Source organism: Blastococcus sp. SYSU DS0828 (assembly GCF_054050975.1).
Map to the genome: position 1 here is coordinate 282,949 of NZ_JBJHAK010000001.1, position 56,505 is coordinate 339,453.

Sequence of the window (56,505 nt, forward strand, 5' to 3'; positions counted from 1 at the left end):
GCAGCGCACCGTCGAGGGGCTGCGGGGTGTCGGGCTCGGCAGCCCGGTCGGGGCTCAGGCCGAACGGGTCGCCGACGACGCGACGCAGCGACGGGTTCTCCTGCATCGCCTCCACCTGGGCGCGCATCGAGTCGATCGTGCCGCCGCTGAGCCCGCCCCGGGCCGTGGCCACCAGCTGGACGTCGCGCAGCCCTCCCGCACCGTCGGCCGCGGCCCGCCGGCCCAGCAGGAGGGCGCTGAGGTCGGAGGGGACGGAGTCGTAGCCGCAGGCGTGGACGAGGCGGGCGCCGGTCTCCCTGGCGACGGCGTCGCAGCGCTCGATGGCGTCACGGACGAACAGGATCTCCCCGGTCAGGTCGGCGTAGTGCGTGCCGGCCCGGGCGCAGGCCTCCACCACCGGCAGCCCGTAGCGGGCGTAGGGGCCGACCGTGGTGACCAGCACGCGGGTGCTGCCGGCGAGCGCGGTCAGCGACGTGGGATCGGTCGAGTCGGCCTCGACCAGCGCCCAGTCGCGGCCGGCGGCCGGCAGGGCGTCGCGGACCTCCTCGAGCCGCCGCCGGGAGCGCCCGGCCAGCGCGATGCGGGTTCCCTCCGGGGCGTGCTCGGCCAGGTAGGCCGCGAGCAGCCGCCCGACGAAGCCGGTGGCCCCGTAGACGACGAGGTCGTAGGTCCGTGCGTCTTCAGCCATGCGGCCATCCTGACCCGCCCGGGGAGCGCGGGCAGCCCGCGCTCACCCCGGGCGTCACCTCACGGCGAGGTCACGGAACGGCACACGGGTCACTCCGACCTCCCCCGTGCGCAAGGAACTGCGGGGAGGTGCCGATGGAGGTCGCATGGCAGTGCGGCTCGCAACGGTGCGGACCGCGACCCGGCAGCAGGTCGCGGCCCAGACGTCGACGTCCCCGTGGTGGCGGTCGGCGGTGGTCTACCAGGTCTACCTGCGCTCGTTCGCCGACGGCAACGGCGACGGCATCGGCGACCTGGCCGGCCTCCGCTCCCGGCTGCCGTACCTGGCGTGGCTGGGGGTCGACGCGGTCTGGATCAACCCGCACTACCCCTCCGGTGGTGCCGACGGCGGCTACGACATCGTCGACTACCGCGCCGTCGACCCCGAGTACGGCGACGTCGCGGACCTGGAGGCGCTCGTCGCCGAGGCCCGCGCGCTCGGCCTGCGGGTCGTGCTCGACGTCGTCCCCAACCACACCTCCGACCGGCATCCCTGGTTCCAGGCCGCGCTGGCCGACCCGGACTGCCCCGAGGCGTCGCGGTACCACTTCGCGCCCGCGTCGGAGGAGCCGCCGAACAACTGGCGCTCGCTCTTCGGCGGCCCGGCGTGGTCGCGCACCCCGGACGGCCGCTGGTACCTGCACCTGTTCGCCCCCGAGCAGCCCGACCTCAACTGGCGCGACCCCGCCGTCGCCGCCGACTTCGAGCGGACGCTGCGCTTCTGGCTCGACCGCGGCGTCAGCGGATTCCGCGTCGACGTCGCCTACGGCCTGTTCAAGGACGCCGGCCTGCGGGACAACCCGGGCGCCTACTCCCCCACCCTGTTCGGGCACGGCCCCGAGCAGGCGATGACCTGGAACCAGCCCGAGGTGCACGACGTCTGGCGCCGCTGGCGGTCGATCTGCGACGAGTACCCGGAGACGATGCTCGTCGGCGAGGTCTGCCTGGCCGATCCGCACGAGGTGGCCCTCTACTCGCGGCCCGACGAGATGCACCAGTCCTTCAGCTTCCGCCTGCTGAAGTCCCCGTGGTCGACGGAGGCCTTCGCCGACGGCGTGCGGAGCGCGCTGGACGCGTTCGGGCAGGTGGGCGCACCCGTTTCCTGGGTGCTCGGCAACCACGACAAGGACCGGCAGGTCACCCGGTTCGGTGGTGGTGCCGTGGGCACCGCCCGTGCCCGCGCCGCCGCGCTGCTCATGCTGGCCTTGCCCGGCTCCGCCTACGTCTACGCCGGCGACGAGCTGGGCCTGCCGCAGGCCGACGTCCCCGACGAGGCCAAGCGCGACCCGATCTTCTTCCGCAGCGGCGGCGCCCGCAGCGGACGGGACGGCTGCCGCGTGCCCATGCCGTGGAACCCCTCGCCCGGCGTGGGCTTCTCCGCCGGGACGGCGGCCGAGCCCTGGCTGCCGATCCCCGACGAGTGGAGCCGGTACGCGGTGTCCCGCCAGGCGCGGGACGGCGGGTCGATGCTGACCCTCTACCGCCGCGCCCTGGCGCTGCGCGAGGCCCACCCGGCCCTCGGCTCGGGCGAGGCCACGGTCAGCACCCGGGGCGACGTCCTCACCGTCCGGTGCACGGCCGCCGACGGCAGCGTCGTCCGGTGCGTGGTCAACATGGGCACCGGGACGACGCTCGTGCGCACGCGCGGCACCGTGCTGCTGGCGTCGAACACCAGCGTGCGGCGGTCACCGGGCACCGTGGCGCTGCCCCCGCACACGGCGATCTGGCTCGCCGAGAGCTGAGCTCCTCCCAACGGGGTATGTCCGCGCCCTGGGGTTGGAGCCGTCGCGGCGACGGGCCGATGGAGGTCCGGTGACCAGCGTGGCGGAGAGATCCGGTGGGGAAGGCGGCTCCGTCGTCCCCGCACCGGCTGCCGTCGATGCCGGGGCCGTTGGGCTGTGGGAGCGGATCGCCGAGCTGGAGGACCGCTCCCGATTCGACGACGACGGCTTGGAGGAGCGGGCCGAGCAGGCTCTCGCCGACGCTCGCGAGGTCGGGACGGCCGAGCTGGAACAGCGCGCCCGGCTGGTCCAGGCCGACCTGGTGCGGCGCCGCGGCAACATCGCCGAGGCAGGCCGGCTGGCCCGGGAAATCCAGCGCTGGGCTGCCGACCGCGGCTTCCGCTGCCTCCTGGCGCGCAGCCACTTCGTGCTTGCCGCGGTGTTCCAGGAGCTGGGCGATCTCTCCCTGGCGCTGGAGAACGCCGTTCGCGCCGTCGAGCTGCTCGACGAGGACGTCCGGCCCCAGCAGCGGATCGACCACCACGCCCGGCTGGCCGACTGCCTGGGGCTCAACGGCGACCTCGCCGCGCGGGAGCGCTACGACCACGTGCTCCAGCTCGCCGACGAGATCGGCGACGTCGACCGGCAGGTGCTGGTGCTCAACAACCGCTCCTACTGCGAGATCCTCTCCGGTCACTTCGAGGAGGCCCTGGTCTGGAGCACGAAGCTGCAGGACCTCGCGGCGCGGCACGGCGTCCCCCTCCGAGTCGGTCGGCTGGACACCGTCGGCCGCGCGCTGCTGGAGCTGGACCGGCTGGAGGACGCCGAGGCCGCACTGCTGCCCGGTCTGCACCCGGACGTCCTCGACGCCTCGCTGGACGGTGACGCAGGCGCGGACTTCCTGCTGACCCTCGCCGAGGTCCGCCGCCGCCGGGGGCACCTCGACCGGGCCCGGGACAGCCTCGACGAATGCCTGCGCCGCTGCGAGCGGTACGGGCTGACGTCCATCCGCGTGCGCGCCCGCCGGGAGAAGGCCGAACTGCACGCCGCCGCCGGGGACTTCCGGGCCGCGTACGAGGAGCACCGGCAGTACTCCGACGAGCTCGTCGAGCTCCAGTCGGCCGAGCGCGACGCCCGGGCCCGGGCGTTGCAGGCCATGTACGAGACCACCGAGGCCCGCCGGCAGAGCCGGCGGTACCGCGAACTGTCACTGCGCGACCCGCTCACCGGCCTCTACAACCGCCGCTACGTGGACGACGAGCTGCCGCGCGTGCTGGCCGCGCACCCCGGCGAGGTGACGGTGGCGCTGCTGGACCTCGACCACTTCAAGCAGATCAACGACACGTGTTCGCACGAGGTGGGCGACCGGGTGCTGCGCACCGTGGCGGAACTCCTCCAGGCACACGGCCGTCCGGACTCCGGCCCTGGCGGCGCGTTCGTCGCCCGGCTCGGCGGGGAGGAGTTCCTGCTCGTGCTGACCGGCACGGACCCCGCCACCGCGACGCGGCACCTCGAGGACCTCCGCCGGGCCATCGCGGAGCACCCGTGGGGAGAGCTGACCGGTGGCCTGCCGGTGACCGTCAGCATCGGCACGGCCGGCGGCGGCGCCACCGCGGCGGACGCGCTCGGCCGGGCCGATGCCGCCCTGTACACCGCCAAGCGGCGGGGTCGGGACCGCGTCGTCGCGTCCTAGGTCCCGTCCCGCCGCGCGACGGTCAGACCGGTTCGACGCCGAAGACCCCGGCCAGCCGCTCGATCTTGCGCGCGCGGGCGAGCCGGGGCAGGTCGCTCCCGTCGCGGATCACCTGACCTCGGGCGTCGAAGTCGGCGAGGAAGTCCCGCGCCCACGCGACGTCGGAGGGGGCGGGGCTGATGACCTCGTTGATGACCGGCAGCTGCTCCATGTCCAGGCACAGCTTCCCGGTCAGCCCCAGGGAGACGGTGACCGCGGACTGCTCCCGGAGCACCGGGAGGCTGCTGCTGACCGTGGGGCCGTCGATCGGGCCGGGGAGCCCGCCGATGCGGCTGGCCACCACCAGGCGCGAGCGGGGGTAGGCCATGGCCAGGTCGTCGGCGCTCGTGCCGGTGTCGCGGCGGTAGTCCCCGCTGCCGAAGGCCAGCCGGAACGCACCGCGGGCGCGGGCGATGTTCACGGCCTCCTCGATGCCGAGCGCGGACTCGACCAGGGCCAGGACCGGCGTCGCGCCGCCGAGGCGGTCGAAGGTCTCGGTCACGTGCTCGGCGGCCTCGGCCTTGGCCAGCATCACGCCCAGCAGCCCCGGCACCCCGGCGAGCGCGGCGACGTCGTCGGCCCAGAACGGGGTGGAGTGGTCGTTGATCCGCACCCAGGCGCTGTTGCCCTCCTGGGACAGCCAGGCGATCACCCCGTCGCGGGCCTCGCCCTTGTGCGCCGGATCGACGGCGTCCTCGATGTCCAGCACCACCTGATCGGCTCGCGACGCGTGCGCTCCGTCGAACAGCTCCGTGCGGGCGCCGTTCACCAGCAACCAGGAGCGGGCGTCCTCGGGGCCGACCCTTCTGCTTCTCACCACCGGTCCATCCTCGTACGGATCCGCTCCCGGCACCGCCCGGCGCGCCCGCGCCGATCCGTTCGGATGACCTGACCGGTCCCCGCACGCAGGTGTTCCCCGGTCCCCCTCGGGTACGCCGGGCAGGCACGGACGACCCCGAACGAGAGGAGCAGACGTGACCGAGGGAGACCTGGAGCAGACCGGCACCGGCGACGCCGCCAAGCGCATCGGCCAGGCGCCGACGACCACCGATGTCACCGACCCGGAACGCTCGTCCCGCAACACCGCCGCCGGCTCCGGTTCCGAGCCCGGCGAGGGCCCCGTGCACCCCGCGGCCGACGAGGGCGTCGACCCCTCGGCGAGCATCGAGCCGCACAACGAGGGCCTGGCCTGAGCCCGCGGCCCGTCGCCGGCCCCCTCGGGGGGCTGGCGACGGGCCGCCGTCAGGCCCCGGCCACCCGGGGGGCGACCTCGGTCCCCAGCAGCTCGATGCCGCGCAGCAGGTCCTCGTGCGCCAGCCGCGGGTTCGTCATCTGCAGCGCCACCCGGTCCACGCCCCCCAGCTGCTCGGAGACCCGCCGCAGCTTGGCGGCCACGGTCTCCGGGTCGCCCATGAAGAAGGCACCGTCGGGCCCGCTGGTCGCGTCGAACTGCGCCCGGGTCGGGGGCGCGAAGCCCCGCTCCCGGGAGATCTTCGCGAACATCTCGTGCCAGCCGGGATAGATCGTGTCCGCGGCCGCCTGGGTGCTCTCCGCGACGAACCCGAACACGTGCAGTCCGACCTGCAGCGCCTCGGGCGGGTGCCCGGCGTGCTCACCGGCCCGCCGGTACAGGTCCACCAGCGGGGCGAACTGCCGCGGCTCGCCACCGATGACGGCCACCATCAGCGGCAGCCCGAGCAGCCCCGCCCGGGCGAAGGACTCGGGGGTGCCCCCGACGCCGACCCAGATCGGCAGCGGGTCCTGCAGCGGGCGCGGGTACACCCCCTGACCGGTCAGGGCCGGCCGGTGCTTCCCCGACCAGGTGACGTGCTCGGACGCCCGGATGCGGAGCAGCAGGTCCAGCTTCTCGGCGAACAGCTCGTCGTAGTCGGCGAGGCTCAGCCCGAACAGCGGGAACGCCTCGGTGAACGACCCGCGGCCCACCACGAGGTCGATCCGGCCCCGGGAGATCAGGTCGAGGGTGGCGAACTGCTGGAAGACCCGGACCGGGTCGGCGGCGCTGAGCACCGCGACCGCGCTGCCGAGGCGGATGCGCGAGGTCCGCGCCGCCGCGGCGCCGAGGATCACCGGCGGCGCGGAGTCGTAGTACTCGCTGCGGTGGTGCTCCCCGATGCCGAACGAGTACAGCCCCACCCGGTCGGCGAGCTCGATCTCCTCCAGCAGGTGGGCCATCCGCTCCTCCGGGCCGATCAGCCGTTCGGTGCGCGGATCGGTGACCGCCGCGACGAAGCTGTCGACGCCGACGTGCATGGGCCGTCCTCCTGGGGCTCGGGGCGGGGCCGGCCGGCCCCGCCCTCCAGTCAACACCGGGACCGCGCCGGCCGCGCCCGCTCCCCCAGCACGGCGTCGCACGTCAGCTCCGCCGCCGCCGGCCGGTCGACGACGATCGCGGTACCGGCCTCGGCGGGGGCGTCCGCCAACCGTGCGAGGTAGCCGCGCCAGCGGTGCTCGTGACGCCGCATCCGCGCGTCGGGAAGCGTCCGGCCGCGGGTGCGCTGCCCCTCCTGGGCGAGCTCCGTGGGCACGTCCAGCAGCACCAGCCGCACCGACCGGCCGGCGCAGCGGGCCGCCCGCAGCACCGCCGCCCGCCACACCGGGCTGGTCCAGGGATCGGTGAGGACGACGACGGACGACCCGCCGGCGACGTGCCGCAGGACCCGCCACCGGTGCACCAGGTGCACCCACGGGCGGAGCACCCGGTAGGGCACGCCGATGCCCGTTCCGCGGACCCGGGCGGCGACGTCCTCGGAGTCCAGGGCGGTGAGCGGCCCGCCACCGCCGTGCGCGAGCAGGCGTCGCAGCAGCGTGGTCTTACCGCTCCCGGGCAGCCCGGCGAGGACGACCAGGCCGTACCCGGTCACCGGGTCCGTCCCGAACGCCCCCCTGATCGGTGCCCTCACCATGCCGTCTCCTCCGTATGCCCGGGTCGACTGTGCGCCCGGAAACTGCCGCCGGCGTGTGGCCTCGCTGGGAACCGGCTGGACGTCTCCTGGTGGTTGGGCCACCGGGCCGCGCGAACTCACAGCCGTCGCGCACCCGGTGATCAGCGGAGTTCCAGTTCGCGCACCCACGGTGGTGCTCCGAGGACGGCGCCGCGGTGCCCCGCGAGGGGGTGGCCGCGGCCCGTCGGACGAGGAGCACTCCCGTGCAGGAATGGGTCTTCGACCGGGACGGCGCGCTCACCCCGCGCTCCACCGGCACCGCACCGGCAGGCGAGTCGCCTGCGCCCGCACCCCCGGACCGCACCCGGCGTTCGAGGGGCCGGCGCCGCCGCTGGGCCGCAGCCGCCGCGGCCGCCGTGGCCGTGCTCGGCGCCGGGGTGGGGTTGGCCGTGGCGGCCGGCTCCCCGGCGCCGGAGACCACCGCGGCGGCGGCTCCGACCGACGCCGACGACCAGGGCGCGACGGAGGGCAGGCGCACCGGCCGGCTCCCGGCCGACCCGCAGCCGGACGAGGACGCGACCGCGCAGGAGGAGAGCCCGACCGGCTCGACGAGCACCCGGTGGTCGGCTCTTCACGAGGAGCAGGAGCTCCAGCAGCCCGACGGCAGCACGGTCACCATCGCCGTCCAGGGCGGCACCGTCACCGCGCTGGACACCGGTTCGGTGACCGTGCAGAGCTCCGACGGGTTCACCCGCACCTACGCGGTGACTTCGGGGACCCGTATCGCCGGCACCGCCCTCGCCGTGGGGGATCCCGTCCTGGTCGAAGCCGTCGTCGACGGCGGGACCGCCACCGCCACGACCATCCGCCCGACGGCCGGCGGCCGCGGCCTCCCGGGTGGCGCCACGTCGCCCGACACCGAGACCGGCACCGAGACCCAGGAACCCACGCACGGCGCCTGAACCGAACCGCTCACCCACGATCCGAGGAGGACCCGTTGTCCGACACCCGCTCCCTGCCCACTCCCCCGGCGTCCGCCGCGCTGCTCGAGCACGCCCTGATGGAGGTGAAGAAGGTCGTCGTCGGCCAGGACCGGATGGTCGAGCGGATCGCCGTGGCGCTGCTGGCCCGCGGGCACTGCCTGCTCGAGGGCGTGCCCGGCGTCGCGAAGAGCCTGGCCGTCGAGACGCTCGCCCGGACGGTCGGCGGCAGCTCGGTGCGGCTCCAGTTCACCCCCGACCTGGTGCCGAGCGACATCGTCGGCACCCGCGTCTACCGGCCCTCCCAGGAGCGCTTCGACGTCGAGCTCGGCCCGGTGTTCGCCAACCTGGTGCTGGCCGACGAGATCAACCGCGCCCCGGCCAAGGTGCAGTCGGCGCTGCTGGAGGTCATGGCCGAGCGGCAGGTCTCCATCGGCGGTGTCACCCACCCGCTGCCCGACCCCTTCCTGGTGCTGGCCACCCAGAACCCGATCGAGTCCGAGGGCGTCTACCCGCTGCCCGAGGCGCAGCGCGACCGCTTCCTCATGAAGGTGGTCGTGCCGCACCCGACGATGTCGGAGGAGATGGAGATCGTCCGCCGCATGTCGGTGCGCCCGCCGCGGGCCGAGCAGGCGCTGACGCTCGAGCAACTCGTCGCGCTGCAGGACGCCGCCGAGGCGGTGTTCGTGCACCACGCCATCGCCGAGTACGCCGTGGCCCTGGTCATGGCGACCCGCGAGCCGGCGGCGTGGCGGCTGCCGGAGCTGGCGCGCCTCATCGGCGTCGGCGCCTCGCCGCGCGGCAGCCTGGGCCTGGTCCGCGCGGCGCGCGCGCTGGCCCTGCTGCGCGGGCGCGACTACGTCGTCCCCGAGGACGTCGCCGACCTCGCCGTCGACGTCCTGGCCCACCGGCTGGTGCTCTCCTACGAGGCGCTGGCCGACGGGGTGACCGCGGAGGAGGTCGTCGGCCGGGTGCTGGCCACCATGCCGCAGCCGACGGTGGCCCCTTCGCAGCACACAGTCGTCCGCCCGGACCTGCAGCGGGTCGTGGCATGAGGCCGCTGCCCCCGCCGCCGGACGCACCGGAGGCGCAGGTCCGCCGGCTGACGCTGGAGGTGTCCCGCCGCCTCGACGGGCTGCTGCAGGGCGGCCACGTCCGGCTCACCCCCGGTCCGGGCAGCGAGCCGGCCGATCCGCGCCTGCACGCACCCGGGGACGACGCCCGCCGCATCGACTGGGCGGTGACCGCGCGCACCGGGGAGACCCACGTCCGCACCACGACCGCCGACCGGGAGCTGGAGACCACCCTGGTCGTCGACCTCACCCCGTCGATGGCGCTGGGCACGCGGCGCACGGAGAAGCGGGCGCTCGCCCTGGCCGTGGCCGGCGCCCTGGCGCAGCTGACCAGCGCGCACGGCGACCGGGTGGGCGCCGTCCTGCTGACCGCGGACGGCGTCCGGCGGGTGCCGCCCCGGGCGGGCCGCACCGCCGCGCTCGCGCTGCGGCACGTCCTGTCCAGCACGCCGCGGGCCGCCGACGGCCGGGGCGCCGACCTCGCCGACGTGCTCACCGAGCTCGCCCGCCCGCCCCGCAGGCGCGGGCTGGTGGTGGTGCTGAGCGACCTCGCCGAACCCGGCGGCGCCGGCGACGAGCCCCGCTGGGCCCGGGCGCTGCAGCTGCTCGCCCAGCGCTGCGACGTGGTCGTCTGCCACGTCCAGGACCCGCTGGAGACCGAGCTGCCGGCCGTCGGCACCCTGCACGTCGTCGACGTCGAGACCGGCCGCCAGCTGGAGGTGCGCACCACCCGGGCGGTGCGCGACCGGTACCGCGCGGCGACTGCGGCCCGCACCGGGGCGCACCGGGCCGCCGTACTCGCCGCGGGCGCGGGCCACGTGCTGCTGCGCACCGACCGCGACTGGCTGCCCGAGCTCGCCCGCCACCTGTCCGCCCGGCGCACCTCGCTGCGCCGGCGCCGGGCCGCCTCGCCGGCCCGGCGCCCGTCGCCCGTCATCCACCCGGGAGCATCCGCATGACCGACCTGTCGTTCGAGGCGCCGTGGCGCCTCCTGCTGCTGCTCGCCGTCGCGGCCGTCGCCGTCGGCTACCTGGTCGCGCAGCGGCGCCGCACCGCCTACGCCCTCCGCATCGCCGACGCCGACCTGCTGGCCTCCGTCGCGCCCCGGGCCCCGCGCTGGCGGCGGCACGTGCCGGCCGCCCTGCTGGTGACCGCGCTGGCGTTCATGGTCACCGCATTCGCCAAGCCGGCGGCCGCGGTGGAGGTGCCGCGCGAGGCGGCCACCGTCGTCGTCGCCATCGACACCTCGACCTCCATGCAGGCCACCGACGTCGCGCCGTCCCGGTTCGTGGCGGCGCAGGCGGCCGCGGTGGAGTTCGTCGAGCAGCTGCCCGAGGGCATCGACGTCGGGCTGGTGAGCTTCTCCGGCACGGCCGTGGTGGAGGTCGCCCCGACCGACGACCACGAGGCCGTCGTCTCGGCCATCGAGGAGCTGCGGATGTCCCAGGGGACGGCGATCGGCGAAGCGGTCGCCGCGGCGGTCGCCGCCGTCGGCCAGGCCGCGACCGAGGACGGCGCGGAGCCGGTCCCGGCGTCGATCGTGCTGCTCTCCGACGGCACCAGCACCCAGGGCCGCTCGGTCGAGGACTCCGTCGAGGTGGCGACGACGGCCGGCATCCCGGTCTCGACCATCGCCTACGGCACGTCCGACGCCGACGTGAGCGTGCAGGGACAGCGGGTGTCGGTGCCGGTGGACACCGCTGCCCTGGCGGACCTGGCGGCCGCCACCGGCGGGCAGGCGTACACCGCCGAGAGCGGCAGCGAGCTCGAGGACGTCTACGCCGACATCGGCGAGCAGGTGGGCACGACCACCGAGCGCGAGGACGTCTCCTCGGCCTTCGCCGGGGTGGCCCTGCTGGTCGCGCTCGGCGCGGCCGGCGGGTCCCTCGCCTGGTCGCCCCGGCTGCCCTGACCCGTTCGCCCGCACCCGACGCGGCGGCCACCCCCCCGGGAGGTGGCCGCCGCGGTGCGTTCCGCGGTCAGCCCGCCGGCGGGACGACCCGGTCCAGCCAGGCCAGCAGGTCGGCGACGACCTCGTCGCGGTTGGTCTCGTTGAACACCTCGTGCCGGGCGCCCGGGTAGGCCCGCAGCGTCACGTCCTCCACCCCGGCGCCGCGCAGCCGGTCGACGAGGACCTGGACGAGCGCCAGCTGCCCGTTGAGCGGGTCCGCGTCGCCGACCGCGACGTACACCGGCAGGTCGTTCCGGATGCCGCGCAGCCGGTCGGGGTCGGCCAGCTGCCGCCCCGAGAGGAACATCTGCCGGCTGTCCGCGGTGGCGAGGCCGAACCCGCACCGCGGGTCGGCGACGTAGGCGTCGACCTGGGCCTCGTCGCGGGAGAGCCAGTCGTAGTCGGTGCGGGCCGGCGCGAACGGCGCGTTGAACGCCGAGAGGTCCGTCGGTCCGTCGAGGTCGACGGCGGGCTCGAGCAGGTCCAGGACCGTCGTCCCGGTGAGCACCAGGGCGGCGAGGTCGGCGGAGTGGTCGAGGACGTGCTGCTGGGCGGCGAAGGAGCCCATGCTGTGACCGAGAAGCACCAGCGGGGCGTCGGGCAGGTCGGCGCGCACGTGCGCGGTGAGCCGGCCGATGTCGCGCACCAGCTCGTCCCAGCCGCCGGGGCCGAGTTCGCCCCAGTGGCCGTCCTGCGCGGTGGCGCCGTGCCCGCGATGGTCCTGGCCGACCACCACCCAGCCGGCGCCGGTCAGCGCGGCGGCCAGCGGTTCGTAGCGGAGCAGGTGCTCGCCCATCCCGTGGGTGAGCTGGACGATCCCGCGCGCGGGACCGGCGGGGTCCCACCGGTAGGCGGTGACGCGGACGTCGGAGGCGGAGTCGAACGTGGTGGTCTGATCCGGCATGCGGGGAGGCTACGGGCGACCGGCGGCGGGTGGCAGGCCGGGCACGACGCAGCGGCGCCGCCCCCGGTCGCACGGGGCGGCGCCGCTGCTCGACGCGGGCCGGTCCGGTCAGCTGCCGGGCGGCGTCCCTCGGCCCGGCCGGCCACTCCCGCCGCCCATCCCGCCGGCGAACTCCCCGGCGGTCGCGGTGCCCGCCTGCTCAGCCCCGTCGGTGGTCCCGCTCGCCGCCAGCCCGCCCAGGTCGTTCCCGGCGGCGGTGCCACCGGTCAGGACCGTGTACGTGGCACCGCTCGCGACCTCGGCCGAGGAGTAGACGAGCGACCCGACGTCCTTCTGCGCGGTGTAGGTGGCCAGCACCTCGCCGTCGGCCGAGACGAGCTGCACCACGGTGCCCGCGGGCGCTGCGACGGTGGTCGCCACCCAGCTCTGGGCGGAGGAGGTCGTGGGGGCCTGCGCCATCCCCGCGCTGCCGGCCGCGAGCAGGACTCCCCCGCTGATCTCCAGACCGCTCTGCAGGTCGAGGGAGCCGTTGCCCGCACCGGTGGGGCCGTTGACGACCACCGTGCCGCCGGTCATGGTGCCCGTGCCGTTGGAGTCCAGCCCGTCCCCACCGGCGTCGACCACGGTGCTGCCGCCGGTGACGGACAGCCGGTAGTCCCCCACCGCGGCGAACGCGTCGGCCCCGCCGCCGCCCGGGCCCAGCTGCCCGGAGCCGTCGTTGCCGCCGCCGACGTTGATGCCGTCGTCGCTCGCCGTCAGGTCCAGGTCGCCGCCGCTGATCGTGACGACGGCGCTCTCCAAAGCCTCGTACGACTCCGTGACGGTCACCGTCCCGCCGGCGACGGTCAGGTCGCCGTCGGCGTGCACGCCGTCGTCGGCGGTCGCCAGCGTCAGGGTGCCGTCGGAGATGCTGACGACGCCGTCGGAGTGCACGGCGTCGTCGGCGGCGTCGACGTCGACGGTCCCGCCGCCGACCACGACGCTGACCGTGCCCTCGAGGCCCTTCGCCGAGGCGTCCTCGGCGACGGTCTGTCCGCTGCCGCCGCCCGACACCACCGCCACGTCCCCGCCGCCGATGATCACGTCGGTCTCCGCGGTGACCCCGTCACCGGCGGCGGTCACGTCGACGGACCCGCCGGCCACGTGCACGTAGCCGGCCGCGGAGTCCTCGGCGTTGTCCGCCTTGAGCCCGTCGCCGCCCGCGGTGACGGTGAGATCGGCGTCCCGGACGACGAGGTAGTCCTTGCCGCGGACGCCGTCGTCGACCGCGTCGACGGCGATCGTCCCCGAGTCGAGGACGAGCCCGTCCTTGCCCGCGATCCCGTCGTTGGCGTTGCCGGTGACCTCGAGCGAGCCGCTGCCGGTGATCGTCAGGTCCGCGGCGCTGTACAGCGCCGCGTTCGGCTCGGCGCCGTCGGCCGCGTAGCCCGAGCCGTCGCTGAGCGCGTTCGACGACCCGTCGGCGAGCACGACGACCGCGGTGCCGGCATCGAGGAACGCCAGGGCCGACGTGTCCGCCGACGAGACCTCGGCGTCGTCCAGGACGATCCGCACGACGTCCTCGTCCGGTGCGTCGACGACGACCTGGCCGTCGAGGGAACCGCTGAGCCGGTAGGTGCCGGCGGCGGTGATGGTCACCGTTCCGCCGTCCACGCTCACCGCGTCGGAGTCCGATGCGGCGGAGTCCCCGGTGAGCGACACGTCGACGACGTCGGCCGCTTCGTACGCCGGGTCCGCGTCGTGCGCCGCGGTGTTGGCGGCCAGGGCGTCGGCGACGCCGATCCCGCTGCCGGCGGCGATCTCCGCCGCTGAGACGGTCGCGGTCGCGCCGTCCGAGGAGCCGGCGGCCGACTCGGCCGTGCAGCCGGCGAGCACGGCAGCCACGAGGGCCGAGGCGAGGGTGGCGCGGATCTTCTTCGGACGGGTCACGGGAGGGTCCGATCGTCGGTGGCGGGGGCCGCCAGGGGGTGGAAGTGCCGGCGCAGGACCGGGCACCAGGTGTTGTCGGGGAGGTCGCCGCGCAGCGCGGCGAGGCCCGTGCCGTACTTGGAGATGCGGCTCGGCCGGTGCCCGGAGCGCCACAGCCGGCGGTCCGCGGCCGAGGCGGCGGCGCTGGACTTCGTCTCGACGACGGCGACCCCGGGGAGGGTCAGGGCGCGGCCACCCGGGAGCGCCCAGGTGAGGTCGGTGTCGATGGTGAGCCGGCTGTCGCCGATCGGGAGGTGCAGGGTGCTGCGCCGGTAGGTGGTGCGCAGGACGGGCCGCAGGTCCTCGCTGCGCACCCAGCCCAGGCCCGCCTCGCACAGCACGGCGTCGACGAAGGCTGCGCCGCCGTCCAGCCCGCGGGCCGGGCCGGGCAGCGGGATCCGGTTCTTGACCGTCGTCCCGCGACCGCCCCGGGTCTTGACCTCCAGGAAGTGGTCCCCGGAGTCCAGGTAGGTGCGGTGGCGCACCTTGAAGCGCCGCCGCCGCCGGCGGGCCGCGAGGTGGTAGCCGGCGAGGTCCGGGGTGTCGTAGTACAGGGACGCGTAGCCGAAGGAGCGGACGGCGTCGATCTCCAGCACCCGGGCGCCATCGGTCTCGGCGAGCCCTGCGACGACGTCGTCCACGGCCCCCAGGGGCAGCACGTACTTGCGGTCGACGCGCGTCTGCAGCGCCGCGCGGTCCACCATCTCCGCCAGCCCGATGGCGGGCAGCGCGCCCAGGGCCGGCAGCGCCGGGGCGGCCGGGCCGGTCACCGGACCACCGCGGCCGGGCGCGGCCGGCCGGGCTCGCCGGGCGCCGGCGCGAAACGCTCGCCAGCGCCCGTGCCGGCAGCCGGACGGCGCCGCGGGTCCAGCTCGTACCGGACGTCGACCCACGTCGTGTCGTTGACCAGGTCGACCCGCTGCACCGTCACCTGGTGCACCCGGGCGGAGAGCAGCGCCTCGAGGTGGCCGGTCAACGCCCGCTCGTCGGTGAAGGCGGTGTCGAGGACCATCACCTGCTGCCGGTACCGGCGCAGGAGGCGGGGGTGCCCCGCTGCGTACATGACGGCGACGACCAGCGCCATCAGCGACATGGACAGCACCGGGCCCGAGGTGCCCAGGCCGCCGAGCAGGCCCAGCGCCAGGGCCGAGAAGTAGTACGCCACCTCGTGCTGCTCCAGCTCGGTCGAGCGCAAGCGGATGATCGCGAGCACCCCGAACAGCCCCAGGCCCACGCCGGCGCCCACCTCGCTGGTGGCCAGGGCGGCGGAGACGGCGAGGACGCCGACGTTGATGCCGAGGTAGGCGATGACCAGGTCGCGGCGGCGGTGGCGGGGGAAGTAGACGCCGAAGGTGAGCAGGCCGATGGCCAGCAGGTCGGCGCCGAGCAGGTAGGTGTGCGACATCGGGCTTTCCGGGAGGTGGACGGCAGGTCGACATCAGGTTGCGGTCCGGAGATGCGCTGGAACTGGGCGTGAGCTGGGGAGTTGCTGCCAGCAACCGTCCCGTCCTCGCCGTGGAACCCCACGGACGACGTCCAGCCCCCGCCCAGCCCGGTGCCAGCCGGCCGGGCGACCGTGGCGGCATGGCCGACCACGTGACCGACCTGCTCTTCGACTCCGCTGCGGCACGCACCGTGGTCCTCGCGCGGCGACCCGCGGGCGGTTGCGCCGTCGAGTGCGTCGTCTCCGACCTCGTCTGGGGCGACGTCGTCCGGCTGCTCCGGTGGGCCACGGCGGGCACCCGCGACGATCCGGCCCTGGAGATCGGGGCGTGGTGGCGGCTGGCCGCCGCGTGCGCGGACCTGCTCGGCCGGCTGCCGGGGCTCTGCCACGAGCTCGCCGAACCGTGGGGCATCGACGGCTCGGTGGCGGTTCCGCCGGAGCTCGACGCCCGGACCCGCATCGCCTGGTCGGCCGACCGGGTCGTGCGGCTGCTGAGGGCGCCGCACCCCGTGCCGCTGCGCACCCTCACCGCCGAGATCGACGCGCTGGGCGCGGCCGCGGTGCAGGCGCTGGCCGGCTCCGCCGGCCCTGTCGTCAGGAGGGTCGCGTGAGCTCCCGGTCCCCCGCTCTCCCCCTCGGCCTGGGGGCAGCCCTCCTGGCGGTCGCCGCCCTGACCCTGGCCCCGGAAGGCACCGGCTGGGCGTGGGGCTCACCGGCCGTGGAGCTGCGCTGGTACCTGGGCGGTCTGGACTCCGGCGCCACCGTGCTGCAGCTGCTGGGGAACCTGGTGCTGCTCGTCGTCCCGGCGGCGCTGGCGGTCCTCCGCTGGCCCGCGCTGGGCCGGCCGGGCCGGCTCGTCCTGGCCGCCACGGCCACGGCCACCGCCATCGAGCTCCTCCAGTGGGCGCTCCCGCTCGGGCGGGTCGTGTCGCCGCTGGACGCCGTGCTCAACGCCGCCGGCGCCGTCGCGGCCGGCCTCCTCGTGGCCGCCGCGACCGCGACCGGGCGGACCGGCGGCCGGCTCAGCCCGACTCGGCGATCCGCTTGATCGCCGCGAGGGTGGCGGGGATGCCCTCGTGCGCCTGCCGGGTGCGGAGGGCGATCTGCTCGTCGGCCCGCTCCCCGTAGCGCTCGGCGAAGAGGGCCAGCCCACCGGGCAGGAACTCCCACGACTCGGTGAGCTCCGTCCCGCCGGCGACGGGGGCGAGCGTGAAGCTCCAGTGCACCAGGTTGCCGCCGACGACCCAGGCGAACTCCCGGCCGCGGTCGGCCACCACCACCTGCGAGCGCGTCTCCCAGGTCCGGTCCGGGGTCACGTTGCGCCCGCTGAACCAGTCCCCGACCGCGCCCGACGCACCCTCGTCCCACCAGCACTCCCGGCAGACGGGGCTCCACTCCCCGGTGCGGGTCACGTCGGAGACCAGGTCGTACAACTCCTCGGGCGACGTCGCGACGGTGATCGACCGGGAGTGGCGCAGCTCGCTCATCGGCGCAGTCTCGCAGCCGTCATGCGTCGTCGCTCGGCTCCTCCGGGTATGCGCGCCGCGTGGAAGAACTGCTGCAGGACGTCGTGGACGTGCTCGTCGTCGTCGTGGAGGCCTGCGGTGCCGCCGTGATCATCATCGGGGCCGTGTGGGCGTTCATCCGGTTCGCCTGGGCCGGCCTGCGGCACCGCGACGTGCACGGCTTCGTGCCGGTCCGGCTGACGCTGGGCCGCTTCCTCGCCCTGGGGCTGGAGTTCCAGCTCGCCAGCGACGTCCTGCGCACCGCCGTGGCACCCAGCTGGGAGGAGATCGGGCAGCTCGCCGCCATCGCGGCCATCCGGACGGCGCTGAACTACTTCCTCGGCAAGGAGATCGCCGAGGAACGCCGCGAGGTCGCGGAGGACCGCGAACGGTCCGGGCGGGGATCGGACCACGCCGCGTCGCCGCAGCACACGGCCGGGACGGCGCCGGACCGTCGGGGGCGGCCGGGGTGAACGCCTGGCTCGCCACGGTCACCGCCCTGGCCGCGCAGGTGGTCGTCGTGCTCGCCCTGCTGTCCGGCGCGCTGGTGCTGGCAGTGACCCGTTCGCCGGCTCCGGCGCTCGCGATCACCCTCGACCACCTCGTCGCGGCCGGGCTGCTCCGGCTGGCCGGCGAGCCGAGCTGGCAGGCGATCATGACGGCCGCGGTGGTGATCGCGATCCGGCACCTGGCCGGCTACTCCCTGCGCCACGGGGCCGCGTCGTGGCGGAAGGGGCCGGGCCCCCGTGCCGGCCGGTCCCCCCTGGTCCCGCGGCGGCTGCAGGACGGGGTGCACCGCGCCCTGCACCCCGCCTGGCGGCGGTGACACCGTCGTCCTGGGGCACCTGCGGGCCACGACCCGGCTCCCCTGACCCGGTCCGCGGTCCCGGGGGTCAGGACCGCCCGGGCTCCGCCGACGCCGGCGTCTGCCCGCCCTCCAGGTCGCCCTCGGTGTCGAGGTAGGCCTGCTGGAGCTCGGCGAGCAGCGCCGGATCCGGCTCGGCCCACATCTTCCGGTCCACCGCCTCGAGCAGCCGCTCGGCGATCCCGTGCAGCGCCCACGGGTTGCTCGTCTCCAGGAACTCCCGGTTCTCCGGGTCGAGCACGTAGGTCTGGGCCAGCTTCTCGTACATCCAGTCGGCGACCACGCCGGTCGTGGCGTCGTAGCCGAACAGGTAGTCCACGGTCGCGGCGAGCTCGAAGGCGCCCTTGTAGCCGTGCCGTCGCATGGCGGCCAGCCACTTGGGGTTGACCACCCGGGCGCGGAACACCCGCGCGGTCTCCTCGGACAGCGACCGGGTGCGCACGTGCTCGGGCCGCGTCGAGTCACCGATGTAGGCCGCGGGCGCCCGGCCGGCGAGCGCGCGGACCGTGGCCACCATCCCGCCGTGGTACTGGAAGTAGTCGTCGGAGTCGGCGATGTCGTGCTCGCGGGTGTCGACGTTCTTGGCCGCGACGGCGATCCGCCGGTACGCGGCCTCCATGTCCGGCCGCGCCTGGACGCCGTCGAGGTCGCGGCCGTAGGCGTAGCCGCCCCAGACGGCGTAGACCTCGGCGAGGTCGGCGTCCCCCCGCCAGTTGCGCGAGTCGATCAGCGGTAGCACCCCGGCCCCGTAGGCGCCGGGCTTCGAGCCGAACACCCGGGTGGTGGCCCGCCGCCGGTCGCCGTGGGCCGCCTCGTCCGCGTCCACGTGCGCCTTCACGTAGTTGGCGTCCGCCGGCTCGTCGAGCCCGGCGACCAGGGTGACCGCGTCGTCGAGCATGGTCACCACGTGCGGGAAGGCGTCCCGGAAGAAGCCGCTGATCCGCACGGTGACGTCGATCCGCGGTCGCCCGAGCTCGTCGAGCGGAACCGGCTCCAGCGCGGTGACCCGCCGCGAGGCGTCGTCCCACACCGGCCGGACGCCGAGCAGCGCGAGCACCTCGGCGACGTCGTCGCCGGAGGTGCGCATCGCCGAGGTGCCCCACACGGAGAGGCCGACCGAGCGGGGCCACTCGCCGGTGTCGGCGCGGTACCGGTCGAGCAGCGACTCGGCCATCGCCGAACCGGTCTCCCACGCCAGCCGGGAGGGCACCGCGCGAGGGTCGACGGAGTAGAAGTTGCGCCCGGTCGGCAGCACGTTCACCAGCCCGCGCAGCGGGGAGCCCGACGGCCCGGCGGGCACGTAGCCGCCCTCGAGCGCGTGCAGCGTCGCGTCCAGCTCGTCGGTGGTGCGCGCCAGCCGCGGCACCACCTCGTCGACGGCGAACCGCAGCACCGCGGCCACGGCGTCGTCGTCGTGGCCGAGCACCTCCCGGACGACGTCGGCCACGGCGTCGGGCGTCCACCCTCGGGCCTCCATGCCGGCGACGAGGGCCTCGGCCCGCGCCTCCACCTGGTCGGTGGCGGTGCGGCCCGCGGTGCCGTCCTCGGTCAGGCCGAGCGCCTCGCGCAGCCCGGGCAGGGCGACCGAGCCGCCCCAGATCTGGCGTGCCCGCAGCATCGCCAGGACGAGGTCCACGCGGTCCTGCCCCGACGGCGGGGTGCCGAGCACGTGCAGCCCGTCGCGGATCTGCGAGTCCTTGATCTCGCAGAGCCAGCCGTCGACGTGCAGGATCATCTCGTCGAAGTGGTCGTCCTCCGGCCGCTCGTTCAGCCCGAGGTCGGCGTCGAGCTTCGCCGCCTGCAGCAGCGTCCAGATCTGCGCGCGCACCGCCGGCAGCTTCGCCGGGTCCATGGCGGCGACGTTGGCGTGCTCGTCGAGCAGCTGCTCCAGCCGGGCGATGTCACCGTAGGAGTCCGCCCGGGCCATCGGCGGCACCATGTGGTCGACGAGCGTGGCGTGCGCCCGTCGCTTGGCCTGGCTGCCCTCGCCCGGGTCGTTGACCAGGAACGGGTACACCAGCGGCAGGTCGCCGATCGCGGCGTCGGGGCCGCAGGAGGGCGAGAGCCCGACGGTCTTGCCCGGCAGCCACTCCATGTTCCCGTGCTTGCCGACGTGCACGAGCGCGTGCGCGCCGAACACCGAGCGCAGCCACCAGTAGGCCGCGAGGTAGTGGTGGGACGGCGGCAGGTCGGGGTCGTGGTAGATCGCGATCGGGTTCTCCCCGAAGCCGCGCGGCGGCTGCACCATCACCACGACGTTGCCGGCGCGGAGCGCGGCGAAGACGATCGCCTGGTCGTCGCCGGAGCCGTCCACGAAGAGCGAGCCGGGGGCCTCCCCCCAGTGCTCCACCATGGCCTCGCGCAGGTCGGCGGGGAGGGTGTCGAAGAAGCGCCGGTACTCGGAGGCATCGATGCGGACCGGGTTCCCGCTCAGCTGCTCCTCGGTGAGCCAGTTCTCGTCCTGGCCGCCGGCGGCGATCAGCGCGTGCACCAGGGCGTCGCCGTCGAGGTCGGCGACGCCGGGCAGCGCGTCGGGGCCGTCGAACGGGCCGATGTCGTACCCGGCGCCGTGCATGGCGGCGAGCAGCCGGACGACCGAGGCCGGCGTGTCCAGCCCGACCGCGTTGCCGATGCGGGCGTGCTTGGTCGGGTAGGCGCTGAGCATGACGACGATCCGGCGCTCGGCGGGTGGGGTGTGCCGCAGCCGGGCGTGGGCGACGGCGGTGCCGGCCACCCGTGCGGCCCGCTCGGGGTCGGGCACGTAGTGCGTCAGGCCGTCGGCGTCGGTCTCCTTGAAGGAGAAGGGCACGCTGATCAGGCGGCCGTCGAACTCGGGGATGGCGACCTGGTTGCCGACGTCGAGCGGCGACAGCCCGTCGTCGTCGGCGAGCCACTCCTCTCGGGAGCGGGTGAGGCACAGCCCCTGGATCACCGGCACGTCGAGCTCGGCGAGGGCACCGACGTCCCAGGCGCCGTCGTCGCCGCCGGCCTGCGCGGTCGCCGGGCGGGAGCCGCCGGCGGCCAGGACGGTGACCACCAGCGCGTCGGCGGTGCGCAGGGTCTCCAGCAGGTCGCCGGGCACGCTGCGCAGCGAGCTCACGAACACCGGCAGCGCGCGGCCACCGGCGTCCTCGATCGCGGTGCACAGCGACTCGACGAACGCCGTGTTCCCGGCCAGGTGGTGGGCGCGGTAGTAGAGCACCGCGACGGTCGGGCCGGTCCCCCGGGAGCTCCGCTCGAGCAGCCCCCAGTCGGGCGCGACCGACGGCGGCTCGAACCCCTCCCCGGTGAGCAGCACGGTGTCGGAGAGGAACCGGTGCAGCTGGGTGAGGTTGTCCGGCCCGCCCTGCGCCAGGTAGCCGTGCGCCTCGGTCGCCACGCCCATGGGCACGGTGGAGAGCTCCATGAGCTCGGCGTCGGGCAGCTGCTCACCGCCCAGCACGACGACGGGGACGCCGGAGCCCAGCAGCGGCGCGAGCACCTCCTCGTACTGGCGGCGGACGCCCAGGATGCGGACGACGACCAGCTCGCTGCCCTCCGTGAGGGCAGCCATGCCGGCGGCGTCGAGGCGGGCGGGGTTGCCCAGCCGCCAGTCGGCGCCGCTGGCGCGGGCGGAGAGCAGGTCGGTGTCGCTGGTGGAGAGCAGGGTGAACACGTGTGTGCGGCCTCCCTCGGGGTCCGCGCCCCGGGTCGTCGGGCACGGCAGCCGGAGTGTCTGGCTCGCCCCCGCTGCTGAGCGCAGCGCGGGCTCACAGTGGCGGGACCGCGCCGGGTTCGCACCGGCTTCCTCGCTGCACTGCCGTGTTGTGCCGCAGACGCTACCGGGCGGTCCCGCGACCGTCTCAGCCGTCGGTCCCGGCCCCGTCCCAGTCGACGACGCGGTCGGCCACCGCGTCCACCAGCGGGCGGTCGTGCGAGATCGCGAGGACGCCGATGCCGGCCGACCGGCAGTGCTCGAGCAGCAGCCGCCAGATCGCCGCCTGGGTGACCGGGTCGAGGCTGGCGGTGATCTCGTCGGCCACCAGGTGACGCGGCCGGGCGAGCAGTGCCCGGGCGAGGGCCACGCGCTGGAGCTGGCCGCCGCTGATCTCGTGCGGGCGGCGGTCCAGCCAGCCGGGGTCGACCAGCCGCGGGTCCAGCGCCGCCGGCTCGTCGGCCGGCGCGCCGGTCGCGGCGAGCACCTGCCGGACCGTCCAGCGCGGGTCCATCGCCCGCTCCGGGTGCTGGAAGACGAGCTGGACCGGGTGCGGTGCCCGACCGGACCGTGGCTCCCGGCCGTCGAGGGTGACCCGGCCGCGGTGCGGCCGCGCGAAACCGGCCAGCACCCGCCCCAGGGTGCTCTTGCCCCCGCCGCTCGGACCGCACAGCCCGACCACCTCGCCGGCCTCGATCGCGAGGTCCGCCCCGGCGAGCACCCACGGTCGGTCGCGGCCGTAGCGGAACCAGACGTCCTCGGCGCGCAGCATCACGCCTCCGCCGGCACGCGGAAGCCGTGCGCCGGCAGCGCCTGCCACATCGCCCGCGTGTAGGGGTGGGCCAGCCGCTCCCCGGTCCCGGTGAAGTCGGCGGGGCGGGCCTCGTCCACGGTGCGCCCCTCGCGGCAGATCACCACCCGGTCGGCGACCTCGACCGCGGCCTCGAGCTCGTGGGTGATGAGCACGACGGCGCAGCCGTCGTCGGCCAGCCCGCGGAGCTCGGCCAGCGTCGACCGGACGGTCGCGGTGGGCAGCCCGGTGGTCGGCTCGTCGGCGAGCAGCAGCCGGGGCCGGCTCATCGTCGCCATCGCGACCAGCACCCGGCGGGCCATGCCGCCGGAGAGCTCGTGCGGGTACCGGCGGAGCACCTCCGCGCCGAGGCCGCGCCGCTCCAGCGCCTCCGCCGCGGCGCGGCGCGGATCGGGGTGCCCGGCCAGCCGCGCCGACCGCCGGACCTGGCGGCCGACGGGGCTGGTGGGGTCGAGGAAGGCCGCCGACTGCGGCAGCAGCGTGGCCTCACGACCGGCCAGCCGGCGCCGGTCCTCCGGCGCACGCACGGTGCCGTCGAAGGCGATCGTCCCCCGCTCGACGGCGTTGGGCGGCAGCAGGCCCAGGACGGCGTGCGCGAGCAGGCTCTTGCCGGCCCCGCTGGCGCCGACGAGGGCCACCACCTCTCCGGCCGGGGCCATGAGGTCCATGCCGGCCAGCGCGGTCACCGTGCGGCGACGCAGCCCCCGCTCGTACTGGACGAAGTCCACCTCGAGGCCGCGGACCTCCAGCAGCGCGCTCACAGGTGGGCACTCCGCGGGTCGAGCAGGGCGCGGCCGTTCTCCCCGATCGTGTCGACGAGCTTGACCACGGCCAGCAGGCACAGCCCCGGCAGGACCGCGAGCCACCACGTCCCCGCGCTCAGGTAGCGCATCGCCTCGGCCAGCAGCACCCCGATCGAGGGCTCACCGGGGTCGACGCCGAGCCCGAGGAACGACAGGGCCGCCTCGTGCAGGATCGCGTGCGGGAAGAGCAGGACCGTGCCGACGACGAAGTGGCCGGTCAGGTGGCCGGCCAGGTGGTGCCGGGCGATCCAGCCGCGACCGCGGCCGAGCTGCCGGGAGACGGCGACGTAGTCGGAGGAGACGACCTCGCGCGCCCGGCCGCGCAGCACCCGGGTCAGCGTCGGCCAGTGGGTCAGGGCCACGGCGAGCACCGTGGCCCGCGTGCCGCCGCCGAGCGCGAACGCGAGCAGGATCAGCAGCACCAGGTGCGGCAGGGCGAGGAACAGGTCGACCAGCCAGCTCACGACCCGGTCGACGACGCCGCCGAACACCGCGGCGGCGCAGGCCAGCACCAGCGCGATCCCGGCGGAGATCAGCGCCGCACCGGTTCCGACGAGCAGGCTGAGCCGGAGCCCGGACAGGACACGGGCGAGCACGTCCCGGCCCAGCGGGTCGGTGCCGAACGGGTGCTCGGCCGACGGCGCCAGGTTGCGCTCGCCCAGCTGGGTCGTGACGGCGTCGTCGGCCGCCAGCCCCCCGGCGACGAGGACGGCGAGCACCACCACCAGGGACAGGCCGGTCCAGGCGAGGGTGCGGCGGCGGCGGTCACCGAGGAACCCCGGCCGGACGGCCGGCTCGGCGGCGACGGCGCTCATCGCACCCCCTGGCCGGCCGGGGACGGGGCGACCGGCGACGCCGCCCGATCGGGCAGCTCGTCGGGCGACGGGGAGCGGGGCGCGAGCACCGGGCCGCACAGGCCGCGCCGCGCCCGGCGGGCGCCGGCGAGGTCCGCCGAGACCCGCGGGTCCAGCCGCGCGTGGACGAGGTCACCGAGCTGGTTGCCGACGAAGACGAACACGGTGGTGAACAGCACGATGCCCAGCAGCAGGGGCACGTCCTGCCCCAGCGCGGCGGCCGTCGTCGCCGCGCCGAGGCCGGGGTAGGCGAACACCTGCTCGGCCAGCACGGCGCCGCCGAAGAGCTCGCCCAGCGAGCTGAACTGCAGCAGCACGGCCGGCGCCGCGGCGTTGCGCAGCACCCGGTGGACGACGACGCCGCGCGTCGACTCCCCCTGAGCTCGGGCGAAGGCGACGTAGTCGCTGGCCAGCGCCTCCACGACCGCGTGACGGGTGTGCAGGACGACCGGGGCGATGCCCACGACCGACAGCGTCAGCGCCGGCAGCGCGAGGTGGTGCAGCCGGTCCAGCAGGGTCACGTCCTCGGCGAGCGTCCCGACCGGGACGGCGCAGCACACCGGCGTCCACCCCAGCTGGACGGAGAAGACGTAGAGCAGGAGGAGCCCGACCCAGAAGGTCGGCGCGGAGGCCAGGGTGTAGGCCCACCAGCAGATCGCCCGGTCGGCGAAGCGTCCCCGCCGCGCCCCGGCGAGCACGCCGAGCGCGAACCCGACCAGCCCCGACAGCAGCCAGGCGGTGGCCATGAGCGCGAGGCTGGCGAGGAAGCGCTCACCGATGACGTCGGCCACGGGCTGGCCGAACGTCAGCGAGCGGCCGAGGTCGCCCTGCACGACCTGCCCGAGCCAGGCGGCGAACCGCTCGGGCGCCGGCTCGTCCAGCCCCCACCGCTCGGCGATCTGCGCCCGCTGCTCCGGGCCGATCGCGGCCACGTCCCCGCCGACGTAGGCGTTCACCGGGTCGACCGGTGAGTGGACCATCAGCGTGAACGAGGCGACCGCGACCGCCGCGAGGAGGAGCACGAGCCGCACCAGCCGGCCGCCCGTCCACCGCAGCACCGGTCGAGCGCGGCTCAGCAGCTCCACTGCCACCCGGCGATGCCCGCGGTGATCGGCCAGCCGTGCCCGTGCGGTTCGACCTGCGTCGAGCCGAGGTCGAGGCACTCGTCGACGAAGTAGGTGTGGTCGAGGTTGACCAGCCACGCCCAGGCGGCGTCCCCCGACGGCCCGAAGCCGGTGCCCTCGCCGTCGTACTGGGCGGCCCGCCAGTGCGGGATGGCGCTCTCCTGGTCGGGCGCGGTCATCGCCGCCTCGAGCTGCTCGTCGACCGCCGGGTTGGCGTAGAAGCCCGGGTTCCAGTACTCGACCCCGGCCTGGCGCGAGGAGTAGAGGTTGTACATCTCGGTGGGGTCGTGGCTCCCCCAGCCGAACAGGACGGCGTCGGCGTGCAGCCGCTGGTCGATGACGTCCCAGCTGGCGCCGTCCGCGGTGACCTCGATGCCCACGGGCGCGAGCATGTCCGCGACCGACAGCGCGAGCGCCTGCCGCAGCGAGTCGCCCGCGGGGTAGAGCAGTGTGAACGCGGCCGGGACGCCGTCCCGCTCGCGCACGCCGTCGCCGTCGGAGTCCACCCAGCCGGCCTCGTCCAGCAGCTGCCCGGCCCGCTCCGGGTCGGCGTCCTCGATCGCCGCCGCCGGCTCCGCCCAGGGCAGGCCGTCGACCGGTCCCGTCGCCGGGGAGCCGAAGCCCTCCAGGACGCCGTCGACGAGCGCCGCCCGGTCCACTGCGTGGTTGACGGCCTGGCGGATCGCCCGGTCGGAGGTCACGTCGTTGCCGATCGGCTGCCCGTCGTCGGTGGTGCGGCCCTCGTCCGGCACGTACGGGAACATGATCCCGCGGTTGTCGACCGACGGGACGGCGACCAGCCGCATGCCCGGCACCTGGGTCGTCGCCAGCGCGGACGGGACCGCCGCCATGTCGACCTGGCCGGCCGTCGCGGCCGCCAGCGAGGTGTCCTCGCCGGTGAACTGGAAGACGATCCGCTCGAACTCCGGCTGCTCGCCGTAGTAGTCCTCGTTGCGGTCCACGATGAGCTGCTGGCCCTCGTCCCACTGCACGAAGCTGAACGGCCCCGAGCCCACCGGGTCGCGCGCGTAGTCCGGGCCGTGCGCGTGCTCGGGCACGATGCCCAGCGAGACGAGCCGGTTGACGAAGGTGCTCTGCGGTCGCTCCAGGCGGAGCTCCACCGTGTCCTCGTCGACGGCGACCGCCTCGGCCAGCGCGGTGACGTCGGTGAGGCCGCCGCTCCGGCTCGCGGTGGTGAACGTGTAGGCGACGTCGTCGGCGGTCACCGGCTCGCCGTCGGTGAAGCGCGCGTCGGTGCGGATGTCGACGGTCCAGACCAGACCGTCCTCGCTCACCGACCACTCGGTGGCGAGGTCCGGGACCAGGTCGAGGTCGGCGTTCCGGCTCAGCAGCGTGGACTGGAACAGCGGCGAACCGTACCGGCCCCAGCCGAGGGTCGGGTCGAAGCCGTCGTCCGGCTCACCGCCGATGGCCAGACGCAGCTCGGTCGGCGCGACGTCGGCGGCCGGTGCGGCCGCTCCCCCGCCGCCGCAGCCGCTCAGCGCGACCAGGGCCACCGCACCCATCGCGGCGACCCGCCCCGCCGGCCACTCCCCGCCCACGCCCGCTCCCGTCCTCGACCTGCTCCGACCCTCGGCCTCCGACTCTATTGCAAAGTCTTTGCAACAGACTCGTCGGTGTCGGTACCGGCGCCGCCCGGCGCATCCGGATGGGACCGCCCGGCGGAAGCAGGGGTGTCGAACGGACCACCGAGGGAGTCGTCATGGCACTGCGTCCCCACCTCCGCCGCACCGGCCCCGCCGCCGGGGCCCCACCGACGTCCGGCGCGGCCGCCCCGCCGGCAGCCGGCACCCCGACGCCGCCGGCGTCCCGAACCCGCCGGGCGCCCTCCGCGCCGCCCGCGGGTGGCCGCAGCCCGGGCGGCGACCGGGTCCTCGCCGTGCACCGGATCGGCGCACTGCTCGTCGCCGCGGTGATCGCGGTCTTCGGCATCCTCGGCTTCGCCGACGGGCTGGAGTTCTTCTCGACCGACGGCGAGCGGATCCTGGGGCTGTCGTCCAACGGCCTGCTGTCGACGATCTCGGTGGTCACCGCCGCCGTGCTCGTCGCGGCGGCCCTCCGCGGGCCGCACATCGCGTCGACGGTCATGATCGTCGTCGGCGTGCTGTTCCTGGTCTCGGCGCTGGCCAACCTGGCCGTGCTGCAGACCGGGTTGAACGTGCTCGCGTTCCGCTTCGCCAACGTCGTCTTCTCGGTCGTCGCCGGACTGGTCCTGCTGGTCCTGGGCGCCTACGGGCGGGTCAGCGGGAACCTGCCGCCCGACAGCCCCTACGCCCGCCCCGGCAGCGATGTCGACGACACCGACCCGGCCGCCGACCACCCCTCCACCCCGGCGGAGTTCGCCGCCGAGCGGGCGATGCGGGACGCCGAGGTGGCGGTGGTGCAGCACACCGCCACCCTCGACCAGCAGCGCCGCGTGGCCGCCATGTCAGCGGCGCACAGCCGGGCGGAGCGCCGCCGGATCTGGCTCTCCTTCGACGAGCCCACCGGCGGGGCGAGGCCTCAGGTGGCCGACCAGTAGCCGACCGCGGAGACCCGGTCCCTGGCCGCGCCGAGCTGCCGGCGCAGGTGCTTGGCGAGGGCCCGGGTCGCCGCCGCCTCGCAGGCGGCCCAGAACCAGTCCCGCGACGGGTCGGCCCCTGCGGACGCCGACGGGCCCGCCGCCCAGGCGGCGGTCACCGCGTCGCGCAGCGCCTCCCCGGGCGCACCGTCGCGGTCCACCCACACGACCTCCTGCCCCGCGGCGGCGTTGACCGGGAGGTCGCGGTCGGACGGGTGGCCCGCCTCCAGCCACACGCGCGCGGGCAGCTCCGCGTGGTGGGCCAGCAGCGAGTTCACCGCGGGCAGCGACGCGGGGTCGCCGACGAGGTGGAGCAGCCGGGTGCCGGCGGGCGGCCGCTCGTCGCGGGTGCCCTGCACCGTCACCTCGATCGTGTCCCCGGGGCGGGCGGCCAGGGACCAGTTCGCCGCCGGGCCGTCGTGCAGCGCGAACTCCAGGTCGAAGGTGCCCGCCGCGGGATCGGGGGCGACGAGCGTGTACGCCCGCTGGTGCGGCCGGCCACCGTCGGAGAACCAGACCCGCACCCACATCGCCGGGTGCGGCGGGCAGGCGGCGAGCAGGCCACCGTCGGCCAGGTGCACCCGCTGGTACCGCTCCCCCACCCGCTCGCTGCCCCGCACGGTGAGGACGAAGTCCTTGCCGCGCAGCGCCTTCAGGACCACGCCTTCCCAGCCGTGCTGCACCGCTCGTCCCCTCTCGACGTCGTGTGCGGGACCCCCCGGAACCGGGCTCCGGAGCTGTGTATGGTCCCGCTTGGTTAGGTGAGGCTAACCTACGAGAGGGGACTTCCGTGACACAGCTCCAGCCGACCGCGCACCTGTTCTCGGGTGCGACGGTCGACCACTACGCCGCGGTCGTCACCGCAGCGCTCGGCGCGCTCACCGACCGGGTCCGGGTCGTCCGCCGCCCCCGGTCGGGCGCGCCGCAGGCCGATCTCGAGGACCTCGTCGACGGCATCGATCTCGACACCCCGCTCGGCGACACCTTCTCCGCGCTGAAGGAGACCTCCCGGCTCTACCTGGAGCACGCGGTCTGGTTCCACGAGCCCGGCTACGTCGCCCACCTGAACTGCCCGGTCGCCATCCCGGCGCTGGCGGCCGACCTGTTCGCGTCGGCGGTGAACACGTCGGTCGACACCTACGACCAGTCGACGACGGCGACCCTGATGGAGCGCCGGCTCATCGGCTGGGCCGCCGGGCGCGCCGGCCTGGGCCCGGCCGCGGACGGGATCTTCACCAGCGGCGGCACCCAGTCCAACCTGCAGGCGCTGCTGCTGGCCCGGGACGAGGCGCTCGCCGCGCAGCCCGGCGGAAGCCTGCCCGGCGGCGCCCGGCTCCGCGTCCTCGCCACCGACCAGGCGCACTTCAGCGTCGCGAAGGCCGCCCGCCTGCTCGGCCTGGGCGACGACGCGGTGGTGCCGGTGGCCACCGACGGGCAGCACCGGATGGATCCGGCCGCGCTCCGGTCGACCGCGGACCGGGTCCGGGCCGCCGGCGACGTCGTCATGGCGGTGTCCACCACCGCCGGCACGACCGACCTCGGCCGCATCGACCCGCTCGCCGCGGTGGCCGACGTCTGCGCGGAGGTCGGCGCATGGCTGCACGTCGACGCCGCGTACGGGGGTGGGCTGCTGGTCTCGCGCCGGCGCCGGCACCTCCTCGACGGCATCGAGCACGCCGACTCGGTGACGGTGGACTTCCACAAGACCTTCTTCCAGCCGGTGGCGTCCTCGGCGGTGCTCGTGCGCGACGGCGCCACGCTGCGACACGTCACCCACCACGCCGACTACCTCAACCCGCGCGGCGAACGGGCCCCCAACCAGGTCGACCGCAGCCTGCAGACCACCCGGCGCTTCGACGCGCTGAAGCTGTGGGTGACGCTGCGCGCCATGGGGGCCGACGCGGTCGGCGCGGCCTTCGACGCCTGCCTGGACCTCGCCGTCGACGTGCACGAGGACCTGGCTCGTGACCCGGAGTTCGAGGTGCACAGCGCACCGACGCTGAGCACCGTCCTCTTCCGCTACCGGCCGATCGGTGCCCACGGGCCGCTCGACCCCGCCGCCGCCGACCGGCTCGTCGGCGCGATCCGCGAGCGGTTGTTCGACGAGGGCGAGGCGGTCGTCGCCCGCACCATCGTCGACGGGCGGCCCTGGCTGAAGTTCACGCTGCTCGACCCGGGCACCACCCGCGGCGACGTCCGGGCCGTGGTCGACCTCGTCCGCGCGGCCGGGGACGACCTGCTCGCCGCCGCCGGCACGCCCGTCCGCGACCGCGAGCAGGTGCTCGCGTGAGCGCCGCCGGCACGCCGGTGCACGACTTCGTCGCCGTCGGGATCGGCCCGTTCAACCTCGGACTCGCGGCCCTCAGCGCCCCGGTGCCCGACCTCTCCGGCGTCTTCCTCGACGAGCGCGAGGAGTTCAGCTGGCACCCCGGGATGCTGATCGAGGGCACCACGCTGCAGGTCCCGTTCCTCGCCGACCTGGTGACGATGGCCGACCCCACGTCGCCGTACTCGTTCCTGGCCTGGCTCAAGGAGACCGGGCGGCTGTACCCGTTCTACATCCGCGAGGACTTCCACCCGCTGCGCGCCGAGTACGACACCTACTGCCGCTGGGCCGCCGGGCGCCTGCCGGGGCTGCGGTGGGGCCGGCGCGTGGAACGGGTCGAGCACGCCGACGGCGTCTACCGGGTGTCTGCCCGCGACGTCCGGACCGGCGAGGTCGAGGTGCACCTGGGGCGCCGGCTGGTGCTCGGCGTCGGCACCGCGCCGTGGCTGCCCGGGCCGGTGCGGGACCTGCCCGGGCCGGCCTGGCACTCCGCGGACTACCTGCCGCACAAGGAGGAGCTGCAGACGCTCGGGCACGTCACGGTCGTGGGCAGCGGGCAGAGCGCCGCGGAGATCTACCTCGACCTGCTGACCGACGCCGACCGCCTGGGCTACCGGGTCGACTGGGTCACCCGCTCACCGCGGTTCTTCCCCATGGAGGTCACCAAGCTGACCCTGGAGATGACCTCGCCCGAGTACGCCCGGTACCACCACGGCCTGCCCATGGCGCGGCGCGACGCCCTCGCCCGCGAGCAGCGCCACCTCTACAAGGGCATCAGCGGCGAGCTGGTCGACGCCATCCACGACACCCTCTACCGGAGGGGCCGGCGCGGCGAGGTGCCGACCGAACTGCTGCCCGGTGTCGAGGTGGCCGGCGCGCGCTGGGACGCCGGGCAGCGCAGCTACGCGCTGCGGCTCCACCACGAGGAGCAGGGGCGCACGGTGACCCGGACGACGCGCGGCCTGGTGCTCGCCACCGGTTACCGGGCGCAGGTGCCGGCCTTCCTCGACCCGGTGCGCGACCGCATCCGGTGGGACGCGCGCGGCCGGTACGACGTGGCGCTCGACCACTCGATCGACGTCGCCAGCCGGGAGGTGTTCGTGCAGAACGCCGAGGAGCACACCCACAGCCTGATCGCCCCGGACCTCGGCATGGGCGCCTACCGGAACTCGGTGATCATCAACGCGATGTGCGGCCGGGAGGTCTACCCGGTGGAGGAGCAGATCGCCTACCAGACCTTCGGGGTCGGCGACGCCGAGGACGCCGAGGACGCCGGGGACACCGCCGGAGCCGGGACCGGCGCGCTGACCGCCGCGGGAGCTCCCCGATGACCACCGCCCCGGCCTGGGCCGCCCGCACGACGGTCGGGGTGCTCACCCTCGAGCCGCTCGACCTCGACCGTGACCTGCGCCTGCTGCACGCGTGGGTTACGCACCCCCGCTCGGCCTACTGGCTGATGCAGGGGCAGGGGCCGGAAGAGGTGCGCGCCGCCTACGCCGCGATCGTCGCCGACCCGCACCACGACGCCTGGCTCGGCCGGGTCGACGGCGTCCCGACGTTCCTCGCCGAGACCTACGACCCGCGCCACCGCGAGCTCGCCGGCGTCTGGCCGGCCGCCCCCGGCGACGTCGGCATGCACCTGCTCGTGGCGCCGCCGGCCGACGGGGCCGCGCCGGTCCGCGGCCTGACGTCGGCGGTCATGGCGGCGGTCGTGCGGTTCTGCCTGGACCGCCCGGGGGCCCGCCGGGTCGTCGTCGAGCCGGATGCGGGCAACGCCGCCATCCGGGCCAAGAACCGGGCGGCGGGCTTCGTCGAGCACGGCGAGCTGGACCTGGGGCACAAGACGGCGGTGCTGAGCACCTGCACGGCCGAGTCGTTCGCGGCGAGCGAGCTGGCCGGGGTGCTGGCGTGAGCGCGGCGGGGCTCGAGCAGGAGCTCGCCGGCGCGGCCCACCTCGAGCCCGAGGCGATGGCCCGGGCGCACCGGCACGTCGTCACCAAGGCGCTGTCGGAGTTCAGCCACGAGCGCCTGGTCACCCCCGAACCGGCCGACGACGGGCCGGCCGACGCGCTGGGCCGGACCTGGTGGCGGCTGCCCACGGCGGCCGGGTCGGTCTACCGCTTCACCGCGCGGGTGCTGCCGCTGGAGCACTGGGACGTCGACCCCTCCTCGGTGAGCCGCACCGTCGACGGCGCCGCCGCGCCGCTGGACGCCCTGGCGCTGGTCGACGAGCTGCAGGCCGACCTCGGCATCCCCGACGCACTGCTCGGCACCTACCTGGAGGAGGTCAGCGCGACCCTCGCCGGCGTGGCGTGGAAGCTCCACCACCGCCGCGCCGACGCCCGCGAGCTGGCCCGCGCCGACCTGCAGACCGTCGAGCGGTCGATGACCGAGGGACACCCGGCCTTCGTCGCCAACAACGGGCGGATCGGCTTCGGGCTCTCCGACTCGGCCGCGTACGCCCCGGAGGCGGGCGAGCCGGTCCGGCTGGTCTGGGTGGCGGCCCGGCGGGAGCACACCCACCTGGCCTGCGGCGACGGCGTCGACGAGGAGCGGCTCTACACGAGCCAGCTCGGCGAGCAGCTGCTCGCGCGGTTCGCCGGCCGGCTCCGCTCACTCGGCCTGGACCCGGCCGACTACCTCTTCCTGCCCGTGCACCCCTGGCAGTGGGAGCACCGGCTGGCGGTCACCTTCGCCGCGGACGTGGGCCGGCACGACCTCGTGCCGCTGGGGGTCAGCGAGGACCGCTACCAGGCGCAGCAGTCGATCCGGACCTTCTTCGACCTGGACCGCCCCGACCGGCACTACGTCAAGACGGCGCTGGCGATCCAGAACATGGGCTTCCTGCGTGGGCTCTCCCCGGCCTACATGCGCAGCACCCCGGCGATCAACGACTGGGTGGCCGGCGTCGTGCGGGGCGACCCGGAGCTGACCGGCGCCGGCTTCGACGTGCTCCGCGAGCTGGCCTCGGTCGGCTACACCGGCGACGCGTACCACCGGATGGCCGGGCGCGGCATCCGCTCGCCGTACCAGCGGATGGTGGCGGCGCTGTGGCGCGAGAGCCCGGTGCCACGGCTGGCGGCGGGCGAGCGGGCGATGACGATGGCGGCGCTGCTGCACCGGGATGCCGAGGGCCGGTCGCTGGTGGGCGGCCTCGTCGCCGACTCGAGGCTGGACCCGCGCACCTGGCTGCGCCGCTACCTCGACGCCTACCTCCGCCCGGTCCTGCACTGCCTGCTGGCCCACGACCTCGCCTTCATGCCGCACGGGGAGAACGTGATCGTCGTGCTGGGGGGCTCGGCGCCGACGCGGGTGCTGATGAAGGACGTCGGCGAGGAGGTCGCCGTGTTCGGCTCCCGGCCGCTGCCCCGGGACATCGAGCGGATCCGCGTGCACGAGCCCGACGACGTGCGCCTGCTGTCGGTGTTCACCGACGTCTTCGACGGGTTCCTGCGCTACCTCGCCGGCATCTTCGACGCCGACGGCCTGCTGTCGGCCGACGCCGTCTGGGCGTGCGTCGCCGACTGCCTGCTGGCGCACCGGGAGGCGTTCCCGGACCTCCACCGGCGCTTCGACCTGTTCACCCCCGAGTTCGCGCACTCCTGCCTCAACCGGCTGCAGCTGCGCAACACCCTGCAGATGGTCGACCTCGCCGACCAGGCGTCCTCCCTGCAGTACGCCGGGACGCTGGCCAACCCGGTCGCGCCGTTCGGGCCGCCGCGGTGACCGGGCCGGCTCCCGGGGTGGCCCGCGACCGGTGGGGCGTGCCCACCATCCGGGCGGGGTCGCTCGACGACCTCGCCCGGGCCCAGGGGTACGCCACCGCCGTCGACCGGGCCTGGCAGCTGGAGGTCGAGCGGTGGCGCAGCGAGGCGACCCTCGCCGCGCACCTGGGCGCGGCCGGGTTGGACTGGGACACCTTCGCGGCCCGCGCCCGGCTGGACGACACCGCCCGTCGCTGCCACGACGCCCTCGACCCGGGCACCCGGCGGTGGGTCGGGGCCTACGTCGACGGGGTGCGCGCCGGCCTGGCCGAGGGCGCCGCGCGCTCGCCGGAGCTGCGGGCCCTGGGCTGGGCGGGTGGGGAACAGCACGGCGGGCGCGGCGGCTGGCGGCCGTGGACCCCGCTGGGCATCTTCCTGGTGCACCACGTCCTGTTCGGGTCGCTGGGCACGACGGTGTGGCGGGGGCACCTGCTGCGTTCCTTCGGGCCGGGGCTCGGTCGGGAGCTCGCCGTCGCGCTGGGCCTGGGCCCGCCGGACGGCAGCAACGCGGTGGCGGTGACCGGCGCGCGGACGGCGTCCGGGCTGCCGCTGGTCGCCGGCGATCCGCACCGCCTGCTGGAGCGGCCCGGGATCTACCAACAGGTGCACCTCCTCGTCGAGGGAGCGGCCGACGACGGCGTCGACGTGGTCGGGCTGGCCTTCCCCGGCGTCCCCGGGGTCGCGCACTTCGGGCACACCGGCACGGTGGCCTGGGCGGTGACCAACGCGATGGCCGACTCCCAGGACCTCTACCGCGAGCGGCTGCGCCGGGACGGCGACCGCGTGCTGGCCCTCGGGCCGGACGGCTGGGAGCCGGCCGACGCCGCGACGGTCCGCCTCGATGTCCGCGACGGCGAACCGGTGACGGTGGAGACCGTCGAGACCGCGCGGGGGCCGGTCGTCGTCCCGTCGTGGACGGCGGAGGAGCCGGGCGAGCCCGAGGCGCTGAGCCTGCGCGCCCCGAGCCGGGTCGACGCCGCGCTCGGCTTCGATGCCCTGCCGCTGCTGCTGCGCGCCCGCACCGCGGCCGACGTCGAGGCGGCGCTCACCTCGTGGGTGGAGCCGGTGAACAGCGTCCTGGTCGCCGACAGCTCCGGCGACGTCCGCCAGCTCGTCGCGGGCCGGGTCCCGGACCGGGCGGCCGCGAACCGCTGGTACCCGGTGCCGGCCTGGGAGCGGGCGCACGCCTGGCGCGGGACCTGCCCGGCCCCGGCCGGGCTCCGGGTCACCGACGGGCCCCCGTGGGACGGCGTGGCGGTGACGGCCAACGACCAGCGCCCCGACGTCGCCCCGTACGGCTCGGTGTTCGCACCGGGTCACCGGGCCGCCCGGCTGCGCGCGCTCCTCGGCGACCGCACCGGCCTGACCGCCGACGACCTGGCGGCGCTGCTGCTGGACACCGCCGCCCCCGCCTCCGGCCCGCTGCGGCTGCTCCGCCACCTCCGGCCCCCGGAGGCCCGCACCCCGGCCGCCCGGCTGCACGCGGAGATCGTCGGGTGGGACGGCCGGATGGACGCGAGCAGCCGCGGGGCGGCGGCGTTCGGCGCGTGGCGCGCGGCCCTGGTCCGGCGCGTCGCCGGCCTGCCGCTGCTCGCGCCCCTGCACCACCCGGCCGGCGTCCCCGAGGTGCTGGCGCCCTGGGTGTCCCCGGTCGAGCGGATCGGGACGGCGCTGGAGCGGCTGCTCCGCGTGCTCCCCCAGCACGGCGTCGACGTCGACGCGCTGGCCCGGGACGCGCTGGCCGACGCGGCGGGGAGCACCGCCGCGACATGGGGGGCGACGCACCGGCTGCGCACCGTGCACTCCCTCGACGGCACCCCCTGGGAGGACGTCGTCGCCCGGCCCGCCGACGGCGCGCCGCTGGCCGGCGACACCGACTGCGTCCTGGCCACGACGAGCCTCCCCGGGCTCACCGACGTCTGCCTGCGCGGCCCCGTCGCCCGCTACGTCTGGGACCTCGCCGACCGCGACGCCAGCCGCTGGGTCGTCCCGCTGGGCGCCGACGGGGTGCCCGGCCCGCACGCGGAGGACCAGACGGAGCTCTGGCTGCGCGGCGACCTCGTCCCCGTTCCCCGCACCGCCACCCCCGCCGTCCTGGAGGAGATCTCGTGACCGACGCCCGCCTCGTCGAAGGAACCAGCCCGTTCGGAGACGGCCGCACCCTCGGGGTGCGCCGGCTCGACCCTGACCGCGACGCCCCCCTGGTGCACTCCTGGGTGCGCGAGGAGCGGGCCCGCTTCTGGGGGATGACCGACCACACCGAGGACCAGGTGCGGGACGTCTACGCATTCGTGGACTCGCTGCCCACCCACCACGCCTACCTGGTGTCGGTCGACGACGCCCCCGTCGCGCTGCTGCAGACCTACGAGCCGGCCGCGGACCCGGTCGCCGAGACCTACCCCGTGCAGGACGGCGACCTCGGCGTCCACCTGCTGCTGGCCCCGGCCCGCAGCAGGGAGGCGGGCTTCACCGCCCGGTTCGTGGCCGCCCTCGCGGCGGTGCTGCTGGCGAACCCGGCCGTGCGCCGCGTCGTCGTGGAGCCGGACGCCGGCAACGAGCTGGCCTTGGATCGCGTCCGCCGGACAGGGTTCGAGCTGGGGCCGGAGGTGGACCTGCCGGAGAAGCGCGCCCGGCTCGCGTTCCTGTCCCGGGAGACCCTCGAGGCGCTGACCGGCGCGGCACGGATATCGGGCTGACGCGCCCGGTCGGCCACCCTAGCCTGCCGCGGTGGCCTACGACGCGCTGACGGAGAGCATCGCGCTCCTCGAGCGCGGTGTGCCGGACTCCCCGCCGCGGATCAGCCGACGCCGGCGGTTCGCCCCGCTGGCCGTCGACGTCGACGGGGACGTCGCCTGCACCCTCTTCGCCCGCCGGAGCGTCGGCTGCGCGGTGCAGGAGGCCTGGGTGCTCGTGCGGCGCGGGGCCCAGTGGTCGCTGCTCGGGGGCGGCGGGGGCGGCGGGTTCGAGGACGACGACCTGGCCGACCGCCCCGCCGCCGCGGCCCTGGGCGGTCACCTCCTCTGGCGCGGCGGTGGCTCGTCGCTCCGGAACGCCGGGCGGCTGCTGCCCTGGGGTGCCCGGTACGTCAGCTACGCCGTGCTCAGGGCGAGCGCGGAGGTCGACCGGGTCGTCGTCGGTCCGCGGGAGATCAGGGTGCCGCGGCACGGGCACCTCGTGGTCGTCTGGGACGGCGTGCCGCCCCTCGTGGAGGCACGGGCCGCGGACGGCCGGTTGCTCGCCGCGCGTCGGGTGGACCTGCGGCGCCGCCGCCTCCCCGAGGCGTACCGCGACCCCGCGTGATCGCCCGACCAGCGCGGATCCGCCGCCCGGACTGGTCAGGGCCGGATCGGCCCCCTACCGTGGCCGGGTGCGGCGGGGAGGGCAGGACGACCGGCGAGGAGCCGGTCCCTCCGGGGCAACCCCGGGGTCTCGCAGCAGAGCAGGGCGATGCGTCACCCGCCGGACGGCGCGCTCCGCGCACGTCCCGGCGCCTCCGTCACGGAGCGGCTGCCCTCCCCGCCGTCGCGCTCGGCGGCCCCGCCGGTGACGGCCACCCGGCGCGCCGAGGTCACCGCGAACGGCATCGCCACCGCGCTGCTCGCCGGGCGGTGGCGGCGCCCGCAGATGGTGCGCCGGGTCGCCGTCGCGCTCGGGTACCGGCGCGCCCCCCGCTGGGTGGGCACGCTGGTCGGTGAGGTGCTGGGGGCCTACTGGCACCCACCGGCCGACCGCCCGCGGGAACTGGCCGCCTTCCTCCGCACGACGGGGGGCTGGGCGCGCGGTCAGGCGGCCGAGGTGCCGCCGCGGGTGGTGCACTGGGAGCCGGTGCCGACCGCCGTCGTCCGGCCCCGGCTGCCCACGGTGGAGCTGCCCGACCTGAGCGCCCTGGCCCGGCTGCTCGACCTCGACCAGGGCGAGCTGGCCTGGTTCGCCGACGCCCGAACCCTCGAGCGCACGGCGCCCGAGCCCCTGCGCCACTACCGCTGGCGGGCGGTGGACCGGCCGACCGGCGTCCGGCTGCTCGCCGCACCGAAGCCCCGGCTGAAGGAGATCCAGCGGCGGCTCCTGCGGCACGTGCTCGACCCGGTCCCGGTGCACGGTGCCGCGCACGGCTGCGTGCCCGGCCGGTCGGTGCGGACGGCGGCCGCCCCGCACGCCGGCGCCGCCGTCGTCCTGCGGATGGACCTGGAGCACTTCTTCGCGAGCGTCCCCGCGCCCCGGGTCCACGGGCTGCTGCTGGGCCAGGCCGGCCTCCCCGAGCCGGTCGCGCACGCGGTGACCGGCCTGGTCACCACCGTGGTGCCCGCCGCGGTGTGGCGGCGCATCCCGCCGCCGGAGGACCCCGTGGCCCGGGAGCGGCACCGGCGGCTGGGGACGCGGCTCGCCGTGCCGCATCTTCCGCCGGGTGCGCCCACGTCCCCGGCCCTGGCGAACCTGGTCTGCTACCGGCTGGACCGCCGGCTGGCCGCGCTCGCGGCGACTTTCGGCGCGACCTACACCCGCTACGTCGACGACCTGACCTTCAGCGGCGGCACCCGGGTGGGGCGCGGCCGGCTGGCCGAGCTGGTGGGTGAGATCGCCCGGGAGGAGGGCTTCCGGGTGAACGCCGCCAAGACACGCGCGATGGGCTCGGCCCGCCGGCAGGCAGTGCTGGGCGTCGTGGTCAACGAGCGCCCGGCGCTGCCCCGCCGCGAGCGGGACGAGCTGCGCGCGCTGCTGCACAACTGCGCCACCCGCGGCTGGACCACCCAGCTCCGCGGCCGCGACCCCGCCACGTTCCGGGACCACGTCCTGGGCCGGGTGGCCTGGGCGGCGTCGGTGGACCCGGCGTCCGGGGCGCGGCTGCGCGCGCTGGCCGAGCGCATCGACTGGAGCTGACCGCCGACGGCTCGGGCCGACCCGGGACGTAGCCTCGCGGGCGCCATGTCATCAGCCGGGCTGCCCACGCCTCCCCTCCGGGACCGGGCCGACGCCTGCCCCGGCGCGCTGCAGACCCACTCCGCCGCCGACGGGGAGCTCGCGCGGGTGCGGGTCCCCGGTGGACTGCTGGTGGGCGACCAGCTGCGCGTCCTCGGCGCGGCCGCCGTCGAGCTCGGGGACGGCGCGCTGGAGCTCACCAGCCGCGGCAACGTGCAGCTGCGGGGCCTGCGCCCCGGATCGGCCGGCGAGCTCGGCGGCCGGCTGGCGGCGGCCGGGCTGCTGCCCAGCGACAGCCACGAGACGGCCCGCAACCTGTTGGGCAGCGTGTTGAGCGGGCGGACCGGGGGTCTGCTCGACGCCCGGCCCTGGGTGCGCGACTTCGACGCCGGGCTGTGCGCCGACCCGTCGCTCGCCGCGCTGCCGGGACGGTTCCTGGCCACGTTCGACGACGGCCGGGGCGACGTCGCCGCGCTCGGCGGGGACGTCGGCCTGTTCGCGCTCGCCCCCGACGCCGTCGCGCTGACCCTCGCCGGCGCCGACTCCGGCCTGCGCGCCGGTCCGGCGGACGCCGTCGACCTCGCGCTGGCGGCCACCCGGGCATTCCTCGACGAGCGCGCCGCCCAGGGCGGAACGGCCTGGCGGCTGGCCGAACTCGCCGACGGGCCGGCACGGGTGGCGGCGCGGCTGGACGCCCCGGCCGGGGAGCGGGTCGAGGTGCCGGCCCAGCCGCGGATCCGCCCGATCGGTGCGGTGCGGCAGGACGACGGCCGCACGGCCCTCGCCGCGGTGGTCCCCCTGGGCCGGCTGACCGCCGCCCAGGTGTCGCTGCTCGCCGACGTCGCGGCAGAGGTGCAGCTGACCCCGTGGCGCGGGGTCGTCGCGCCCGACCTGGCCGACGGGTCGGCGGCCAGGTCGCTGGCCGACGCCGGGCTGGTGCTCGACCCCACGAGCCCGTGGACGCGCGTGACCGCTTGCGCGGGACTGCCCGGGTGCGCGAAGTCCCTGGCCGACGTGCGGTCGGACGCGACCGCTGCCGTGATCACCGGATCCCTCCCGGCGGACGGGGCGCGGCAGCACTGGGCCGGGTGCGAGCGGCGCTGCGGCCGGCCCGGCGGCGCAGTGGTGGACGTGGTCGCGACCGGCGCCGGCTACCGGGTCGAGGGCAGCGGCCACCCCGGCTGAGGCCGGCTCGCTCCGGCAGGGGTGACGGACAGCAGCCCACGATGCTGAACCCGGGGCTGGGGCGTGCGCCCTGTTACCGGTAGTCGCTCAGCAATGCGCGGAGCACGCGGACGACGTCGGCCAAGACGTCATCGAGGTCGGTGAGGTCCCGCCACTCGTGCCGGACCAGCCGGCGTCGCCACCAGCGGCCGCGGACCTGGTCGACCGCGATGTCCTCGTCGAGCCCGTCGAACCACACCTCGATCGGCTCGCCTGCCGTCCTGGGCTCGATCGTCGTGCCCCAGCCGTAGACGGCCTCCCGCCGGTTCCCGGACTGCCAGAAGCGTCGTGGTGCCGGTACGACACGGTGCCCTCGTGGTCACGCAGCACTGACTCGACGGTCGCGCGCAAGGCCACCTGCTGGGCGGGCGGCTCCGGAGCGGGGAAGTCGGGCACGGCGCGACGCTAGCCCGGAGCCGGGCCGGAGGACGCACGTGGCGGGTCGGGCCATGCGAGAGCGGGCACCCGCCGCAGTGAACTGCCGAGCACCACGACCCACCGCTGTCCACGCTGTGCTGAAATCTGTGGACAGGCTTCTGACCTGCAGTTTCGGGTTGCCGAGGCCGGCCCGCCCGGCTAGTATTCGTACGTGTGTTCGACCGCTGCGGGTGATGCGCTGGACCGGTTGACGGCCGCGCTGGACGACCTGGCGGCCGAGGACCTGGCCGGCCGGTTCGGCCCGCAGCTGCTCGACCGGCTGCGGCCGCTGCTGGTGGCGCAGAACCGGCTCGCCGCGGAAGTCACCCGCACCGTGCGGGAGTGCGGGGTCACCTCCGCCGCCGAGCACGACGGGCAGCGGACGATGGCCTCCTGGCTGCGCGGACATGCCCGGCTGTCGTCGGCCGCGGCGTCCCGGGTGGTGCGCTCCGGGCGGGCGCTGCCCGAGCTACCGGCGGTGCGAGCCGCGTTCGCCGCGGGTGCGATCACGGCGGAAGCGGTCGCGGTGATAGCCCCGGTCGCCGCACCGGTGAACGTGGCCGCCGCGCAGGCGCACGACGTGGACCTCGCCGGAGTCGACGCAACCCTGGCCGAGGTCGCCGCGAGTCGCCCGCACGCCGAACTCCGCCAGGTCGTGGACCACTACCTGGCCCGGCTCGACCCCGACGGCCCCGAGCCCGACCCCACCGAGGGCCGGTCACTGGTGTTCGTCACCCACGCCGATGGCCGCGTCGGGTTCCGCGGCGAGCTCGACGCCGTCGGCGGGGAGAAGTTCCAGGCCGCGATCGAGTCGATCGTGCAGGCCTCCCGCCCCGCCGGGGACAGCCGCACCCGCGCCCAGCAGTCCGCCGACGCCCTGGTCCAGCTGGCCGACAACCAGCTCGCCTCCGGCGCCCTGCCGGTCCTGCGCACCGTGAAGCCGCACGTCATCGTCCGGATCGACCTCACCGACCTGGTCGACCCCGCCACCGGACCGGGCGCGGCCACCACCGGGCTCGGCGCCACCATCTCCGCCGCCCGCGCCCGCTGGCTGGCCTGTGACGGCAACGTCTCCCGCATCGTCATCGGCCCCGACGGCGAGCTCCTGGACCTGGGCCGCCGGCACCGGGTCGTCCCGCCGGCCCTGCGCCGCGCGGTCGAGTACCGCGACCGGGGATGCGTGTTCGCCGGCTGCGACGCCCCCGCCCACTGGTGCGACGTCCACCACCTCGTGCACTGGGCCGACGGCGGAGAGACCTCGCTGGAGAACTCCGGGCTGTTGTGCGAACGCCACCACACCAAGGTCCACCACGGATTCCGCATCGAACGAGATACCGCCGGCCGATGGCACACCTACCGGCCCGACGGCACCGAGATCCTGATCTTCCCCCGCATCACCGGCCAACCCGAACACTCGCGCACCGGCTGAGCCACCGACGCACGACGAACCCTCCCCGGGTCCTGGGAGGGGTTCGTCGGCCTGCTCAAGCACGCAGCACAGCGGTGGGCTGGGACCGCCCGCCGTTCCCCGGAGCAGGTGGCCCGAGCGCGGGACGTAGCCTCCTGCCCGATGTACGACTACGAGAAGGACGGCGCCGAGATCTACCGGCGCTCGTTCGCCACCATCCGCGCCGAGGCGAACCTCGCGAACCTGCCCGCCGACGTCGCCCAGGTGGCGGTGCGGATGATCCACGCCTGCGGGCAGGTGGACCTCGTCGACGATATCGCCCACTCCCCCGACGTCGTGCAGCGCGCCCGCGAGGCGCTGAACGCCGGCGCACCGGTGCTCTGCGACGCGCAGATGGTGGCCAGCGGCATCACCCGGCGGCGGCTGCCGAAGGACAACGACGTCATCTGCACCCTGAACGACCCGCGGACCCCCGGGCTCGCCGCCGAGCTGGGCACCACCCGCACCGCCGCGGCGCTGGAGCTGTGGCGCGACCGGCTCGACGGCGCGGTCGTCGCGATCGGCAACGCCCCCACCGCGCTGTTCCATCTGCTCGAGATGGTGGCCGCCGGTGCCCCGCGCCCCGCCGCCGTGCTCGGCATCCCTGTCGGGTTCATCGGCGCCGCCGAGTCCAAGGACGCCCTGGCGGAGTCCGACCTGGAGTTCCTGGTGGTCCGGGGCCGGCGCGGCGGCAGCGCGATCACCGCGGCCGCCATCAACGCGATCGCGAGCACCGCCGAATGAGCGGACAGACGACCGGCCGGCTCTACGGGGTGGGGCTGGGCCCCGGCGACCCCGAGCTCGTCACGGTCAAGGCCGCCCGGCTGATCGGCGCCGCCGACGTCGTCGCCTTCCACGCCGCGCGGCACGGCCGGTCGGTGGCCCGCGGCCTGGCCGAGCCCTACCTGCGCGAAGGGCAGATCGAGGAGCTGCTGGTCTACCCGGTCACCACCGAGACCACCGACCACCCGGGCGGCTACCAGGGCGCGATCGACGAGTTCTACGAGGCCGCCGCTGCGCGGCTGGCCGCCCACCTGGACGCCGGCCGCGACGTCGTCGTCCTCGCCGAGGGCGACCCGCTCTTCTACGGCTCCTACATGCACATGCACAAGCGGCTGGCGCACCGCTACCCGACCGAGGTCGTCCCCGGGGTGACCAGCGTGAGCGGCGCGGCCGCCGCGGTCGGCCGGCCCCTGGTGGAGCGCGACGAGGTGCTCACGGTGCTCCCCGGCACGCTGCCGGCCGACGAGCTCGCCGCCCGGCTGGCCGGCACCGACTCGGCGGCGGTGATGAAGCTCGGCCGCACCTTCCCGCAGGTGCGGGAGGCGTTCGAGCGGGCCGGCGTGCTCGACCGGGCGCTCTACGTCGAGCGGGCCACCACCGACCGTCAGCGGTGCCTGCCGCTCGCCGAGGTCAACCCGGCGAGCGTCCCGTACTTCTCCCTCGCCCTGCTGCCCAGCCCGCTCACGCCGCAGGTCACGGAGCCGGCCCAGCCCTCCGGCGAGGCGGCCACGCACGGAGAGGTCGTCGTCGTCGGCCTCGGTCCGGGCGCGCGGAGCTGGACGACCCCGGAGGCCGCCGAGGCGCTCGCCGCCGCCGACGACCTCGTCGGCTACGGCCCCTACCTCGACCGGGTCGCGGCCAACCCGCGCCAGACCCGGCACCCCAGCGACAACCGCGTCGAGGCCGACCGTGCCGCGCACGCGCTGACGCTGGCCCGGGAGGGGCGGCGGGTCGCGGTCGTCTCCAGTGGAGACCCGGGCGTCTTCGCCATGGCCGCCGCCGTGCTCGAGGTGGCCGAGCGCCCCGAGTTCGCCGGTGTCCCGGTGCGGGTCGTCCCCGGCCTCACCGCCGCCCAGGCGGTCGCCTCCCGGGTGGGGGCCCCGCTGGGGCACGACTTCTGCGTGCTGTCGCTCTCCGACGTCCTCAAGCCCTGGGAGGTGATCACCGATCGGCTGCGCCACGCCGCCGCCGCCGACCTGGTCATCGCCCTCTACAACCCGCGCTCGAAGCACCGCCCGCACCAGCTCGGCGAAGCGCTGCGGGTGCTGCTGGAGGTGCGCCCGCCGGAGACCGTGGTGGTCGTGGGGCGGGACGTCGGCGGGCCGGAGGAGAGCCTCCGGGTCACCACCCTGGGCGCGCTGGACCCCGCGACCGTGGACATGCGCTGCCTGGTGCTGATCGGCTCCTCGCAGACCCGCGTCACCGCCTCCGGCGCGGTCTACACCTCCCGCCGCTACCCGGGCTGACACGCCGGGGCGGGGAATGCCCGCGCGATCGTTGCCCTTTCCCACCGTCGTGGCACCCCCGACGCTCAGCAGAGCCCCCGCGTTCTGGACCACCGCCGGCCTGCTGCTGCTCGTCCTCGCGGCCTCGGGGGTGCCCACGCCGCTGTACCGCGTCTACCAGGAGCAGTTCGGCTTCGGGCCCGGCATGCTCACGACGGTCTTCGGCATCTACGCCCTCGCCCTGCTGGCCGCCCTCCTCGTGGTGGGTGGCCTCTCCGACCACGTGGGCCGCCGGCCGGTGGTGGCCGGCGGGCTGCTGCTGCAGGCGGTCTCCATGGCCGTCTTCCTGACCGCCGACAGCGTCGGCTGGCTGCTCACCGCCCGGGTGCTGCAGGGCCTGTCCATGGGCGCGCTCACCGGAACCCTCGGCGCCCTGCTGCTCGACACCCAGCGCCCGGCCCGCCCGCTGGGCCCGCTGGTCAACAGCGCCGGGCCCGGCATCGGGCTGTCGCTGGGGGCCGTGGGCGCCGGCCTGGTCGTGGAGTACGTCGCCTCGCCCACGCGCTGGGTCTTCGCCGTCCTGACCGGGGTGCTGCTCCTCGCCGCCGCGCTGGTGCCGCTGCTGCCCGAGACCTCCCCCCGCGCACCGGGAGCGCTGCGCTCGCTGCGGCCGACGGTGCGCGTGCCCGCACCCCAGCGCCCGGCGTTCCTCACCGCGCTCCCGGCCATCGTCGCCGCGTGGGCGCTCGGCGGCCTGTACCTCTCCCTCGGCCCCTCGCTGGTCGCCTCGGTCTTCGGCATCGAGGACCACCTGGTCGGCAGCCTGCTGGTGCTGGCCATGCAGGGCACCGCGGCGCTCGGCGCCGTCCTGGGCCGCGACCTCGCACCGGAGCGCGCCATGGTCGCGGGCGCCTCCGTGTTCGCCGTCGGGGTGACCGGCACGATCGCCGCCCTGCTGACCGGGCAGGTCGTCGTGCTCTTCGGCTCCGCCGTCGTCTCCGGCCTCGGCTTCGGCCTGGCCTTCCTCGGCGCGGTCGCCACGGCCAGCGCCGGCGTGGCACCGGCCGAGCGCGCCGGACTCCTGTCGAGCGTCTTCGTCGTCGGCTACCTGAGCTTCAGCGTCCCGGCCGTGGCCGCCGGGGCCGCCGCCGGGGCGTTCGGCCTGGCACCGGTCACCGAGGTCTACGCCGCCGTCCTGGTCGTCCTGGCGCTGGCCGCGGTCGCCGGTGTGCGGCTGCGCCGCCGGGCGACCCCACCCGACCGGACGCCGGACGCCGCGGAGTCGCTGCCCGCCTGAGCCGGGTCGGCGGTACGTCGGATCAGGTCGTGCGCGACCGAACCCATTCCCGGGCCGCCTCCACGGTGTCGGCCACCGCGACCCCCGGCGGCAGCGGCGGGCGGCGCACCAGCACGACCGGCACCCCCAGCTCGCGAGCGGCGGTCAGCTTGGCGGCGGTCATCCCGCCCCCGCTGTCCTTGGTGACGACGACCTCCACGGCGTGCGCCCGCATCAGCGCGATCTCGTCCGCGACGGTGAACGGCCCGCGGGCGAGCACCACCGTGCTGCGCCGGGGCAGCGGCGGCGACGGGGGGTCCACCGACCGCACCAGGCAGTGCCCCGGGACGTCGGCGAACGCGGCGAGCCCCTGCCGCCCGGTCGTGAGGAACACCGAGTCGTACCCGGTCACCACTGCCGCCGCTCGTTGCAGTGACCCGACCCAGTGCCACTCGTCCCCCGGCCCGGCGGTCCAGCCCGGTCGTTGCAGTCGCAGCAACGGAACCCCGGTGACCGATGTCGCCTCCGCCGCCGCCGCCGTCATCCCGGCGGCGAACGGGTGCGTGGCGTCCACGACGGCCGCCGTCGGGGCCTCCCGCAGCCAGGCCGCCAGCCCCGCCGCACCGCCGAACCCACCGATCCGCACCGCACCCACCGGCAGCAGGGGCTCGGCGACGCGCCCGGCCAGGGAGCTGACGACGTCGACCCCGTCATCCACCAGCGCTCCGGCCAGCCGGCGCGCCTCCCCGGTCCCGCCCAGGACCAGCACCCGGCCGGTCACGCCGCGCCGCCGTGCATGCTGATCACGTGACGACGGCGGACCGGACGGACGGCACGGGCCTGCGCTCGGGCTGGACCACGGGCGCCTGCGCGACCGCGGCGGCCACCGCCGCCTACACCGCGCTGCTCACCGGCGAGTTCCCCGACCCGGTCACCATCGACCTGCCGCACGACCGGCACCCGTCGTTCGCGCTGGCCATCGAGCGCCTCGAGGACGGCGCCGCCACCGCCGGCGTGGTCAAGGACGCCGGCGACGACCCCGACGTCACCCACGGCGCGCTCGTCTCCGTGCGGGTGACCCACGGGGCGCCCGGCAGCGGGGTCACCTTCCGGGCCGGCGAGGGCGTGGGCACGGTGACCAAACCCGGGCTGCCGCTGGCGGTCGGCGAGCCGGCGATCAACCCGATGCCCCGGCAGTTCATCGCCGCGCACGTGGCCGCGGTCGCCGCCCGCCACGGCGGCTCCGGGGACGTCGTCGTCGAGGTGTCGGTCGGGCACGGCGCGGAGCTCGCCCGCCGGACCTGGAACCCCCGGCTGGGCATCCTGGGCGGGCTGTCGATCCTGGGCACCACGGGCGTCGTCGTCCCGTACTCCTGCTCGGCGTGGATCGACTCGATCCGCCGGGGCATCGACGTGGCCCGCGCCGCCGGGTACGCGCACGTGGCGGCCTGCACCGGCAGCACCAGCGAGCGGGTGGCCGTCGAGACGTACGGGCTGTCCGAGGACGCGCTGCTGGACATGGGCGACTTCGCCGGGGCCGTGCTCAAGTACCTGCGCCGCCACCCGATCGGCCGGCTCACGATCGCCGGCGGCATCGGCAAGCTCGCCAAGCTCGCCGACGGGCACCTCGACCTGCACTCCGGCCGCTCGCAGGTGTCCTTCGAGTCGCTGGCCGGCCGGGTGCGCGCTGCGGGCGGCCCCCCGGAGCTGGTCGACGGGGTGCGGGGCGCCAACACCGCGCTGGACGCGCTGCAGCAGTGCCGGGCGGCCGGCCTCCCGCTGGGCGATCTGGTGGCCGCCGCGGCGCGGGAGACCGCGCTCGGCGTGCTGCGCGGCGCCCCCGTGGCGGTCGACGTGATCGTCATCGACCGCGCGGGCACCGTGGTCGGCCGGAGCTAAGCCTCGTCCGGTTGGACGGCCCTGCTGCAGGGGCCCGCCGCGAGCTCGCGAGCGGTGGGGGGCAGCAGGGTCCTTCATCGGCATCGGCTCGTCGAGTAGAGGTGGCTGTCGGGGAACTCCCCGGCGGTCAGCACCGAGCCGACGATCACCACCGCCGTCCGCTTCACCCCGGCGTCGGCGACCTGCGCCGCGATGTCGGCCAGGGTCCCGCGCAGGACCAGCTCGTCGTCCCGGCTGGCGCGGGCGACGACGGCGACCGGGCAGTCCGGGCCGTAGGAGGGCAGGAGCTCGGGCACCAGCTCGGCGATCCGCTGCACCGCGAGGTGCAGCACCAGCGTGGCGCGGGAGGCGCCGAGGGTGGCCAGGTCCTCCCCCGGCGGCATCGGCGTGGAGCGGGCCGAGGTGCGGGTCAGGATCACCGTCTGCCCGACGCCGGGAACGGTCAGCTCCCGCTTCAGCGAGGCGGCCGCCGCGGCGAAGGCGGGCACGCCCGGGACGACGTCGTAGGGCACGCCGGCCGCGTCGAGGCGCCGCATCTGCTCCGCCATCGCGCTGTAGACCGACGGATCACCGGAGTGGAGCCGGGCGACGTCGAGCCCGGCCTCGTGGGCCGCGACCAGCTCGGCGGTGATCTGGTCGAGGTCGAGGTTCGCGGTGTCCACCAGCCGGGCGCCCGGCGGCGCGGTGTCCAGCAACTCGCGGGGCACCAGCGCCCCGGCGTACAGGCACACCGGCGCCGTGGCGATGAGACGGGCGGCCCGGACCGTGACCAGGTCGGCGGCGCCGGGCCCCGCGCCGATGAAGTGCACCGTCATGGCTTGACTCCCGACCAGATCGTCACGGGCATGGCCGCCTTCCAGCCGGTGAAGCCGCCCACGGGTGCGGCGGTGGCGACGGCGAGGCGCACCAGCTCGCCACCGTGCCGCGCGTACCGGTCGGCCAGCACCGCCTCGCTCTCCAGCGTGACGGCGTTGACCACCAGCCTCCCACCCGGCGGCAGCGCGGCCCAGCAGGCGTCGAGCACGCCGGGGACCGTCGCGCCGCCCCCGACGAAGACGGCGTCGGGGGCTGGCAGGCCCGCCAGCGCCTCGGGGGCGCGGCCCTCCACCACCCGCAGGTCGGGGACGCCGAGCCGCCCGGCGTTGCGCGCGATCCGCTCGGCCCGCTCCGCGCGCGACTCGACCGCGACCGCGCGGCAGGACGGGTGCGTCCGCATCCACTCGATGCCGATCGAGCCGGCACCGGCCCCGACGTCCCAGAGCAGCTGGCCCGGCAGCGGGGCCAGCCTGGCCAGGGTCACCGCCCGCGCGTCGCGCTTGGTCAGCTGGCCGTCGTGCTCGTAGGCGTCGTCGGGCAGGCCCGGAACGGTGGGCAGCGGCACGGTGCCCGGGTCGGCGACGACCTCCACGGCGGTCACCACCAGCGGGTCGGTCTCGGCGTGCGGCCACCCCGCGGCGGTGCCGGTGAACCGCCGCTCGCCCGGCCCGCCCAGCTGGGCCAGCGCGATGACCCGGCTGGCGCCGTACCCCCAGGCCACGAGACGGTCCGCGACCGCCGCCGGGGACGACGTGTCGGATCCGAGCACCAGCAGCCGCCGGCCCGGCGTCACGTGCGGGGCCAGCAGCTCCACCGGCCGGCCGACGACCGTCACCACCGTCGTCTCCTCCACCGCCCAGCCCAGCCGCGCGCACGCCAGCGTCACCGACGACGGGTGCGGGACGACGTCGACCGCGTCGGCCCCGAGGACCCGCGCCAGCGAGGTGCCGATCCCGGAGAACATCGGGTCGCCGCTGGCCAGCACGACTACCCGCCGGCCGGGGTGCGCCGTGGGCAGGGCGCGGATCGCCGGCCCCATCGGCGAGGGCCAGGGCACCCGCTCCGCGGCCACCGACGGTGGCACCAGGGCCAGCTGGCGGGCGCTGCCGCGCAGCACCTCGGCCGTCTCGATGGCCCGCCGGGCGGTCGTCGACAACCCGTCCCAACCGTCCGCGCCGATGCCCACGACCACGATCGGGCGTTCGGCGGGGACCTCGGGGGCTGGCACGGGCGCCGATCCTAGGCAGCCCTCCCGACCGCGGCCGGCGCACGGGCGCGGGGGCTGTGCCGGCCGGGCCGCGGTCGGGGTCGCGTGCCGCAGCGGATCAGGCGGGCGCGAGGCCGCCGGCGTGCAGCCGCCGCTTGGCGACCGCGATGGGCACCTGCCCGACGACGGCAGGCAGCACCCAGAACACCGGATTGGCCGTCTCGGCGACCAGGAGGGCGGTCACGAGGGCGATGTAGGAGCCGCCGAGCAGGTGCGGCTGGAGCGTGGCCCAGTGGTGCCACGCCCGCCGGCGGGCGAGCGCGCCCGCCACGGCGAGCACCTCCGTGAGCACGGCGACCGGCAGCAGCCAGAGCAGACCCGGCGACGTCGCCGCGAGCACCCCGCCGGTGACGGCCGCGACCACGACGGCGACCTGGTAGCCGGCCGCCGCGGCAACGCCCCGAGCACCCGCGCGACGGGCCGCGAGCCACACGGGCCCGAGGAGCAGCCCGGCGGTCCCCGCGAGGACGTGGACACCGAGCAGGGGGTCATCCATGGCCGGTCTTCCTTCCCGGTGAACCGAACAGCATCCCGGCCGCACGCTGGGCGAGCTCGAGCAGCGCCTCACCACCGCCGTCGGGGGCGAGACCGGCTCCGGCGAGGTTCCCGGTCGCCGCCAGCCCGGCGAACCCGTGGACGAGGGACCACGCGGCCACGACCGCGGCCCGCGCGTCGTCGACCCGGCCGTCGACGGTCAGCGCGTCGACCCCGCGCTGGAGCACCGCGAAGGTCCGTGCCCGGGCAGCGGAGAGCTCGCCGTCGTCCGGGTCGAGGACGTCGGGGGCGAACATCACCGCGAAGTGACCGGGGTGGTCGCGGGCGAAGCGCACGTAGGCCACGCCGACCTCGCGGAAGTCGGAGGCGGCCGCGTCCTCGAGGGCACTGGCGAGCATCCGGTGGCCCTCGGCGGCCAGCGCCGTCAGCAGGCCGGTCCGTGAGGCGAAGTGGTGCCGGTGCGCGGCGTGGGACACGCCCGCCGAGCGGGCGAGCGCCCGGATCGAGACCTCGGCGACGCCGGAGCGGGCCGCCACCTCGGCCGCGGAGCGCAGCAGCACCGCGCGGAGGTCGCCGTCTGGCCGGGTCACACCAGCAGCTTGCCACTGACAACTTGCCAGTGACAAGCACTGATGGACGGCGCTGCTCGGCGACGCGGCCGGGGCCTGCCGCTCCGTCGACCGGCAGGGGCGGGATCAGAAGGGCACCTGCTGGCCCAGGAGGCCGGCTCCGCTGCCCCGGCCCGAGAGGACCCGGCAGAACTCGACGGCGTCGAGCTCCAGCTGCTCGCCGTCCGTCCCCGCCGACCACTGGCCGCCGGCCGGGCCGGTGAGGGTGAGCCGGTACGGCCGGCCGTGCCGCCCGGCCCACTCGGCGACGACGTCGGCGACCAGCACCCCGTCGTGCTCGGGCGTGAGCTCGGGCTCACGGCCGGTCGCGCGGCTGACGTCGACCCGGTGCATCCAGACGTCGCGGGTCAGGACGACGTCGAGCAGGAAGCCGATCCGCCAGAACTCGCGGACCGTGCCGTTGACCTGCTCCTCGGGCAGCTTGACCCGCCCCGCCACCCGGGACAGCCGGCGCCGCCCCCGCAGCGCACGCGGCGCCGTGACCTCGAGCGCGGCGACGACTGCCGGGCCGTCGAGGTCGGCGTGCGCCCGCACCTGCACGTCGGTCAGCGCGTCGATGCCGCCCCCGGCCTTGCCGGCGAGCCGCTGCTGACGGGCCATCTCCCGCACCGAGGCGGCCATCTCCGCCATCCCGAGCACGTGCGCGGCCATGGCCCGCACGTCCCAGCCCGGGCAGTCGGTGGGCCGGCTCCAGTCGTCGGCGTCCAGCTGCCGGAGGAGGGCGACGATGCGCTCGTACTCCGTGGCGGCGAGGCGGTAGGCGGTGTCCCTGTCCAGGGCGGCGGACCGCGGGCGGGGACGGGTAGGGGCAGGAGAGGGAGCGGTCACGACGGACCTCCTCGGATCAGCGGGTGGACGGGTTCCTCTGGTGGTGGCCGAGCCACATGTCCATGACGTCGGGCAGGACGGTGGTGAAGGCTCCGGTCTCGAACGGCTCGCCGGGCGCGTTGGACAGCTGCTGGGAGATGACCCCGCCGACCAGCGCCGTCCAGGCGCGGTAGGCGCGGTCGAGGTCGACGTCCGCGGCGAGGTGCCCGGCGTCCCGCAGCCGGGCCAGCAGCGCGCGGGACTCCGCGTCCAGCGCGACGGCCGGCTCGTACGCCCGCGGCGAGGGCGTGAAGCCGGGCACCGGGCGCCAGAACATGAGCGCGGAGTGGGCGGGGTGCTCGACGGCCCAGCGCACCAGGGCGGTGGTGCCCGAGCGCAGGGCGTCGAGCGGGTCGGCGTCCTCCCGCGTCGCGCCGGCGTGCCGCAGCACGTCGGCGAGCGCACGCCAGCCGCGTTCGAAGAGGGCGTCGTAGAGCGCGTGCTTGCCGTCGAAGTACCCGTAGAGGGACGGCGGGCGGATGCCCATCCGGCGGGCCACCTCACCGAGGGTCAGCCCGGCGACGCCGTGCTCGGTCATCACCTCCACGGCGACGGCGACGACCTCCTCGATCGTCTCCTGCCGCCGCCGCTGTCGGCGGTCCGGCGGTGCCGCCCCGGTCACACGCGCATAGTTTTCCTAACGACGTTAGGAAATCAAGGAGGTCTTAGGTCCCTGTCTCGGGGCGGGGGGTCTGTCGCCGGCCGGGCAGCTCGTGGTCTGATGACGCAGCCACACGCGACGGCAGCGGAGGAAGCCCGGTGAGAATCCGGCGCGGTCCCGCCACTGTGACCGGGGAGCCCGTCCCCACGCTCGGCCACTGCTCCCCCGGGAGCGGGAAGGTCGGGGACGGGCGTCGAGCCGGGAGCCAGGAGACTCCAGCCGTCGTCCCTGCCACCTCCGGGCGTGGACACCCGGGGAGAGGACGCGTGCCATGCGCGGGTACCCCGCATGAGCTTTCCCTTCACCGCCGTCGTCGGCATGGACGACCTGCGGCTGGCCCTGCTGCTCAACGCCGTCTCCCCCGCCGTCGGCGGGGTGCTGGTGCGCGGCGAGAAGGGCACGGCGAAGTCGACGACGGTCCGCGCGCTGGCCGCCGTCCTGCCGCCGGTCGACGTCGTCGCGGGCTGCCGCTTCGGCTGCGACCCGGCAGCGCCCGACCCCGCCTGCCCCGACGGCCCGCACGAGCCGGGTGCGGCGGCCCGCACCCGCCCGGCCCGGCTGGTCGAGCTGCCCGTCGGCGCCTCCGAGGACCGGCTCGTCGGCTCCCTGGACCTGGAACGGGCGCTCACCGAGGGGGTCAAGGCCTACGAGCCGGGCCTGCTCGCCGCCGCCCACCGCGGGGTGCTCTACGTCGACGAGGTCAACCTGCTGCACGACCACCTGGTCGACCTGCTGCTCGACGCCGCCGCGCTGGGCACCGCGTACGTCGAGCGCGAGGGCGTCTCGGTGCGGCACGCCGCCCGCTTCCTGCTGGTCGGCACCATGAACCCGGAGGAGGGCGAGCTCCGCCCGCAGCTGCTGGACCGGTTCGGGCTGACCGTGGAGGTCGCCGCCCCGCGCGACCCCGCCGTCCGCGCCGAGGTCGTGCGCCGGCGGTTCGCCTCCGACGCCGACCCGGCCGGTTTCGCCGGGCAGTGGGCCGCCGACGAGTCCGCGCTCGCCGCCCGCATCGCCGACGCCCGCGCCCGCCTGCCGCACGTCACCCTCTCCGACACCGCGCTGCGCCAGGTCACCGCCGTCTGCGCCGCGTTCGACGTCGACGGTCTGCGTGCGGACATCGTCACCGCCCGCGCCGCCATCGCGCACGCCGCCTGGTGCGGCCGCGACGAGGTGACCGAGGACGACGTGCGGGTGGCCGCCCGGCTGGCGCTCCCGCACCGGCGCCGGCGCAACCCGTTCGACGCACCCGGGCTCGACGAGGAGACCCTGGACCGGGCGCTGGAAGACAGCCGCCCCGAGGACGACCCGGAGCCCCCGGACGGCCCGCAGGACGGCGGCCCGGACGACGGCGGCCCGGACGACAGCGGCCCGGACGGCGGTGGCCCGGACGACGGCGGCGGCCCGGACGACGGCGGCGGCCCCGGCGCGGACCCAGGCACAGGAAGCAATACACCCATGTCCGACGCCGAGACGCAGGTAGAGCCTCCTATGCCTGGGGACGACGGGGGGGAGGTCCCGCCGACGACCGCCCCGCGCGGTGAGGGCGGCGGGCACACCGACGCGGCCCCGGCTCCGGAGAAGGCCGCGGTCGCTCCGTCCGACCCGTTCCGCACCCGGCGGCTGGAGGTGCCCGGGATCGGAGCCGGGGCCGCGGGCCGCCGGTCGCGCGCGCGGTCGGAGCGCGGCCGGGTGGTCGGGTCGACCCGCCCCGAGGGCACCGTCACCAAGCTGCACCTCGCCGGCACCGTGCTCGCCGCGGCGCCCCACCAGCGCGCCCGCGGCCGCAGCGGCCCGGGGCTGCGGATCGAGCGCGACGACCTGCGCCAGGCCGTGCTCGAGGGCCGCGAGGGCAACCTCGTGCTGTTCGTCGTCGACGCCAGCGGCTCGATGGGCGCCCGCTCCCGGATGGCCGCGGTGAAGGGCGCCGTGCTCTCCCTGCTGCTCGACGCCTACCAGCGCCGCGACAAGGTCGGGCTGATCACCTTCCGCGGCGGCGCGGCCGAGCTCGCCCTGCCACCCACCTGGTCGGTCGAGGCGGCCGCCGCCCGCCTCGGCAGCCTGCCCACCGGCGGGCGCACCCCGCTGGCCGCCGGGCTGCTCGAGGCCCACCGCACGCTCACGCTGGAGCGGGTGCGCGACCCGCGGCGCCGGCCGCTGCTGGTCGTCGTCACCGACGGCCGGGCCACCGGCGCGCGCGGCGGCGACCACCTGGGCGAGGCCCGCCGGGCGGCCGGGCTGCTCGCGGCGGCGGACGTCGCGAGCGTCGTCGTCGACTGCGAGTCGGGGCCGGTACGGCTCGGGCTGGCGGCGTCCCTGGGGCTCCAGCTCGGTGCGCAGACGCTGCGCCTGGAGGAACTGGGCGCCGAGTCCCTGGCCAGCACGGTCCGCGACGTGCGGAAGGCCGCCTGATGCCGCAGGGACAGGTCGCCGTCGTCCCGCAGGACGGGCTCACCACCCGGCAGCGGCGCAACCGCCCGCTGCTCGCGGTGCACACCGGCGAGATGAAGGGCAAGTCCACCGCCGCGTTCGGCATGGCGATGCGGGCGTGGAACCAGGGCTGGTCGGTCGCGGTCTACCAGTTCGTCAAGAGCGCCAAGTGGAAGGTCGGCGAGGAGAACGCGCTGACCGCGCTGGGCCGGCTGCACGAGCAGACCGGTGAGGGCGGGCCGGTCGTCTGGCACAAGATGGGCGCGGGCTGGAGCTGGTCGCGCAAGCACGGCGAGGAGACCGACCACGCCGCCGACGCGGCCGAGGGCTGGGCACAGATCAAGCGCGACCTCGCCGCCGAGGCGCACCGGTTCTACGTGCTCGACGAGTTCACCTACCCCCTGAAGTGGGGCTGGGTGGACGTCGACGACGTCGTCGCGACGCTCACCGCCCGGCCCGGCAGCCAGCACGTCGTCATCACCGGACGGGACGCTCCCCCGGCGCTGGTCGAGGCCGCCGACCTGGTCGTGGAGATGACGAAGGTCAAGCACCCGATGGACGCCGGCCAGAAGGGCCAGCGGGGGATCGAGTGGTGACCACGGGCGGGCGGGAGCTGCCCCGGATCGTGGTGGCCGCACCGTCGAGCAACGCCGGCAAGACGTCGGTCACCACGGGGCTGATCGCCGCCCTCACGGCCCGGGGGCTGACGGTCTCCCCGCACAAGGTGGGCCCCGACTACATCGACCCCGGCTACCACGGGCTGGCCGCCGGGCGGCCGGGCCGCAACCTCGACCCCTGGCTCGTCGGCGAGGAGCGGATCGCGCCGCTGCTGCTGCACGGGGCCCGCGGCGCCGACGTCGCCGTGGTCGAGGGCGTCATGGGGCTGTTCGACGGCGCCACCCACCCGAGCGTCGAGCCCGGGTTCGCCTCCACCGCGCACGTGGCCGGGCTGCTGCGCGCGCCGGTGGTCCTCGTGGTCGACGCCTCCTCGCAGGCCCGCAGCGTCGCCGCCCTCGTGCACGGGTTCGCCACGTTCGACCCGTCGGTGCGGCTCGGCGGCGTCGTGCTCAACCGGGTCGGCAGCGACCGGCACGAGGCGATCCTGCGCGAGGCGCTCGGCGCCGCCGGCGTTCCGGTCCTCGGGGCGATCCGGCGGCTGGAGACCCTGCACACGCCCTCCCGCCACCTGGGCCTGGTGCCGGCCGCGGAGCGCTCGGCCGAGGCGGTGGCCACGGTGCGCCGGCTCGGGGAGGTCGTCGCCGCCGGGGTCGATCTGGACGCCGTGCTGCGGCTGGCCCGCTCGGCACCCGACCTCGCCGAGCAGCCGTGGGATCCGGCCGCGGAGGTGGCGCCGACCGGCAGCCGGCCGCGCATCGCGGTCGCCGGCGGCCCGGCTTTCACCTTCGGCTACGCGGAGAACGCCGAGCTGCTCGCGGCCGCCGGTGCCGAGGTGGTGACCGTCGACCCGCTGCGCGACGAGGCACTGCCCGCCGGCACCGCGGGGCTGGTCGTCGGCGGTGGCTTCCCCGAGGTCTACGCCGCCGAGCTGTCGGCCAACGAGTCCCTGCGCGCCGACGTCGCCGCGCTCGCCGCCCGCGGGGCACCGATCGCCGCCGAGTGCGCCGGCCTGCTGTACCTGGCCCGCGAGCTGGACGGCGTCCCCATGTGCGGGGTCCTGGACGTCGGGACGGCGATGGCCCCCCGGCTCACCCTCGGCTACCGCGCCGCGGTGGCGACCACCGACTCCGTGCTCGCCGCGGCCGGCACCCGGGTGCGCGGCCACGAGTTCCACCGCACCCACGCCGATCCCCCGGCCGGTCCCACCCCCGCCTGGCAGTGGGCCGCCACCGGTCCCGAGGGGTTCGTCTCCGGCGGGGTCCACGCCTCCTACCTCCACCTCAACTGGGCCGGCAGCCCCGAGCTGGCCCAGCGCTTCGTCACCGCCTGCGCCCCCGCCGTCCGAACGGAGCACGCCCGTGCACATCGCTGAAGGCTTCCTGCCCGCCGGCCACGCGATCGGCTGGACGATCGCCGCCGCGCCCTTCGTCGTGCACGGCGCCCGGGCCGTGGTCAAGGAGGTGCGGGAGAACCCGGAGTCGACGCTGCTCCTGGGCGCGGCCGGGGCCTTCACCTTCGTGCTGAGCGCGATCAAGCTGCCGAGCGTCACCGGCAGCTCGAGCCACCCGACCGGCACGGGGCCGGGCGC

General features: G+C 76.1%; 54 protein-coding genes and 2 riboswitches (2 of these 56 cut by a window edge). Of the genes, 30 read left to right on the forward strand and 24 right to left on the reverse strand.

Going from position 1 to position 56,505, the window contains the following annotated elements; all coding sequences use genetic code 11:
- A protein-coding gene (locus ACI79Q_RS01330) for a saccharopine dehydrogenase family protein (RefSeq protein WP_456613986.1) crosses the window boundary here: on the reverse strand, positions 1–688 show its 5' portion. The gene continues 542 nt to the left of window position 1, outside the view; 688 of the gene's 1,230 nt are visible here — the first part of the coding sequence; it begins with the start codon at positions 686–688; its stop codon lies off the left edge, out of view.
- Positions 689–833: 145 nt separating this feature from the next.
- On the opposite strand from ACI79Q_RS01330, the gene ACI79Q_RS01335 reads away from it, so the two are divergent.
- Both ACI79Q_RS01335 and ACI79Q_RS01340 read left to right on the forward strand, forming a co-directional pair.
- Entirely contained in the window at positions 834–2,468 is a 1,635-nt protein-coding gene (locus ACI79Q_RS01335) for a glycoside hydrolase family 13 protein (RefSeq protein WP_456595481.1), read from the forward strand.
- A gap of 70 nt (positions 2,469–2,538) precedes the next feature.
- Positions 2,539–4,140 carry a diguanylate cyclase gene (locus tag ACI79Q_RS01340; protein WP_456600175.1) on the forward strand — a complete coding sequence of 534 codons (1,602 nt, stop codon included), beginning with the start codon at positions 2,539–2,541 and terminating at the stop codon, positions 4,138–4,140.
- 22 nt (positions 4,141–4,162) lie between these two features.
- On the opposite strand, the gene ACI79Q_RS01345 is transcribed toward ACI79Q_RS01340, so the two are convergent.
- Complete coding sequence (locus tag ACI79Q_RS01345; protein WP_456613987.1) at positions 4,163–4,996, reverse strand: HpcH/HpaI aldolase/citrate lyase family protein; 834 nt, start codon at positions 4,994–4,996, stop codon at positions 4,163–4,165.
- Positions 4,997–5,153: 157 nt separating this feature from the next.
- Here ACI79Q_RS01345 and ACI79Q_RS01350 point away from each other — a divergent pair, with 157 nt between their 5' ends.
- Entirely contained in the window at positions 5,154–5,372 is a 219-nt protein-coding gene (locus ACI79Q_RS01350; protein WP_456613988.1) for a hypothetical protein, read from the forward strand.
- Between the two features lie 49 nt (positions 5,373–5,421).
- Here ACI79Q_RS01350 and ACI79Q_RS01355 read toward each other — a convergent pair whose 3' ends face one another.
- Positions 5,422–6,450, reverse strand: a complete 1,029-nt coding sequence (locus ACI79Q_RS01355) for an LLM class flavin-dependent oxidoreductase (protein ID WP_456588304.1) — start codon at positions 6,448–6,450, stop codon at positions 5,422–5,424.
- Positions 6,451–6,500: 50 nt separating this feature from the next.
- The gene (locus ACI79Q_RS01360) at positions 6,501–7,103 is read right to left on the reverse strand and encodes an AAA family ATPase (RefSeq protein ID WP_456589660.1); all 603 of its coding nucleotides are present in this window, start codon (positions 7,101–7,103) and stop codon (positions 6,501–6,503) included.
- Between the two features lie 242 nt (positions 7,104–7,345).
- On the opposite strand from ACI79Q_RS01360, the gene ACI79Q_RS01365 reads away from it, so the two are divergent.
- From ACI79Q_RS01365 to ACI79Q_RS01380, 4 genes are read left to right on the forward strand one after another with little or no spacing between them, the layout of a single operon-like run.
- Entirely contained in the window at positions 7,346–8,044 is a 699-nt protein-coding gene (locus tag ACI79Q_RS01365; RefSeq protein ID WP_456613989.1) for a hypothetical protein, read from the forward strand.
- Positions 8,045–8,079: 35 nt separating this feature from the next.
- Complete coding sequence (locus ACI79Q_RS01370; protein WP_456613990.1) at positions 8,080–9,117, forward strand: AAA family ATPase; 1,038 nt, start codon at positions 8,080–8,082, stop codon at positions 9,115–9,117.
- The gene (locus ACI79Q_RS01375) at positions 9,114–10,094 is read left to right on the forward strand and encodes a DUF58 domain-containing protein (RefSeq protein ID WP_456613991.1); all 981 of its coding nucleotides are present in this window, start codon (positions 9,114–9,116) and stop codon (positions 10,092–10,094) included. The genes ACI79Q_RS01370 and ACI79Q_RS01375 overlap by 4 nt, the downstream gene beginning before the upstream one ends.
- Entirely contained in the window at positions 10,091–11,047 is a 957-nt protein-coding gene (locus ACI79Q_RS01380; protein ID WP_456613992.1) for a VWA domain-containing protein, read from the forward strand. The genes ACI79Q_RS01375 and ACI79Q_RS01380 overlap by 4 nt, the downstream gene beginning before the upstream one ends.
- Positions 11,048–11,114: 67 nt before the next feature.
- On the opposite strand, the gene ACI79Q_RS01385 is transcribed toward ACI79Q_RS01380, so the two are convergent.
- From ACI79Q_RS01385 to ACI79Q_RS01400, 4 genes are all read right to left on the reverse strand, one after another.
- Positions 11,115–11,990 carry an alpha/beta fold hydrolase gene (locus ACI79Q_RS01385; RefSeq protein ID WP_456589665.1) on the reverse strand — a complete coding sequence of 292 codons (876 nt, stop codon included), beginning with the start codon at positions 11,988–11,990 and terminating at the stop codon, positions 11,115–11,117.
- Positions 11,991–12,098: 108 nt separating this feature from the next.
- Positions 12,099–13,919, reverse strand: coding sequence for a carbohydrate-binding domain-containing protein (locus tag ACI79Q_RS01390; protein WP_456613993.1), 1,821 nt, complete (start codon positions 13,917–13,919; stop codon positions 12,099–12,101).
- Positions 13,916–14,728, reverse strand: a complete 813-nt coding sequence (locus ACI79Q_RS01395) for a polyphosphate polymerase domain-containing protein (RefSeq protein WP_456589667.1) — start codon at positions 14,726–14,728, stop codon at positions 13,916–13,918. Before ACI79Q_RS01395 ends, ACI79Q_RS01390 begins: the two co-directional genes overlap by 4 nt.
- Positions 14,725–15,363: a DUF4956 domain-containing protein gene (locus tag ACI79Q_RS01400; RefSeq protein WP_456589668.1), complete on the reverse strand. Its 639-nt coding sequence runs from the start codon at positions 15,361–15,363 to the stop codon at positions 14,725–14,727. Before ACI79Q_RS01400 ends, ACI79Q_RS01395 begins: the two co-directional genes overlap by 4 nt.
- Before the next feature lie 179 nt (positions 15,364–15,542).
- On the opposite strand from ACI79Q_RS01400, the gene ACI79Q_RS01405 reads away from it, so the two are divergent.
- Positions 15,543–16,013 carry a hypothetical protein gene (locus ACI79Q_RS01405; RefSeq protein ID WP_456613994.1) on the forward strand — a complete coding sequence of 157 codons (471 nt, stop codon included), beginning with the start codon at positions 15,543–15,545 and terminating at the stop codon, positions 16,011–16,013.
- Positions 16,010–16,450 carry a VanZ family protein gene (locus ACI79Q_RS01410; RefSeq protein ID WP_456613995.1) on the forward strand — a complete coding sequence of 147 codons (441 nt, stop codon included), beginning with the start codon at positions 16,010–16,012 and terminating at the stop codon, positions 16,448–16,450. Before ACI79Q_RS01405 ends, ACI79Q_RS01410 begins: the two co-directional genes overlap by 4 nt.
- Here the strand turns inward: ACI79Q_RS01410 and ACI79Q_RS01415 are convergent.
- Complete coding sequence (locus ACI79Q_RS01415; protein ID WP_456600384.1) at positions 16,425–16,889, reverse strand: SRPBCC family protein; 465 nt, start codon at positions 16,887–16,889, stop codon at positions 16,425–16,427. The two genes, ACI79Q_RS01410 and ACI79Q_RS01415, sit on opposite strands and share 26 nt — an antisense overlap.
- A gap of 59 nt (positions 16,890–16,948) precedes the next feature.
- On the opposite strand from ACI79Q_RS01415, the gene ACI79Q_RS01420 reads away from it, so the two are divergent.
- Together ACI79Q_RS01420 and ACI79Q_RS01425 are read left to right on the forward strand one after the other, a co-directional pair.
- Positions 16,949–17,380: a DUF1622 domain-containing protein gene (locus tag ACI79Q_RS01420; protein WP_456595472.1), complete on the forward strand. Its 432-nt coding sequence runs from the start codon at positions 16,949–16,951 to the stop codon at positions 17,378–17,380.
- Entirely contained in the window at positions 17,377–17,733 is a 357-nt protein-coding gene (locus tag ACI79Q_RS01425) for a hypothetical protein (RefSeq protein ID WP_456613996.1), read from the forward strand. The genes ACI79Q_RS01420 and ACI79Q_RS01425 overlap by 4 nt, the downstream gene beginning before the upstream one ends.
- Before the next feature lie 67 nt (positions 17,734–17,800).
- On the opposite strand, the gene cobN is transcribed toward ACI79Q_RS01425, so the two are convergent.
- From cobN to ACI79Q_RS01455, 6 genes are all read right to left on the reverse strand, one after another.
- Positions 17,801–21,427, reverse strand: a complete 3,627-nt coding sequence (cobN, locus tag ACI79Q_RS01430) for a cobaltochelatase subunit CobN (protein ID WP_456613997.1) — start codon at positions 21,425–21,427, stop codon at positions 17,801–17,803.
- A gap of 54 nt (positions 21,428–21,481) precedes the next feature.
- Positions 21,482–21,562: riboswitch (cobalamin riboswitch) on the reverse strand.
- 52 nt (positions 21,563–21,614) lie between these two features.
- Complete coding sequence (locus tag ACI79Q_RS01435) at positions 21,615–22,238, reverse strand: ABC transporter ATP-binding protein (RefSeq protein ID WP_456600387.1); 624 nt, start codon at positions 22,236–22,238, stop codon at positions 21,615–21,617.
- A complete protein-coding gene (locus ACI79Q_RS01440; protein WP_456589676.1) occupies positions 22,238–23,038 on the reverse strand; it encodes an ATP-binding cassette domain-containing protein in 801 nt (266 codons plus the stop codon). The genes ACI79Q_RS01435 and ACI79Q_RS01440 overlap by 1 nt, the downstream gene beginning before the upstream one ends.
- A complete protein-coding gene (locus ACI79Q_RS01445; RefSeq protein ID WP_456613998.1) occupies positions 23,035–23,895 on the reverse strand; it encodes an ABC transporter permease in 861 nt (286 codons plus the stop codon). Before ACI79Q_RS01445 ends, ACI79Q_RS01440 begins: the two co-directional genes overlap by 4 nt.
- On the reverse strand, positions 23,892–25,025 hold the full coding sequence (locus tag ACI79Q_RS01450; protein WP_456613999.1) for an ABC transporter permease: 1,134 nt from the start codon (positions 25,023–25,025) through the stop codon (positions 23,892–23,894). The genes ACI79Q_RS01445 and ACI79Q_RS01450 overlap by 4 nt, the downstream gene beginning before the upstream one ends.
- Positions 25,007–26,620 (reverse strand): ABC transporter substrate-binding protein, encoded by a 1,614-nt coding sequence (locus ACI79Q_RS01455; RefSeq protein ID WP_456614000.1) that lies wholly within the window; start codon positions 26,618–26,620, stop codon positions 25,007–25,009. Before ACI79Q_RS01455 ends, ACI79Q_RS01450 begins: the two co-directional genes overlap by 19 nt.
- Before the next feature lie 161 nt (positions 26,621–26,781).
- Here ACI79Q_RS01455 and ACI79Q_RS01460 point away from each other — a divergent pair, with 161 nt between their 5' ends.
- Positions 26,782–27,600, forward strand: a complete 819-nt coding sequence (locus ACI79Q_RS01460) for a DUF4383 domain-containing protein (RefSeq protein ID WP_456614001.1) — start codon at positions 26,782–26,784, stop codon at positions 27,598–27,600.
- Here ACI79Q_RS01460 and ACI79Q_RS01465 read toward each other — a convergent pair.
- Entirely contained in the window at positions 27,582–28,322 is a 741-nt protein-coding gene (locus ACI79Q_RS01465) for a siderophore-interacting protein (RefSeq protein WP_456614002.1), read from the reverse strand. The two genes, ACI79Q_RS01460 and ACI79Q_RS01465, sit on opposite strands and share 19 nt — an antisense overlap.
- A 107-nt stretch (positions 28,323–28,429) precedes the next feature.
- Here ACI79Q_RS01465 and ACI79Q_RS01470 point away from each other — a divergent pair, with 107 nt between their 5' ends.
- The 9 genes from ACI79Q_RS01470 (at position 28,430) to ACI79Q_RS01510 (ending at position 39,831) form a co-directional block, all read left to right on the forward strand.
- Positions 28,430–29,929 carry a pyridoxal phosphate-dependent decarboxylase family protein gene (locus ACI79Q_RS01470; RefSeq protein ID WP_456614003.1) on the forward strand — a complete coding sequence of 500 codons (1,500 nt, stop codon included), beginning with the start codon at positions 28,430–28,432 and terminating at the stop codon, positions 29,927–29,929.
- On the forward strand, positions 29,926–31,296 hold the full coding sequence (locus tag ACI79Q_RS01475; protein ID WP_456614004.1) for a lysine N(6)-hydroxylase/L-ornithine N(5)-oxygenase family protein: 1,371 nt from the start codon (positions 29,926–29,928) through the stop codon (positions 31,294–31,296). Before ACI79Q_RS01470 ends, ACI79Q_RS01475 begins: the two co-directional genes overlap by 4 nt.
- The gene (locus ACI79Q_RS01480; protein WP_456614005.1) at positions 31,293–31,877 is read left to right on the forward strand and encodes a GNAT family N-acetyltransferase; all 585 of its coding nucleotides are present in this window, start codon (positions 31,293–31,295) and stop codon (positions 31,875–31,877) included. The genes ACI79Q_RS01475 and ACI79Q_RS01480 overlap by 4 nt, the downstream gene beginning before the upstream one ends.
- Complete coding sequence (locus tag ACI79Q_RS01485; RefSeq protein ID WP_456614006.1) at positions 31,874–33,691, forward strand: IucA/IucC family protein; 1,818 nt, start codon at positions 31,874–31,876, stop codon at positions 33,689–33,691. Before ACI79Q_RS01480 ends, ACI79Q_RS01485 begins: the two co-directional genes overlap by 4 nt.
- 17 nt (positions 33,692–33,708) lie before the next feature.
- Complete coding sequence (locus tag ACI79Q_RS01490) at positions 33,709–35,841, forward strand: penicillin acylase family protein (RefSeq protein ID WP_456614022.1); 2,133 nt, start codon at positions 33,709–33,711, stop codon at positions 35,839–35,841.
- Positions 35,838–36,425 (forward strand): GNAT family N-acetyltransferase, encoded by a 588-nt coding sequence (locus ACI79Q_RS01495; RefSeq protein WP_456589687.1) that lies wholly within the window; start codon positions 35,838–35,840, stop codon positions 36,423–36,425. The genes ACI79Q_RS01490 and ACI79Q_RS01495 overlap by 4 nt, the downstream gene beginning before the upstream one ends.
- Positions 36,426–36,456: 31 nt before the next feature.
- Complete coding sequence (locus ACI79Q_RS01500) at positions 36,457–37,029, forward strand: hypothetical protein (protein WP_456589688.1); 573 nt, start codon at positions 36,457–36,459, stop codon at positions 37,027–37,029.
- Positions 37,030–37,176: 147 nt separating this feature from the next.
- Complete coding sequence (locus tag ACI79Q_RS01505; RefSeq protein WP_456589689.1) at positions 37,177–38,607, forward strand: reverse transcriptase family protein; 1,431 nt, start codon at positions 37,177–37,179, stop codon at positions 38,605–38,607.
- 45 nt (positions 38,608–38,652) lie between these two features.
- A complete protein-coding gene (locus tag ACI79Q_RS01510; RefSeq protein WP_456614007.1) occupies positions 38,653–39,831 on the forward strand; it encodes a precorrin-3B synthase in 1,179 nt (392 codons plus the stop codon).
- Positions 39,832–39,904: 73 nt separating this feature from the next.
- On the opposite strand, the gene ACI79Q_RS01515 is transcribed toward ACI79Q_RS01510, so the two are convergent.
- Entirely contained in the window at positions 39,905–40,069 is a 165-nt protein-coding gene (locus ACI79Q_RS01515) for a hypothetical protein (RefSeq protein ID WP_456589691.1), read from the reverse strand.
- 417 nt (positions 40,070–40,486) lie between these two features.
- Here ACI79Q_RS01515 and ACI79Q_RS01520 point away from each other — a divergent pair, with 417 nt between their 5' ends.
- The 4 genes from ACI79Q_RS01520 (at position 40,487) to ACI79Q_RS01535 (ending at position 45,259) form a co-directional block, all read left to right on the forward strand.
- Positions 40,487–41,716, forward strand: coding sequence for a DUF222 domain-containing protein (locus ACI79Q_RS01520; RefSeq protein WP_456614023.1), 1,230 nt, complete (start codon positions 40,487–40,489; stop codon positions 41,714–41,716).
- A gap of 141 nt (positions 41,717–41,857) precedes the next feature.
- The gene (locus tag ACI79Q_RS01525; RefSeq protein WP_456589692.1) at positions 41,858–42,478 is read left to right on the forward strand and encodes a precorrin-8X methylmutase; all 621 of its coding nucleotides are present in this window, start codon (positions 41,858–41,860) and stop codon (positions 42,476–42,478) included.
- Positions 42,475–43,983, forward strand: coding sequence for a precorrin-2 C(20)-methyltransferase (locus ACI79Q_RS01530; RefSeq protein ID WP_456614008.1), 1,509 nt, complete (start codon positions 42,475–42,477; stop codon positions 43,981–43,983). Before ACI79Q_RS01525 ends, ACI79Q_RS01530 begins: the two co-directional genes overlap by 4 nt.
- A 49-nt stretch (positions 43,984–44,032) precedes the next feature.
- Positions 44,033–45,259, forward strand: coding sequence for an MFS transporter (locus ACI79Q_RS01535; protein WP_456612049.1), 1,227 nt, complete (start codon positions 44,033–44,035; stop codon positions 45,257–45,259).
- Positions 45,260–45,281: 22 nt separating this feature from the next.
- On the opposite strand, the gene ACI79Q_RS01540 is transcribed toward ACI79Q_RS01535, so the two are convergent.
- Positions 45,282–46,019, reverse strand: coding sequence for a cobalt-precorrin-6A reductase (locus ACI79Q_RS01540; RefSeq protein ID WP_456589695.1), 738 nt, complete (start codon positions 46,017–46,019; stop codon positions 45,282–45,284).
- Between the two features lie 26 nt (positions 46,020–46,045).
- Here ACI79Q_RS01540 and ACI79Q_RS01545 point away from each other — a divergent pair, with 26 nt between their 5' ends.
- Entirely contained in the window at positions 46,046–47,137 is a 1,092-nt protein-coding gene (locus ACI79Q_RS01545) for a cobalt-precorrin-5B (C(1))-methyltransferase (protein WP_456614009.1), read from the forward strand.
- A 74-nt stretch (positions 47,138–47,211) separates the two neighbouring features.
- On the opposite strand, the gene cobM is transcribed toward ACI79Q_RS01545, so the two are convergent.
- The 6 genes from cobM to ACI79Q_RS01575 all read right to left on the reverse strand — a co-directional run bounded on the left by cobM (position 47,212) and on the right by ACI79Q_RS01575 (position 51,833).
- Positions 47,212–47,952 (reverse strand): precorrin-4 C(11)-methyltransferase, encoded by a 741-nt coding sequence (cobM, locus tag ACI79Q_RS01550; RefSeq protein ID WP_456614010.1) that lies wholly within the window; start codon positions 47,950–47,952, stop codon positions 47,212–47,214.
- Complete coding sequence (cbiE, locus tag ACI79Q_RS01555) at positions 47,949–49,181, reverse strand: precorrin-6y C5,15-methyltransferase (decarboxylating) subunit CbiE (RefSeq protein WP_456614011.1); 1,233 nt, start codon at positions 49,179–49,181, stop codon at positions 47,949–47,951. The genes cobM and cbiE overlap by 4 nt, the downstream gene beginning before the upstream one ends.
- Before the next feature lie 97 nt (positions 49,182–49,278).
- Positions 49,279–49,716 (reverse strand): hypothetical protein, encoded by a 438-nt coding sequence (locus ACI79Q_RS01560; RefSeq protein ID WP_456589699.1) that lies wholly within the window; start codon positions 49,714–49,716, stop codon positions 49,279–49,281.
- Complete coding sequence (locus ACI79Q_RS01565) at positions 49,709–50,305, reverse strand: TetR/AcrR family transcriptional regulator (RefSeq protein WP_456614012.1); 597 nt, start codon at positions 50,303–50,305, stop codon at positions 49,709–49,711. Before ACI79Q_RS01565 ends, ACI79Q_RS01560 begins: the two co-directional genes overlap by 8 nt.
- 105 nt (positions 50,306–50,410) lie before the next feature.
- Entirely contained in the window at positions 50,411–51,172 is a 762-nt protein-coding gene (locus ACI79Q_RS01570) for a maleylpyruvate isomerase family mycothiol-dependent enzyme (RefSeq protein ID WP_456614013.1), read from the reverse strand.
- A gap of 16 nt (positions 51,173–51,188) precedes the next feature.
- Positions 51,189–51,833 carry a TetR/AcrR family transcriptional regulator gene (locus ACI79Q_RS01575; protein ID WP_456589702.1) on the reverse strand — a complete coding sequence of 215 codons (645 nt, stop codon included), beginning with the start codon at positions 51,831–51,833 and terminating at the stop codon, positions 51,189–51,191.
- Between the two features lie 127 nt (positions 51,834–51,960).
- Positions 51,961–52,087: riboswitch (cobalamin riboswitch) on the forward strand.
- A gap of 73 nt (positions 52,088–52,160) precedes the next feature.
- On the opposite strand from ACI79Q_RS01575, the gene ACI79Q_RS01580 reads away from it, so the two are divergent.
- The 4 genes in view from ACI79Q_RS01580 to ACI79Q_RS01595 are tightly spaced (each overlapping or abutting the next) and all read left to right on the forward strand, a layout consistent with a single transcriptional unit that may run on beyond the window.
- Positions 52,161–54,281 carry a putative cobaltochelatase gene (locus ACI79Q_RS01580; RefSeq protein WP_456614014.1) on the forward strand — a complete coding sequence of 707 codons (2,121 nt, stop codon included), beginning with the start codon at positions 52,161–52,163 and terminating at the stop codon, positions 54,279–54,281.
- Positions 54,281–54,895, forward strand: a complete 615-nt coding sequence (cobO, locus tag ACI79Q_RS01585) for a cob(I)yrinic acid a,c-diamide adenosyltransferase (RefSeq protein ID WP_456595447.1) — start codon at positions 54,281–54,283, stop codon at positions 54,893–54,895. Before ACI79Q_RS01580 ends, cobO begins: the two co-directional genes overlap by 1 nt.
- Positions 54,892–56,289 carry a cobyrinate a,c-diamide synthase gene (locus ACI79Q_RS01590; protein WP_456614015.1) on the forward strand — a complete coding sequence of 466 codons (1,398 nt, stop codon included), beginning with the start codon at positions 54,892–54,894 and terminating at the stop codon, positions 56,287–56,289. The genes cobO and ACI79Q_RS01590 overlap by 4 nt, the downstream gene beginning before the upstream one ends.
- Positions 56,276–56,505: the beginning of an energy-coupling factor ABC transporter permease gene (locus tag ACI79Q_RS01595; RefSeq protein WP_456589706.1), read on the forward strand. 472 nt of this gene lie beyond the right edge of the window; 230 of the gene's 702 nt are visible here — the first part of the coding sequence; its start codon is at positions 56,276–56,278; its stop codon lies off the right edge, out of view. Before ACI79Q_RS01590 ends, ACI79Q_RS01595 begins: the two co-directional genes overlap by 14 nt.

Coding starts and splice junctions, on each gene's coding strand:
- ACI79Q_RS01335 (WP_456595481.1), top strand. CDS start 834: ATGGCAGTGCGGCTCGCAACGGTGCGGACCGCGACCCGGCAGCAGGTC.
- ACI79Q_RS01355 (WP_456588304.1), bottom strand. CDS start 6,450: ATGCACGTCGGCGTCGACAGCTTCGTCGCGGCGGTCACCGATCCGCGC.
- ACI79Q_RS01360 (WP_456589660.1), bottom strand. CDS start 7,103: ATGGTGAGGGCACCGATCAGGGGGGCGTTCGGGACGGACCCGGTGACC.
- ACI79Q_RS01375 (WP_456613991.1), top strand. CDS start 9,114: ATGAGGCCGCTGCCCCCGCCGCCGGACGCACCGGAGGCGCAGGTCCGC.
- ACI79Q_RS01380 (WP_456613992.1), top strand. CDS start 10,091: ATGACCGACCTGTCGTTCGAGGCGCCGTGGCGCCTCCTGCTGCTGCTC.
- ACI79Q_RS01385 (WP_456589665.1), bottom strand. CDS start 11,990: ATGCCGGATCAGACCACCACGTTCGACTCCGCCTCCGACGTCCGCGTC.
- ACI79Q_RS01400 (WP_456589668.1), bottom strand. CDS start 15,363: ATGTCGCACACCTACCTGCTCGGCGCCGACCTGCTGGCCATCGGCCTG.
- ACI79Q_RS01405 (WP_456613994.1), top strand. CDS start 15,543: ATGGCCGACCACGTGACCGACCTGCTCTTCGACTCCGCTGCGGCACGC.
- ACI79Q_RS01415 (WP_456600384.1), bottom strand. CDS start 16,889: ATGAGCGAGCTGCGCCACTCCCGGTCGATCACCGTCGCGACGTCGCCC.
- ACI79Q_RS01435 (WP_456600387.1), bottom strand. CDS start 22,238: ATGCTGCGCGCCGAGGACGTCTGGTTCCGCTACGGCCGCGACCGACCG.
- ACI79Q_RS01445 (WP_456613998.1), bottom strand. CDS start 23,895: ATGAGCGCCGTCGCCGCCGAGCCGGCCGTCCGGCCGGGGTTCCTCGGT.
- ACI79Q_RS01460 (WP_456614001.1), top strand. CDS start 26,782: ATGGCACTGCGTCCCCACCTCCGCCGCACCGGCCCCGCCGCCGGGGCC.
- ACI79Q_RS01480 (WP_456614005.1), top strand. CDS start 31,293: ATGACCACCGCCCCGGCCTGGGCCGCCCGCACGACGGTCGGGGTGCTC.
- ACI79Q_RS01505 (WP_456589689.1), top strand. CDS start 37,177: ATGCGTCACCCGCCGGACGGCGCGCTCCGCGCACGTCCCGGCGCCTCC.
- ACI79Q_RS01510 (WP_456614007.1), top strand. CDS start 38,653: ATGTCATCAGCCGGGCTGCCCACGCCTCCCCTCCGGGACCGGGCCGAC.
- ACI79Q_RS01525 (WP_456589692.1), top strand. CDS start 41,858: ATGTACGACTACGAGAAGGACGGCGCCGAGATCTACCGGCGCTCGTTC.
- ACI79Q_RS01530 (WP_456614008.1), top strand. CDS start 42,475: ATGAGCGGACAGACGACCGGCCGGCTCTACGGGGTGGGGCTGGGCCCC.
- cobM (WP_456614010.1), bottom strand. CDS start 47,952: ATGACGGTGCACTTCATCGGCGCGGGGCCCGGCGCCGCCGACCTGGTC.
- ACI79Q_RS01560 (WP_456589699.1), bottom strand. CDS start 49,716: ATGGATGACCCCCTGCTCGGTGTCCACGTCCTCGCGGGGACCGCCGGG.
- ACI79Q_RS01580 (WP_456614014.1), top strand. CDS start 52,161: ATGAGCTTTCCCTTCACCGCCGTCGTCGGCATGGACGACCTGCGGCTG.
- cobO (WP_456595447.1), top strand. CDS start 54,281: ATGCCGCAGGGACAGGTCGCCGTCGTCCCGCAGGACGGGCTCACCACC.